Source organism: Cryobacterium zongtaii (assembly GCF_002909375.1).
Classification (GTDB): domain Bacteria; phylum Actinomycetota; class Actinomycetes; order Actinomycetales; family Microbacteriaceae; genus Cryobacterium; species Cryobacterium zongtaii.
This window is the reverse complement of sequence record NZ_PPXD01000006.1, coordinates 1-56,870: the sequence shown is the minus strand read 5'-3', so window position 1 is coordinate 56,870 and position 56,870 is coordinate 1. Positions and strand designations below refer to the sequence as shown.

Sequence of the window (56,870 nt, the reverse complement as noted above, 5' to 3'; positions counted from 1 at the left end):
CGCGGGAGACGCCGAGCGCGATGTCGAGGTCGTCCAGGTCGGCGCGCGGCAGCTTCAGCACCGCGAGAAGCCTGGCCATGCTCACCTCGGTCTCCAGGCAGCCGATCCGGCCGCAGTGGCAGCGCACCCCCGCGCTGTTCACCAGGGTGTGGCCCAGCTCCCCCGCGTAGCCGCTGGTGCCGCGGAGCGGTGTGCCGCCGATGATCAGGCCGCCGCCGATTCCGCTGGCGCTGCCGTTGAGGTAGACCAGGTCGTTGATGCCGCGGGCCGCGCCGAACATGCTCTCGGCGATCGCGCCGAGGCTGGCATCGTTGCCGGCGAAGACCGGGTAGTCCAGCACCCGGGCCAGATCGCGGGCCAGGTTGACGTCGCGCCAGCCCAGGTGCGGGGCGATCAGCACCCGGCCGTCCGCGGAGTTCACCAGCGCCGGCACCGCCACGCCGACCCCGGCGATGCTGTAGCTCTGGTCGATCTCACCGCGCATGCCGTCGACGATGGCCTTGACCGCGTTGATGGCCTCGGCCACGGTGGGCACCCGGGTGGTGTCGAAACGGATGCGCCGGATCACCTCACCACCGAGTCCCACCAGTCCCACCGTGATGGCGTCGACATCGGGGTTGACCGCGATCGCGGCCAGCCCCGGGTTCGGCACCACCTGCGGGCTGGGCCGGCCCACCCGGCCCACCACGCTCTCCGGTTCCACCTCGAACGCCATGCCCAGGTCGACGAGTTCGGCCACCAGGGCCGCGATCGTCGACCGGTTCAGTCCGGTGCGCTTGGTGAGCTCGGCTCGGGAGCAGCCACGGGCGTGGTGCAGCATCGTCATGACCATCGACAGGTTGTACCGCCGGAGCTGGTCGTTGCTGGTGCCGCCCCGAACACCCAGGGTGGGTGACGCTTGGCTCACGGGTGGGTCACGGTCCTTTCGGGTGCGGGCCCGACAGAGGACCGCCGGGTGGCGTCAGTGCTATCGTCCTCCGGCGCGCCGCTTGTTGAAGATATCAAACGCGACGGCCAGCAGCAGCACCAGGCCCTTGATTGTCATCTGCCAGGCGGCATCCACCGAGAGAATCGACAGGCCCATGTTGAGCACGCCCATCACCAGACCACCGACCACGGCACCGACCACGGTGCCCACGCCGCCCTGCACGGCCGCACCACCGATGAAGACGGCGGCGATGGCGTCGAGCTCGTAGTTCTGGCCCGCCGAGGCGACGGCGCCGCCGGCTCGCGCGGTCGAGACCACACCGGCCAGGCCGGCCAGCACGCCCATGTTCACGAAGATGTAGAAGTTGACCCACTTGGTCTTCACCCCGCTCATCACGGCGGCGAAGAGGTTGCCGCCCATGGCGTAGACGTGGCGGCCGAACACCGTGCGGTTGAGCACGAAGTTGTAGATCAGGATCAGGGCGGCGAGCACGATCAGGATGATCGGGGTGCCGCTGTAGTCGCTGAGCAACCAAGCGAACCAGACGATCGCGATGGCGGCGATGCCGTTCTTGGTCCACATCGAGGCGAGCGGTTCGCGCGGCAGGTCCAACCGGGCCAGGGTGGCGCGGGTGCGCAGCTGGAAGACGATCAGGGCCACGGCGGTGAGGATGCCCAGCGCCAGGGTGAGCACGTCGCGCCCGGCCAGTTCACCCAGGTACGACGGCAGCCAGCCGGCGCCGATCGCGGTGAATTCCGCGGGCAGGCCGCTGATGGTTCCGCCGGTGAGCAGCACCAGGGTGAGGCCCCGGAAGATGAGCATGCCGGCCAGGGTGACGATGAACGCCGGGATGCCGACGAACGCCACCCAGTAGCCCTGCCAGGCACCGACCAGGGCGCCGACCAGCAGCGACACGAGGACCGCGCCCCACCAGGGCAGACCCCAGTTGTTCATGCTGATCGCGGCGACAGCGCCGACCATGGCCACGACAGAGCCGACGGACAGGTCGATATGGCCGGCGATGATCACGATGACCATGCCGATCGCGAGGATTAGCACGTAGGCGTTCTGCTGGATGAGGTTGTTCACGTTGCCGGGCAGCAACAGGCGCCCGTCGGTGAGGATCTGGAACAGGATGACGATCACGGCCAGGGCGGCGACGATGCCGTACTGGCGAAGGTTGATCGAGAGCTTGGGCATCCGGCGCTTGACGGGTGGTTCTGTGGGCGCCTTGCTCGCTGGCGTGGTGGTGGTCATCGCGCTCAGTCCTTTCCTGCGGTCATGTAGTGCATGAGTGTTTCCTGCGACGCGTCGGCCTTGGCGACCTCGCCGGTGAGTTTTCCTTCTGAGATCGCGTAGATGCGATCACAGATGCCGATCAGCTCGGGCAGTTCGGAGGAGATCACAATGACCGCCTTGCCCTGCGCCGCGAGCTCGTTGATGATTCCGTAGATCTCGTACTTGGCCCCCACGTCGATGCCGCGGGTCGGCTCGTCCAGGATCAACACGTCGGGGCCGGAGAAGATCCACTTCGACAGCACCACCTTCTGCTGGTTACCGCCGGAGAGCTTGCCGGTGATCGAGGTGACCGACGGCGCCTTGATGTTCATCTTCTGCCGGTAGGAGTCGGCGACCTTGTACTCACGGTGCTTGTCGATCACGCCGTACTTGGCCAGCTTGGCCAGGGCGGCCGCGGACACGTTGACGGTGATGTCGCCGATCAGGTTGAGGCCGTAGCGTTTGCGGTCCTCGGTGGCGTATGCGAAGCCGTGCTCGATGGCCTCCCCCACGGTGCGCATCTGGATTTCGGTGCCGTCTTTGAAGACCTGCCCGGAGATGTTGGTGCCGTAGGAGCGGCCGAAGATGCTCATCGCCAATTCGGTGCGGCCGGCGCCCATCAGCCCGGCGAAGCCGACGATCTCGCCGGCGTTGACGGTGAAGGAGGCACCGTCGACGACCTTGCGGGCCACGTCGACGGGGTGGTGCACTGTCCAGTTCTCCACCCTGAGCACCTCGGCGCCCACGGCGGGCTCCCGCGGCGGGAACAGGTTGTTCAGGTCCCGGCCGACCATGGCGCGGATGATGTGAGCCTCCGTGGCATCCGGCCCGGCCATGTCGATGGTCTCAATGGTCTTGCCGTCCCGGATCACCGTGACGGTGTCGGCGATGCGTTTGATCTCCTTGAGCTTGTGGGAAATGATGATGCAGGTGATGCCCTGCGTGCGCAGGTGGTCGATCAGGCCCAGCAGATGGGTGGAGTCCTCGTCGTTCAGGGCCGCGGTGGGCTCGTCGAGGATGAGCAGTTTGACCCGCTTGGAGAGCGCCTTGGCGATCTCCACGAGCTGCTGCTTGCCCACGCCGAGCTCGAGGATCTTGGTGGCCGGGTTCTCGTCCAGGCCCACCCGGGCCAGCAGCAGGGCGGCCTCACGGTTGGTCTTGTTCCAGTCGATCACCCCGCGGGTGGCGTTCTCGTTGCCGAGGAAGATGTTCTCCGCGATCGACAGGTACGGGCTCAGCGCCAGCTCCTGGTGGATGATGACGATACCGTCGTGCTCGCTGTCGTTGATGGTCTTGTAGGCCACCTCGTGGTCCTCGAACTCGATGCTGCCGTCGAAGCTACCGGCCGGGTACACCCCGCTGAGGACCTTCATCAGCGTGGACTTGCCGGCGCCGTTCTCCCCGCAGATGCCGTGCACCTGCCCCCTCGTGACCTCGAGGGAAACACCGTCGAGGGCCTTCACCCCATTGAAGTCCTTCACGATGTTGTTCATCCTGAGGATGATCGAATGCTCCACTGCGCTCTCCTGTTTGCTGATGGGCCGGGCACCCGGTTTCCCGGGTGCCCGGCTAGGAGGTCGGCCTGCTCGGAACGAACAGGCCGGCCAGGGTCGGCTCGTTAGAGGCCGACATCCGATGCCTTGATGAAGCCGGAGTCGACGAGCTTGGTCTGCACATCGTCCTTGACGACGACCTCGGGGTCGAGCAGGAACGACGGCACGACCTTCTCGCCGTTGTCGTAGGTCTCGGTGTCGTTGACGGTAACCTCGTCGCCGGCCACGATCTCCTCGATCATGGTGAACACCTGCTCGCCGAGCGTGCGGGTGTCCTTCCAGACCGTCATGGACTGCTCACCGTCGAGGATCGCCTTGACGTTGGCCTTGTCGGCATCCTGTCCGGTGATCAGCGGGTAGTCGGTGCCCGGTGCGTAGCCGGCCGATTTCAGCGAGGCGATGATGCCGATGGCCAGGCTGTCGTTCGGGGAGAGCACCACGTCGACCTTGTCGCCGCCGGTGTAGAACGACGACAGACGGTTGTCCATTTCGGACTGCGCCTTGTCGCTGGCCCACGCCTGGATGCCGATCGAGGCCCAGTCGTCGTTGGAGGCGGGTGACTGGCCGCTCGGAACGACGAGGACGCCGCTCTCCACGTAGGGCAGCAGAACGTCCCAGGCGCCGGAGAAGAAGAACTTGGCGTTGTTGTCGTCGGGGCTGCCGGCGAACGGTTCGATCGAGATCGGCCCGGTCGCGTTGGCCAGGTCGAGCTGGGTCTCCAGGAACTGGCCCTGCAGCTGGCCGACCTTGTAGTTGTCGAAGGTCGCGTAGTAGTCGACGTCAGGGGTGCCGTTGATCAGGCGGTCGTAGGCGATGACGGTGGCGTCCTGCTTCTTGGCCTCGGCGAGCACCGGTGCGAGCACCTGGCCGTCGACGGCGGCCACAACGAGGATCTTCGATCCGCCGGCGACCTGGTTCTGGATCTGGCTGATCTGCTGGTCGGTCTTGTTGTCGGCGTATTGCAGGTCGACGGTGCAGTCGGCCTCTTCGAGCAGCGCCTTGAGCTGCTCGCCGTCGTTGATCCAGCGTTCCAGGCTGCGAGTCGGCATCGAGATTCCGACGTTGCACTCGGTACCGCCGGCGGCTGCATCGCCGCCTCCGGTGGCTTCACCGTCGCTGGCGCAGGACGCGAGCGACAGGGCGAAGATGCCTGTGGCCGCGAGGGCGAGAATTTTCTTGGTCTTGGACATAGTTGGAGCTTTCCTCTCTGAGAGCTGCCAGTCACCGCAGTCACCGGTATGCCGGTGGACTGCCAGAGGAGGAAATCTTGTCGCCCGCTCCCCCAGCACTGGGCGAACGCGTGTCAGGGTTACCTCCTTGTAACGGGACATCGCTGTGATTGACCCACCGCGCAAATGCGGCCTTTGTTGACGGACAGAACTTATCTCGTACCTTCTCGGTTTGCCTAGGGGCAAAACAGGAAATGCCCCTGTTTGGGGGGTTGGCATGATAATGCGCCCCCTCGAGGGCTCCATTTGCGACGGGAATCGTCGAAACAGTTCGACACGGTCAGTAGCGGGAGGAGGCTCAAAAACCGACTTCCGGCGAATATGTTGTGGCCGGGGGTTTTCCAGCGGCCCGTGCGGGCAACTGTACGGATGGGCCGCGGGTGTGTAATATGTTGGTAATAGCAACAAATCGCCAATGAAGCTGAATCGGAGCACAGTAATGTCACTCACCCCCACCCCCGCCGACAAGTTCTCATTCGGCCTGTGGACCATCGGATACAACGGGTCTGACCCGTTCGGCGGACCCACTCGCCCGCAGCTGGACACCGTCGAAGCCGTCACCCGCCTCGCTCAGCTCGGCGCATACGGCCTCACCTTCCACGACGACGACCTCTTCGCCTTCGGCTCCACGGATGCCGCCCGCCAGAAGGAGATCGACCGTCTCAAGCAGGTCCTCGCCGACACCGGCATGATCGTGCCGATGATCACCACCAACCTGTTCAGCGCCCCGGTCTTCAAGGACGGCGGCTTCACCTCCAACGACCGCGCCGTGCGCCGGTTCGCCCTGCGCAAGGTCATGCGCAACCTCGACCTCGCCGCTGAGCTCGGCGCCAAGACTTTCGTGATGTGGGGCGGCCGTGAGGGCGCAGAGTACGACGCGGCCAAGGACATCCGCGCCGCCCTCGACCGTTACCGCGAGGCCGTCAACCTGCTCGGCGACTACGTCACCGACAAGGGTTACGACATCCGTTTCGCCATCGAGCCCAAGCCCAACGAACCGCGCGGCGACATTCTGCTGCCCACGGTCGGCCACGCCATGGCGTTCATCACCACCCTCGAGCGCCCCGAACTCGTCGGCGTCAACCCCGAGGTCGGTCACGAGCAGATGGCCGGGCTGAACTTCACCGCCGGCATCGCCCAGGCGCTCTACCAGGGCAAGCTGTTCCACATCGACCTCAACGGTCAGCGCGGGATCAAGTACGACCAGGACCTGGTCTTCGGCCACGGCGACCTGCAGAACGCGTTCTCGCTGGTGGACCTGCTCGAAAACGGTGGCCCGAACGGTGGCCCGTCCTACGACGGCCCGCGTCACTTCGACTACAAGCCGAGCCGCACCGAGGACATCAGCGGCGTCTGGGACTCCGCCGCCGCGAACATGCGCACCTACCTGCTGCTCAAGGAGCGTGCCGCGGCATTCCGCGCCGACCCCGAGGTGCAGGAGCAGCTGGCCGCATCGCGCGTGCCGGAACTGTCACAGACCACCCTGTCCGACGGCGAGAGCTACGACGACTTCCTCGCCGACAAGAGCGCCTACGAGGACTTCGCTCCGGAGGAGTACTTCGGCGGCAAGGGTTTCGGCTTCGTTCGCCTGCAGCAGCTGGCCCTCGAGCACCTGCTCGGCGCCCGCTAAACAGCAGGTTCGTTCGACCGCACCATCTGCCCCGGCCGGGACCTCCCGGCCGGGGCTTTCCCACACCCCCCACCCGCGAACTGTGGGGTGAGCACCTTCGCGCGAGTTGGGTGCTTTTCTCTCAGTTCGCGACGATGGTGTCCAGCTCGGCCCAGACCGCATCCGGCACGTCGATCGCGGCGTGGGCGACGGCCTCGTCGAAGCGCTCACTCGTGCGCACGCCCAGCACCGTCGTGTCGACGAGCGGATGCCGCAGGCTGAATTGCAAGGCGAGCGCGGCCAGCGGGATGCCGGCGTCGGCCGCGATGCGGGTGGCGGCGTCCACGGCGGCCTGGGTCTCCGGCCGGATCGGGCCGTAGGCGTAGGTGCCGGCGAACCGGGGGTCGCCGGTGAGGATCCCGGCGCCGAACGGGGCCGCGTTCTCCACGATCATGCCCCGGTCCCTGGCCGCCTGGTACAGGCCCAGCGCCGAGCGGTCCACCAGGGTGAAGCGGTTGTGATTGATCAGGACGTCGAAGAGGCCGGTGTCCACGAAGCGGCGCATCATCGCGACAGGTCCGCCCGAGATGCCGATATACCGGGCCACACCGCGGTCCCGCATGGCGACGAGCGCATCCACGGCACCGCCGGGCTGCATGACGCTCTCGAAGCCGACGTTTTCGGGATCGTGCAGGAAAAGGATGTCGACGGATTCGAGGCCGAGCCGGTCGAGTGACTGCTGCAGAGATCTCTCCATCTGCGCCGCCGAGAAGTCGTTGCGCGCCACGTCGCGGTCGAGCTTGGTCTGCACGACCAGTCCCGGGCCGACAGTGCCGGCCAGCGCCTTGCCGATGACCCCTTCCGAGTGTGAGTCGCCGTAGATGTTGGAGGTGTCGATGACGTTCGTGCTGAGCCGGCCGGCCGCCCAGGACGCGGCCAGGGCATCCGTGGCGCTGGTCTCGGCGGCACTCCGCGGCGACCAGCCGGACGTGCCGAGGGTGAGAGGAGACAGGAGGAGCGCCTGCGAGCCGGCGGGCCGGGGATCAAGGGAAACCATGAGGCGAGGCTAGTCCGTTTCTGCCGAGGGGCGTGGAGCGACAACCCGCTGACGAACCGGGGATCGGCATGCGGTACCGTGTCGAGAACCGGGCGTTCGGGCGGGAAGTGGGTCGCCCTCGTCCCGGCGTTCGTCGCTTTCCACAGAGGATCGATCCCATGAAATTCGTTCTGGCCCCCGACTCGTTCAAGGAATCGATGACCGCGCCCGAGGCCGTCGCCGCCATGCGACGCGGTGTGCTGTCGGTGTTTCCCGACGCCGACTGCGTGGCCGCGCCGATGGCCGACGGTGGGGAAGGCACCACGGAGGCCCTCACCGATGCCCTCGACGGTGTGCTCCTCAGCGCCCCGGTGCACGACGCCCTCGGACGTTCCGTTCGGGCCCGGTACGGCTACGTCGGCTCCGAGCACCTCGCCATCATCGAAATCGCCGCCGCCGCCGGGATCGACCTGGTCGCCGTCGCCGACCGGGACCCGAAGATCACCAGCTCCTACGGGGTCGGCGAGTTGATCCGCCACGCCCTGGACCGTGGTGCGACGCGGTTCATCGTGGGTCTGGGCGGCTCGGTGACCAACGACGGTGGCGCCGGGATGCTCGAGGCTCTCGGCGCCCGCCTGCTCGATGAGGCCGGTGCGGACTTGCCGCGCGGCGGTGCGGCCCTGGCACGGCTGCACCGGATCGACCTGTCCGCCGTCGACCCGCGATTGGCCGGCAGCACGTTCCAGATCGCCAGTGACGTCACGAATCCGCTGCTCGGAGCCGCCGGCGCCAGCGCCGTCTTCGGCCCGCAGAAGGGCGCCGACCCCGCCACCGTGCACCAGCTCGACGCCGCGCTGGGCGTGTACGCCACCGTGATCGCCGCCCTGACCGGCACGGATGTGTCCGCCCAGCCCGGCGCCGGAGCCGCCGGTGGACTCGGGGCCGCCTTTCTGGCGTTCTTCCCGGCCGAGCTGCGCCGCGGTGTGGATGTCGTGATGGATGCCGTGCACCTGGCCGACCGGATCGCCGGTGCCGATTTCGTGTTCACGGGCGAGGGCAGCCTCGACGCCCAAACCCTGAGCGGGAAGACCCCGCTGGGTGTTGCCGAGGCCGCCGGCGTGCACGGTGTCCCGGTCGTCGCCTTCGCGGGCCGGATCGGCCCCGGCGCCGAGGTGCTCTACGACCACGGTTTCGCCGCACTGGTGCCCATCGTGCCGGGTGTCGCCGACCTGCCCAGCGCCCTCGCCGATGGCGCGGCAAATTTGGAGCGCGCGGTCGCCACCGTCTGCCGGCTGCTCACCCTGTCCTGAGGGTGCCGCCCGCCCGCTGCGGGCGGCACGGAGCGCCTTGCGTGATGCCGCGGGGGCCCGCAAGCGTTTGAACATCCCCGCTAGACCGAATATGTTTAGACCCAGAACATTTTATGTGTGAGCCCCCGGGCGACGGCGAGGACGCCGCCGACCCACCGCGGATTTTTGAGGTTTGGAGTGCGCCATGGCGCTGGTTGCCGGAGTCGACTCGTCGACGCAGAGTTGCAAGATTGTGGTGCGGGATGCCGAGACGGGCGCGCTGGTGCGCACCGGCAAGGCGAGTCATCCCGTGGGCACCGAGGTCGATCCGGCCGCTTGGTGGGATGCCCTGCTGGCCGCCGTCGAGAAGGCCGGCGGTCTCGACGACGTCGCCGCCGTGTCGGTGGCCGCGCAGCAGCACGGCATGGTCGTGCTCGATGAGGACGGCCGCGTCATCCGCCCGGCCCTGCTCTGGAACGACACCCGCAGCGCGCAGGCCGCCGCCGACCTGATCGATGAGGTCGGCGCCGCCGAATACGCCCGCCGCACCGGCCTCGTGCCGGTGGCCTCGTTCACCGTCACCAAACTGCGCTGGCTGCGGGATGCCGAACCGGCCAACGCCGCCAGGGTCGCCGCCGTCGCCCTCCCGCACGACTGGCTCAGCTGGCGGCTGCGCGGTTACGGCCCGGCCGGTGAGAGCGAGCTCGGCCCCGTGCTGACCGCGCTGACCACCGACCGGTCGGATGCCAGCGGCACCGGCTACTTCTCGGCCGCCCTCGATGACTACGACCGTGAGCTGCTCGTGCGCGGGCTCGGCCACGACGCCGTGCTCCCCCGGGTGCTCGGCCCTGGCGAGACCGCAGGCACCACGGTGGCCCTGCCCGGGGTTCCCGCCGGTCTCGTCGTGGGTGTGGGAGCCGGCGACAACGCCGGCGCCGCACTGGGCCTGGGCGCTGCGGCCGGCGACGTGATCGTGTCGATCGGCACCAGCGGCACGGTCTTCGCCGTCACCGCGGTGCCCAGCGAGGATGCCTCCGGCGCCGTCGCCGGGTTCGCCGACGCCAGCGGGCTGCACCTGCCGCTGATCGCCACGCTCAACGCCGCCCGCATCCTGGACTCGATCGCCGGCCTGCTCGGCGTCGACCACCACGAACTGGGCCGGCTCGCGCTGGAGGCCGAGCCCGGCGCGCAGGGCCTGGTCCTGCAGCCGTACTTCGAGGGCGAACGCACCCCCAACCTGCCCGACGCCACGGCCTCCCTGTTCGGGATGACCCTGACCTCGACCACCCGGCCGAACCTGGCCAGGGCCGCGATCGAGGGGCTGCTGTGCGGCCTCGCCGACGGGCTGGACGCCGTGCGCGCGCAGGGAGTCAGCGTCGAACGCATCCTGCTGATCGGCGGAGCGGCGCAGAACCCGGCCGTGCAGTTCATCGCCGCGCAGGTGTTCGATGCACCGGTGGCCGTGCCCACCCCCGGCGAGTATGTCGCCGACGGCGGTGCCGCCCAGGCGGCCTGGTCGCTCACGGGCACCCGCCCGGCCTGGTCGGTGGCGGTCGAGGCGCACCCCACCCCGGACTTCCGCCCGGTCATCCGCGCCCAGTACGCCGCGCACCGCGCCTAGCTCCGCACCCCCGCTTTCGCGCGTTCGCTGTGTCGCGAAAGCAAAGGTCTGTTTCGCGAGAGCGAGGTCTGTGTCGCGAGAGCGGGGAAACGGTCACTTCGCGCGAGCTGAAGCAACCACCTCACCGCTCTCGCGACCTACTTGGCACCTCGTTACCCGGTGCGGGGTGCGGTTGTTCGCGAAAGCGGGGAAACGGTCATCTCGCGCGAGCTGATGCAACCACATCACCGCTTTCGCGAGGTGGGCCGAGTGCGCGGATGGCGGGGTACGGCTAGCTGGTGGGGATCCAGACGCGCATGCCCCCGGGCGCGCGGTTGCCCCACCGGTAGTACGGCACCGCGGTCACGGTGATGGCATCGCCGCCGGGAGACCGGGCGCCAGAGGCCACCGGGTAGAGCTCCCCCGCGTCCGGCGCCCGCCGCGCCCCGGTGATCCGCACCAGCGGCACGCCCAGATCCGCGTCGACCGGGCCCAGCTCGGCGTCGGCGGCGGCATCCACGACGAAGTCCTCGAGCACCAGCGACCCGGGTAGGTCGGCCTGTTCGAGCGTGTAGACCAGCGGCCCGCGCGTCACCACGACGCAGCCGCGCACCGCATCCACCTGCGGATGTGCCCGCCGCAGCCGCACGGGCATGTCCAGCACCAGCTCGATCGAGCGGATGCCCGCCCCCGGCACCCGCAGGTAGCCGGCCGACACCGCCGTAGAAGCCGTCTCCCCGTTCACGGTCAGCCGCCAGGACTCCGCCCAGGCGGGTACCCGCAGCGCCACCTCGCCACCGGTGAACGGCGCGTCGAACTCGATCGCCACGACACCGTCGACCGGGTAGCCCGTGCGGATCCGGGCCACAGTGGCCGCCCCGCCGACCCCGCCGAGGTCGATGGTGCCGGTTTCGTAGAGGTGCAGCTGGAGGGAGCCCGCGGCCGTCGTCGCGGCGTAGTGCTGCAGGGACGAGACGAGTCGGGCCAGGTTGGGCGGGCAGCAGGCGCAGTCGTACCAGCCCACCCGGCGGGCCGGCGCCTGCTCGTGTGCGCCGTCCCGGTGGGTGCGCACCTGCAGCGGGTTGGAGTAGAAGAACGCGGTGCCGTCGCTCGTGGTCGACCCGGCGACGGCGTTGTACAGCGCGCGTTCGATCTCGTCGGCGAACCGGCCCTCGCCGGTGAGCAGCAGCATCCGCCAGTTGAACTGCACGCTGGAGATCGCGGCGCAGGTTTCGGAGTATGCCCGGTCCGGCGGCAGCTCGAACGGGTCGCCGAAGGCCTCGTCGCGGTGCCGGGAGCCGAGCCCGCCGGTGACGTACATCTTGCTCCGGTGCACGTCGGACCAGATGCGTTCGAGGGCGGCGAGCAGCTCGGGGTCGCCGTCCTCGGCGTAGACGTCGGCCACGCCGGCGGCCAGGTACAGCTGGCGCACCGAGTGCCCGGTGGCGCCGGGCACCGTGCGCACGGGTTCGTGGTCCTGGAAGTAGCCGTAGCCGAACCGGTCCTCGCCCACGCTCCGGTGGCCGCGGAGGTCGATGAAGCGCTGGGCGAGCTCGAGCCAGCGCCGCTGTCCGGTCACCCTGTACACCTCGACCAGGGCTGTCTCGATTTCCGGATGCCCGCAGACCGCGTCCACGCCGCCGGCGCCGAAGCGCTGCTCGACTAGGCCGGCGAATCGCAGCCCCACCTCGAGCAGGTCGGTGCGCCCGCGGGTGCGCTGCCACGCCACCCCGGCCTGCAGCAGGTGCCCGAGGCAGTACAGCTCGTGGCCCCAGCGCAGGTCGGCGAACTGTTCGTCGGGCTTGGCCACCTGGAAGAACGAGTCCAGGTAGCCGTCGTCCTGCTGCGCGGCCTGCAGCAGCGCCACGGTGTCGTCGACGAAGGAGTCGAACACCTCGGCGCCGCCACCGGCCCGCCCGGCCTCCCAGCCGATGGCCTCGAGCACCTTGTAGACGTCGGAGTCGGCGAAGACGAAGCCGCGGAAGACTCCGCCCTCCAAGCCGGCCGCGATCCGCAGGTTGGCCAGCGCCCCCGATTCCTCGAGCTGCCGAACGCAGTGCGCCAGGGTGGCGTCCCGGTTCACCCGCTGCCAGCTGGCGAGCTGCCCGGTTCCGGTGAGGTTCACCGCGTCGAGGGGCAGCGGGCGGAGGACGCTGTGTGCCCCGGCGAGGGGGCTGACGGGTCCGGTGATGGGCATGAGAACTCCTGTGGCTAGGTCGGAAGAAATGGGTGGCTATTCCCAGGCCACGACCGGCCAGCCGTCGTCCCAGCCGAGCGGGATGAGGCCGAGTTGGAAGGCGCCGTCCAGGCTGGCGTCGTAGTAGTGGAACGCGAGGGTGTCGCCGGACACCGACTGGCCGCCGGGGCCGACCCGGTCCCCGTCGCTGGAGAGCACCGGGGTGCCGCCGTCATCCAGCAGCGCGGCGCCGTTGGCGTCCAGGTACGGTCCGTCCACGGTCTCGGACCGTCCGACGGCGATGTTGTAGCTGCTGTCCACGCCGCGGCAGCAGAAATCTCGCGAGAAGAACAGGTAGTAGAAGCCGTCGTGCGCGAGCAGGAACGGCGCCTCGAGAGCGTTCACGGCCAAGTTGCGGTCCGCGAGCAGCACCGGGTCGGCGTCGTCGGCGCGCAGCCCGCTCGGCCAGTCGAGTTCGACGAGGTGCAGCCCGGACGAGAACGAGCCGAAGCTCAGCCAGGGCGTTCCGGCGGCATCCTCGACCACCCCGGCGTCGATCGCGTTGTAGTCGGTGCCCACGGAGGTGATCACCTCGCCCCGGTCCACCCAGGCGTAGTCGGCCGCATCCGGATCGAGGGTGCTGTTGGTCGCCAGCGCGATCACCGAGGTGTTCGTGCCGAACAGCGACGCCGAGTAGTAGAGGTACCAGGTGCCGTCGTGCTGGTAGAGCTCCGGTGCCCACAGGTTGTCCACCCCGGGCACCGCCTCCACCAGCCAGTCCGGCTTCTCCTGCCAGACCTCGCCGACGTATTCCCAGTCCAGCCCGTCGACGGAGCGGCGGATCTGGATGTTGCCGTCCGCGACCTGCCCGTTGCCGGTGGAGTACACGTAGGACGCGTCCCCCTCGGCCCCGGCCACGTAGGCGGGGTCGTGGGTGGCGATGTCACCGCTGAGTTCGCGGGCGCCCTGCTCGGCCGAGCATCCGCTCAGCACGAACAGGACGACCGCGGCCAGGGTCAGGACGAACAGGCCCGCGGGCGTGCCCGCCTGACCCGTTCGTCCTAACCGAGCGCGATCGCCGACCATGAGACGGGCGGCAGCGTCACGGTGAGCGTGCCGTCGGCGAGGACCGCGCCGGTGAGGTCCTTCAGGCCCACCCGGTTCTGGTCGGCCAGCGTGTTCTTCGCGTACGGGTCGGCGTCGTGCAGGGTGACGGCTTCCGTGATGGCGGATGCGCCGAGCCCGGACACGTCGATGGCCACCTCGATCGACTCGGTCTGGCTGCGGTTCACCAGGAACACCGCGCTCGTGCCGGTCTCGGCGTCAGCGGTCACGACCGAGTCCACCAGCGGTGCGGCGCCGTACACCGCGGTGTCGTAGGTGTCGACGGTGATGCGGGGCGTGAGCACCTCGCCGCGGGCGAGCCTGGAGGTCACCGAGAAGGGGAAGAATGTGCTCTGGCGCCAGGAGTCTCCGCCTGGTTCGGTCATGATCGGGGCGATCACGTTCACCAGCTGGGCCAGCGAGGCCGAGCCGACCCTGTCGTGGTTCTGCAGCAGGGTGATCAGCAGGTTGCCGAGCACGACGGCATCCGCCACCGAGTAGACGTCCTCGAGCTGACGCGGCGCGAAACGCCACTCGTCGTTGACCTCCTCGGAGGCCTGGTGCTCTTCGAGGTACCAGATGTTCCACTCGTCGAAGGAGAGCTGGATGGTCTTCTTGCTGCGCAGCTTGTGCTTGACGTGGTCGGCGGTGGCCACGACGGTGTCGATGAAGTACTTCATCTCCAGCGACGACGCCAGGTAGGAGGCCAGGTCACCGTTGCGTTCCTGGTAGTAGGCGTGGCAGGAGATGTAGTCGACCGACTCGTAGCTGTGCTCGAGCACGACCCGCTCCCACTCGCCGAAGGTGGGCATCGCCGAGCCGGAGGATCCGCAGACCACGAGCTCCAGCGACGGGTCGGCGGTCTTCATTGCCGAGGCGGTGCGGGCCGCGATCTTGCCGTAGTCGTCCGAGGACATGTGGCCGACCTGCCAGGGGCCGTCCATCTCGTTGCCGAGGCACCACATGCGGATGTCGTACGGTTCGGTCTTGCCGTTGGCGACGCGCTCGTCGGCCAGGGCGGTGCCGGCCTCACCGTTGGCGTATTCGAGCAGGTCGAGCGCCGACTCGATGCCGCGGGTACCGAGGTTCACGGCCATCATCAGTTCGGAGCCGGTCAGTTCGCACCAGCGGCCGAACTCTTCCAGGCCCACCTGGTTGCTTTCCAGCGAGTGCCAGGCCAGGTCGCGGCGCACCGGGCGCCGGTCGCGGGGTCCGACGCCGTCTTCCCACTTGTAGCCGGAGACGAAGTTGCCGCCGGGGTAGCGGATGGTGGTGGAGCCCAGCTCCTTGACCAGGTCGACCACGTCGAGGCGGAAGCCGTCCTCGTTGGCGGTGGGGTGGTCGGGCTCGTAGATCCCGTCGTAGACGCAGCGGCCGAGGTGCTCCACGAAGGAGCCGAAGATGCGCCGGTTGATGGTGGCGACCACATTGGTGCGGTCGATACTGATTCGTGCGGTGGTCATGGAGATCGTGTCCTATCTGTGCAGCGTTGACGAGGTGGGGCGAAGTCGAGTGAAACGAGAAAAGGCGGTGGGGTGGGGTGTTCAGGCCGGCGACGCACGCCGGCTGGGCGCGAGTGACAGGGCGCCGTCTTCGTTGCGCACCGCGCCGTGCGCGGGGTGCGCCGCGTCGAGGGCGGCGAGCCGGTGGTCGATGAGCCAGCCCGCCACGAACAGCGGCGCCGAGGCGCCGATCAGCGGCACCAGCACGCCGAACTGGAACAGGGCCAGCGTGAGCGCGCCCACCGCCAGGATCAGCGACAGGCTCAGCAGCGGGGACACGAACGGCAGTACAAACGCGTACCGCCAGATCGAGCGGGCCGAGTCGCGGTAGCGGGTGCAGATGATGATCGCGGAGAACGCCGCCAGCAGGGTGCCGACCGAGACCACGACCAGCAGCACGAGCAGCACTGCGCTGACCGGGCTGCCCGCCACCGCAGTGGTCTGGAAAGCCACCAGGTCGAGGAACACCAGTACCGTGGCGAGCTGGAACGGGATCGCGACGACCGCGAGGTGCCAGAACTGGGCGCGGTAGGCGGTGATGAAGTCCCGCACCAGCCTGTCGCTGGGCTGGCCGGCGCGCAGCCTGCCGAGCAGGATCGCCGCGGCCGTGGCCGCCGGGAACACGCCCAGCACGATCAGCCCGGCGAGAGTGCCCGCGAGGAAGAGCAGGTTGATCACCACGAGCGCGATCGCGAACCGCAGCCAGTGCATCACCTTCCCGGCCCAGCCGATGGCGTAGTCGTCCATCTCAGGCGCCTCTCGTGCCGAACCAGGCCACCCCGTCGGCGGTGAGGCCGCTGAAGGAGAGGGCGGGCCGGGCGTTCGCCCAGTCCCAGCTGGTGAAGACCACGGCGTCGAGTTCGGTGCCGGATGCGCTGCCGACGACCAGCCGCACGCGTTCGATGCGCCCGTCGAAGAGCCGCTCGGGCGTATCCGCGGGAACCAGAACCGTGGGCGCCACTGCGACGGTGACCGGGTCGGCATTCACCAGCGCGGTCGACTCCGGAGCCAGACGCACCGCGCGCCACGGGCCGGCCAGGCTCACCGGCGCGGCCAGGCGCTCCGCATCGGCGCCGGCGAACGGCTGCGGCGAGACGACGGGCCAGCCCGCTTCGGTGAAGAAGGTGCGCCGCAGTTGCACAACGTGCTGGCTGGGGTCGTCGGCGAAGCGCACGTGGTGCACCATGAAGTACTCGTCGGCGCGGCAGGCTGATGCTGTTGCATCGGCGGCATCGCTCGTGCCGGGCAGGCCCGGCTCGGTCAGGATCGAGTTGTGCCCGGGGGCGAGCCAGCCGGTGTCGTCGCCGAACCGGTGGCTGCCGAGCACCTTGGTGCCGATCAGGGCCGGATCGGTGTCGAGGTCGGTCATCGAGTGGCCGAGCAGGTCGGTGTACGGGCCGGTGATCTCCTCAGCCACGGCCACCCGTACGTTGTAGCTGTCGAAGAGCGAGTCGTAGGAGGAGAACAGCACGTAGCGGTCCTCCTCGCGGCGGTAGACGATGAAGGCGCCTTCGATCGCCCGGTCCACCGACATCGGCCGGCGGGCGATGACGGTGCCCAGGTCGCCCGGCGTCTGTGGCCGACCGGTCGCCGGGTTCAGCGGCAGCGTGTAGATGCCGGAGAAGAACGACCCGTAGGTCAGCCACGGGGTGCCGGACCTGTCGACGGTGACGGCCGCGTCGATCGCGTTCTGGCTGTCGGTTCCGGCGCGGGTGGCCACGACGATGCCGCGGTCCTCCCACGGTCCGGCCAGCCGGCTCGCCACGGCCAGGCCGATGGCGGACGTGCTCGAACCGAAGGTGGAGGCCGAGTAGTACATGTGCCACTTCACATCGGATGCGGCGGCGGTCGAGGCGCCGGCCGTCGGCCAGCGCACGACCTCCGGAGCCCAGAGCCCGGGCGCCTGGCTCCACTCGAAAGCGGGCCCCGGCACGCCGTCCAGGGCGGTGCCCACGAAGGACCAGTGCACGAGGTCGGTCGACCGGCGCACGTGCACGCCGGCCGCCACCGCATCGGCGCCGGCGGCGGCATCCGTGGAGAACATGTACCAGGTGCCGTCGGTGTCGCGCACGACGGTGGGGTCGTGGGCGTTGCGGGTGCCCCAGTCGGCCGGGTCGCCGGCGGGCGCCGGGGTCAGGCTGCGCAGCGCCTGGCCGGGCCGCGCTTGGCCGGGCAGTGTCTGGTCGAGAACCGACATGATCAGCCCTTCCCGCCGGTGAGGGCGACGGATTCGATGATCTGGCGCTGGAAGATGATGAACACAATCAGCACGGGCAGTAGGGCGATGAAGGACGCCGCCATGATCAGCGGGTAGTCGGTCTGGCTGGCGTACTGGGCGTTGAAGCTCGCGATCACCAGCTGCAGGGTCTGCTTCTCCGGCGTGTTCAGGTAGATGATCGGGGCCAGGTAGTCGTTCCAGACGGCCATGAACCAGAGGATGAACTGCGCCGCCATGGCGGGCCGGATGGCCGGGAAGATCAGCTTGAAGAAGATCTGCAGGTAGGAGGCGCCGTCGAGCTTGGCGGCCTCGATGATCGAGTCCGGCACGTTCTCGAGGTACTGCTTGAGGAAGAAGATCATGATGATGTTGCCGAACAGGCCGGGCACGATCAGCGGCAGCAGGGTGTCGACCCAACCGATCTCGGCGAAGACCATGAACTGCGGAATCATGATGGTCGGGAACGGGATCATCAGGCCGGCTAGCAGCATCAGGAATGCGGCGTTCTTGAACGGCATCCGCATTTTCGCGAAAGCGAACGCGGCGATCGAGGAGGTGACCGATCCGACCACGGTGACGGTGCCCGCCACGATCAGGCTGTTCCGGATGCCGCTGAGCAGCGGACCGGCCGACCAGACCCGCAGGTAGTTCTCCCACACCATCGGGTCGGGGATCCACTGCGGCGGCAGCGAGAAGATCGCTTCCTGGGTCTTGATCGAGGTGGAGAACGTCCAGAGCAACGGGCCGATCATGACCACAGCGCCGATGGACAGGATGATCGTGACGATCACATTGCCGATCGAATAGCTGGTGGTGCGCGAGACGCCGCGCTTGCGGTTCGGCGCCGGGAGGCGGCGTCCACCTGAGGTCGGTGGGAGTGCCCCGTCGGGGGCCAGGAGGGGAGCTGCGCTCGGAATGGAGCCGGGCAGGGAGGTTGATGTAGTCACGGTGGCGGCCTCAGTCGATCGAGAACTGGTTGCGGCGGTTGAGCCTGAATTGGATGACGGTGATCACGAAGATGATCAGACCGAGCACGATCGACATCGATGACGCGTAGCCCATGTGCAGGTTGTTGAAGGCCTGCCGCCAGATGTACCAGACGATGGTCGCCGAGCTGAATTCCGGACCGCCCGTCGGGGTCATGATGTTGACCTCGATGAAGATCTGCGAGCCGCCGATGATGCTCGTCACCACGAGGAAGAAGGTGACCGGTCGAACCATCGGGAGGGTGATGTGGCGGAACTGAGCCCAGGTGCCGGCGCCGTCGAGCGCTGCGGCCTCGTAGAGGTAGCGCGGCACCGATTGCAGGGCAGCCAGGTAGAGCAGCATCGAGTAGCCGAGCCCCTTCCAGGTGGCCATGATGATCAGTGCCGGCTTGACGGTGTCCTTGTTCGCCAGCCAGTTGGGTCCCTGAATGCCGAACAGGTCCAGAACCTGGTTGACCAGGCCGAAGTCGCCGTTGTACGCCCACTGCCAGAGGATGGCGATTGCGGCGATCGAAGAGATCACCGGCACGTAGTAGACGGTGCGGAAGAACGTGGTGCCGCGCATCTTGCGGTTGAGCCCGAGGGCCAGCGCCATCGAGAGCACCAGGCCGATCGGGATACCGATCATCATGAAGAAGGTGTTCCACATGGCCTTAGCGAAATACGGGTCGTTCCACATCTTGATGTAGTTGTCGATCCCGTTGAACTTCGGAGCGGCCAGCCCATTCCAGGCCGTGAAGGAGGCGTAGACGGAGAACAGCAGCGGGTAGAGCGTGAAAAGCAGGAAGCCGATCAGGGGGATCGCGATGAACGCGAGGGCAACCTGGTGCTCGCGCCTGTGCAGTCGAGAGCGGCGCGGCTTGGTGCGAAGAGCTGTGGTGGACATCAGTGATCTTCCTTGACGTGATTCCATGAGCGGGGGGCCGGCCGGGGCCGGGGGCGGATGCCGCGGCCACGCGTAGAGAGCGCGGCCGCGGCATCCGGGCGGTGTTAGCCGATACCGGCCTGGGCGTTGGCGTCGTCCAGGAAAGCCTGCATCTTGGGCTGCGCCTCCTTGAGGTAGTCGGCGGCGGTCTGCTTGCCGTCGAGGACCGGCTGGATGTTGGTGAACAGCTCGTCATACCACTCGGCGTTGTAGGTGTTGTTCGCCGGCAGCGCACGACCGTAGTCGTTGACGATGTCGAGGAATTCCTGCTTGTTGGCCGGCTTGGTGGTCGAGTCGGCCACCCAGGTGTCGGCCATGTCCTTGAGGTTCGGGATCTGCACCCCGGCGTCGACCAAGGTCTGCTGCGCCGTGACGTCGGCAGAGAGGTACTCGACAAGCTTGGCGGACAGCTCAGGGTCCTCGGTGGTGCTGCCGACGGCGATGCCGAGCGAGCCGACCCAGGTGGCGGACTCACCGGTCTTCCCGGCCGGGTAGGGAATCAGGTCCCAGTCGAAGTCGAGCTCGGCGTACGTGGAGACGTCCCACGGGCCCACCGGGAAGAACGCGATCTGGCCACTCATCCAACGCTGGTAGGTGTCAAGGGTCTGCGCCTGCGCGGTGGAGGGGGTGACGCCCTCCACGTTGGACAGGTCCGCGAACCACTGCAGCGCCTCGGCGAACTCGGGCGTGTCAACGGTGACCTTGGTGCGGTCCTCGTTGAGGAAGTCGGCGCCGTTCGACCAGGCGAACGACTGCAGGCTCCACTGCACGTTGAGGCCGGTGCCCCACTGGTCCAGCTCGCCGTCACCGTTGAGGTCCTTGGTGAGCTGCTTGGAGATGTTGACGAACTCCTCGAGCGTCAGGGGAACGTCCACGTCGGGCAGCGGAATACCGGCGGCCTCGAACATGGTCTTGTTGTACCCGAACGAGAACGGTCCGACGTCCTTCGGCAGCGCGTAGATGGCGCCTTCGCCGACCAGGCTGCCGTCGAAGCGGTAGCTGTCGACGCCGTATTCCCAGATGTTGTCGAGGTCGAGGGTGTCCGACCCTTCGACGTACTCGGTGATGTCGAGGACGACACCGTTGTTCACGTAGGCCTGGATGTCGCCCTGCGCGATGTAGAACACGTCCGGGATCTGCTTGCCGGCGATGGCCGCCTTGAGCTTGGTGGCGTAGTCGTCTGCGGTGGTCGAGATGATCTTGACCTTGACGTCGTTGGCTTCTTCGAAGGCCTTGATGGCCGTCGTGTATGCGGCCTTCTCGTCTTCGCCGCCGCGGAACATGAATGTGAGCTGCTTCTCACCGGTGTCTGCTGCTCCTGCCGAGCATCCGCTGAGCAGAAGGCCGGTCGTAGCGATCATTGCTACGGAGGCGGCGATAAAACGTGACCTCTTCATCACGTAGTTCCTTCCCGATTGGCTGTGCTGTGAGTGGTGGATGCCACGGCCCGTCGGGTCGGACATCCGCGTCCTGAGTGTTTTACAACGTTGTAACAGTATGACAGGCTCGGTGCAGACGCAACGAATCCCGGCAAAAAATTCCAACGTTGCAATAAAAGTTATCGTCCCGTTACCGGCCGTGGCCGGGGCGGCCCACCGAACCGGAGCCTCCCGATGTCCCTCGAATTCCCCGCTGACCTGGCCATGCACGGCACCGTCGCCCCGCTCGCCGACCGGCCTCCGATGGGCTGGAACTCCTGGGATTGTTACGGCACCACCGTCACGGAGGCCGAGGTGCTGGCCAACGCCGAGTTCATGGCCGAACACCTGCTGCGCTTCGGCTGGGACACCATCGTGGTCGACATCGCCTGGTACGACCCCGCCGCCCGCGCTGGCGGTTACAACGAGAAGCCCGGCATCGAGATGGATGCCTGGGGCCGCCAGCTGCCCGCCACCAACCGGTTCCCGTCGGCGACCGCCGGCGCCGGCTTCGCCCCGCTCGCCGCCCGGGTGCACGCGCTCGGCCTGCGTTTCGGGCTGCACATCATGCGCGGGATCCCGCGGGCCGCGGTGGAGCGGGCCCTGCCCGTCTTCGCGCGTGCCGGGGTGACCGCCGCCGACATCGCCGACCCGGCCTCGGCCTGCACCTGGAACCCGGACAACGTGGGCCTGAACCACGACCACCCCGGCGCGCAGGCCTACTACGACGCCCAGGTGGCCCAGTTCGCGACCTGGGGCGTGGACTTCATCAAGGCCGACGACATGCTCGCGCCGTATCACTCCCGCGAAATCGCGGCCTACGCCCTAGCAATCGCCCGCTCCGGACGCCCGATCACCCTCAGCCTCTCCCCCGGCACCGATCTCTCCCAGGCCCACCGCGAGCACCTGGCCGCAAACGCCGAGCTCTGGCGGGTGTCCGACGACCTCTGGGACCGCTGGGAGGACATCCTCGACCAGTTCGGCCGGCTCGCGCGCTGGGCACCGCACCAGCGCCCCGGCGCCTGGGCCGACGCCGACATGCTGCCGTTGGGGCGCATCGGCATCCGGGCCGAACGCGGCGACGACCGGATGAGCCGGCTCACGCCGGACGAACAGCGCACCATGCTCACGCTGTGGTGCCTGGCCCGGTCCCCGTTGATGTTCGGCGGCGACCTGCCGTCCACCCCACCCCAGACCCTGGCCCTGCTCACCAACCCGGCGGTGCTGCGCATGCACCGCGACTCGCACGGCCAGCGGGAGCTTTGGCGGGAGGGTGACACCATCGTGTGGAGTTCGGTTGCCGGGGCCGAAGTCGAAGAGCCGGCGGCGATTTACGTGGCCGTGTTCAATACCGCGGACGCCGCCAGGGACATCCATCTGCCGTTGTCGGCGCTGGGCGCACCGGCCGGGGCGGCCACGGCCACCGACCTGTGGCACGGCGATCAGGTCGCGGTGACGAACGGCGGCACCACCCTGCGGGTGCCGGCACACGGCTGCCGTCTTGTGCAATTCGACACCGCCCTCGAGCACCAGTCCAGTCAGCCTGCCGTCGACTCCCGGTCGATCACGGTGTAGTCGGCCAGGTAGACCTCGGGCACCCGCGGGGTCACGCCCTCCTCGATGCGCTGCACGAGCAGGCGCACCGCGGTGTCGGCGATCTCGTCGCGGCCGGGGTCGATGGTCGACAGGGTCGGCAGGGAGTACTTGGTCTCGTCGAGGGCGTCGAAGCCGATGAACATTACGTCTTCCGGCACCCGCAGCCCGGCCACCTGAGCCACCCGCATGGCGCCGAGCGCCAGGGTGTCGTTGAGCCCGAACACCGCGTCGAAACTGACGCCGGTGTCGATCAGGGCGCGCATCGCCTCGGCGCCGTCCGCCCGGTGCCACCGGCCCACATTGCAGATCAGCGCCGGGTCGAACGGGATGCCGGCCTCGGCGAGGGCCTCGCGGTAACCCTGCACACGCAGCACGGCGGAGCCCACCACCTCGCCCTCGTGCGCGCCGATGATGGCGATCCGGCGCCGGCCCCGGCTGATCAGGTGCAGGGTCGCCGCCTTCGAGGCTTCCACGTTGTGCATGGTGACGTGGTCAACGGGTCCGCCGAAGACCCGCTCACCGAGCAGCACCATCGGGTAGCCCACGTTGAGCATGGCGGCATCCTCGGTGCTCAGGCCCAGCGGGCTGAAGATCAGGCCGTCGGTCAGCTGTAGCCGCGGGCTCGAGAGCATGGCGATCTCGCGGTCGCGGTCACCGCCACCGGTCTGCTCGAGCAGCACCACCAAGTGACGGCGCTCGGCGGCCTGGATGATCGCATCCGCCAGCTCGGCGAAGTAGCTGAGGCTGAGCTCGGGCAGGGCCAGGCCGATCACACCGGTGCGGCCTGAGCGCAGGCTGCGTGCTGAGATGTTGGGCTTGTAGCCGAGCTCGTCGATGGCCGCGCGCACCCTCTCCCGGGTTGCGGGCCGGATGTGCTGAAAGTCGTGGACCACATTGGAGACGGTCTTGATCGACACCCCGGCGAGCGCCGCCACATCGCGCAGTGTTGCTGCCAATTTCGCTCCCTGTCGGTCAGTGCCGCGAACAGTCCGTGCGCGCGGTCGCGACTCCGGGCGGCCACACGCCGTCCTCGGCGCGTCGGTCTGCTCACGTCCGAACTTACCGCCTTCATTACAACGTTGCAGCCGCCTGGCGGCTCTGGCGCGGTCCATTCCCGGCGGGGCCTCGCCCCGCTTCCGGCGCCGCGGGCCTCGCGGCACTCACAAGTCCCGGCGGCACACGTCAGTCCCGGCGGCACACGTTAGAACCCGTGCCGCCGCGAAGGACACCTGCCTGCGGGAAGAAAGTGGTCCACGAGACGTGGAGGGCACTCGCCTGCGCCAGGTTCACCATCCCGGTACCGTCGCCGCCGACGACGCCCGCATCGGTGACAAGCGGGCCGCCGCCCACCCGGCCCGCCCCGGATCCGCGTGAGTAGGCTGGATGGGTGAATGCCTACGCCTCCGCACCCGTCGACCCCGAATCCACCGCAAACCTCGCCGAACGCGGCCTGAGACTGGCGGTGCTCGACGCCGACGACGAGGCGGGCCTGAAGCGTTGGCTGCTGGCGGATGCCCGCGGCTTCCACGAGGTCACGCCCACCGAGGGCACCCTCGAGGTGCAGGTCGAGGACATCGCCACCGACAGGGTCACCGGCGTCTGGGACGCCTCGCAGGCCGACCCGGAGACCCCGGTCGCCACAATACGGTCCTGGGAGATGGGCCTGACCGTGCCCGGCGGCACCGCCCTGGGCACCTGGGCGATCAGCTCGGTCACCGTCTCCCCCACCCACCGCCGCCAGGGCATTGCCAGGGCCATGCTCACCTCGGAGCTCCGCACCGCCCAGCGGCTCGGCCTGCCGATCGCCATGCTCACGGTCTCCGAAGCCACCATCTACGGCCGGTACGGTTTCGGACCGTCGGCTCGGCAGTCCTCGTACGTCGTCGACACCCAGCGGGCCCGCTGGACCGGCCCCACCCCGGCCGGCCGCGTTCAGTTCGTCAGCCCGGAATCGCTGCTCGCCGACGGCCCCGCCGTCTTCGAACGCACCCGCGATCGCTCCCCCGGCGAGGTCGACCGTCGCGAGATCTGGTGGAAGCGCACCCTTGGCCTGCTGCCGAACGAACCCGACGCGCACAAGCGCGGCATCCGCGCGGTGCGCTACGACGATGCCGACGGCGCCATCGCCGGATTCGCGCTCTACGAGATCGCGCTGCAGAACGTCAGCCACCCCGGCCAGCTCAAGCTTGTCGACCTCGTCGCGGCCACCGACGACGCCTATGCCGCGCTCTGGCGGTTCGTGATCGAGATGGACATGGTGAACGAGATCAACGCGGGCCTCCGCAGCGTCTCCGAGCCGGTGGCGTGGCAGGTCTCCGACCACCGCGCCGTGCGCAAGACCAGCGAACGCGACCACCTCTGGCTGCGTATCCTCGACGTTCCGGTGGCGCTCGGCGCCCGCAGCTACGCGGCGCCGGGCGACTACCTGCTCGACGTCACCGACGACCTCGGCTTCGCCCAGGGCCGGTTTCTGCTCACCGTGGCCGCCGACGGGTCGGGGCAGGCGCATCCGCTCACCGGTACGGCCCCGGCCGGCGCCGTCGAGGTGGCCCTCTCGGCAGCGGACCTGGCATCGCTGTACCTCGGCGGCACGAGCGCGGTCGACCTCGCCCGCGCCGGCCGGATCACCGAGAAGTCTCCGGATGCCGCCGTCCGGCTGGACACGGCGCTGCACTCCGCCTACGCCCCGCACCTGAGCACCTGGTTCTAGCCGCTCGCTCCCGGTGCACCCCGATCTGGTCTTAGGCTGATCTGGGTGCCCGGCTCGGGCTGCCCTCCCAGCTAGCTCACAGCACCCGGCAACCGGCCTCATAGGCCGGGTCGATATCGTCGGGGTGAGAACCAGTCCCGACGAAACGGCACAGATAGCCCATGAACTCAAAAACCCCCGGCCAGGCGCTCCCCCCGAAGAAGGATCGCCGTGAGATCGCGCGCGAGACCGCCCGCATCCAGCGGGAGGAGCAGAAGAAGCGCGAGACGCGCAATCGCTGGTTCCTCCGCGGCGGCATCGGCCTGGCCCTGGTGGCCGTGGCCGTCATCGTCGCCGTTCTGATCGTGGGCAGCGTCAAGCCGCCCTCGCCCGGGCCGCTCAACATGGCCAGCGACGGCATCCTGATGCAGGGTGACGGCACCACCATCAGCGCCGTGACGACCGCGGCGACCGCGGCCGACGCCGAGCCAGTGCCCACCGATGTGAGCGAGCTCACCAGCACCGTGAACATCGCGGTGTACCTGGACTACCTGTGCCCATACTGCGGCCAGTTCGAGACCACGAACGGCGCCCAGCTCACCAGTTGGCTCACCGCGGGCAACATCACCCTCGAGACGCACCCGATCTCGATCCTCGACCAGTCCTCGAGCGGCAGCAAGTACTCCACCAGGTCGGCCAACGCCGCCGCCTGCGTGGCCAACTACCAGCCGGACAGCTTCCTCGACGTGAACAGCGCCCTGTTCGCGAACCAGCCCACCGAGGGCACGACCGGCCTCAGCAATGCTGAGCTCGTCAGCCTGGTGGAGGAGGCCGGCGTCACCGACGAATCCGTGGCCACCTGCATCACCGACCAGGAGTTCGCCGACTGGGTGGGCGACGCCACCGACCGCGCTCTGGACAACCCGCTGCCCAACACCGACATCGGCGCGCTCGCCGGCACCCCGACGGTCCTCGTGCAGGGCGTCAAGTATGAGGGCGACCTCGGCGACGCGGCAGCCTTCGAGGCGTTCGTGTTGGAGCAGGCCACCGCGACGACCGACACCAGCGGCACCGACTCGGGCACCGACACCGGCGAGTAGCCACTGCCCGCGCGGACTCCCGCGACGGCATCCAGCTCGGCTACTGTGGCCGGTGCGGACAAGCACCCGGCACACCGGGCGCAGAAATCCGCACCGGCCACAGTTGTTGTCCGCGCACGAGAGCGGATGCGAGCGGGTGACCGCGCTGTTGGACCCGAAGGAGACGGCATGTTGCACGAAGTCCCGGCCGACCGGCACCCGGCCAGGCCGCGCGTCTACGGCGCCACCGTCGATGCGAACACCCGGTGCGTGCACTACGCCGGGCCCACCGACATCGTCGCGATCAGGTTCCGCTGCTGCGACAGGTTCTACCCGTGCTTCCAGTGTCACGCCGACGCCGAATCGCACCCGGCAGCGCAGTGGGCGCCGGCGGAGTGGGCCGAGCGGGCGATTCTCTGCGGCGCGTGCGGGCAGACCCTCACGATCGAGGTCTACAGGTCCGTGTCCGCCTGCCCGGCGTGCGGGTCGCCCTTCAATGACGGATGCCGTCTGCACGCCCACCTGTACTTCCAGGTGGCGCCGCCGACGCCCTGACTCCCGGCCCGGGCGACCGGCGCCGCATGGAGCCCCGGGGTGGGTTACATCGGCCCCGCGTGCTCGGTCAGCCAGGAGTACGGGTCGATGGCGGTGACGCCGTTGAGGTGCAGCTCCAGGTGCAGGTGCGGTCCGGTGCTCTGGCCCGTGCTGCCGACGTTGCCGATCACCTGACCGGCCGTGACGGACTGGCCCACACTCACGGCGGCGGAGCCGGCGAGCATGTGCCCGTAGGTGCTGGTGACGTTCTGACCGTTCACGACGTGATCGATCATGACGTGCACGCCCAGGCCGCCGTTGTCGTACGCGGTCACCGAGCTCACGACGCCGTCGGCGACGGAACCGATCGGGGTTCCCTGGCCGGGGTTCATGTCGAGGCCGTCGTGGAAGGTCGAGCATCCCGCGCAGGGCGCCGAGCGGGGGCCGTAGCCGTCGGAGATGCGGATGGAACCGGGGAACGGCCAGCGCACGCTCGCCCCGGCGGGGGCGGCGGCAACGGCGGTGGGCGCGGCCGCGGCCGCGGGGGCGACGACCACGGGTGGTGGTGGCGGCGCGACCTCCTTGGCCGTGTAGGTGTCCACCTGCACGGCGACGGGCGCTGCGGCGGTCACGCTGATGCTCTGTGCCGGTGCGGCCTCGGCCTGGGCCACCCTGGCGGCGGACGCCTGAGCCGCGCTGGCCGGAGCACCGTCGGCATCCACGTAAGCGGCCTGCGCGGGCAGCGCACCGGCCGTGGTGAGCAGCGCCACAAAGGTCATGGCGGTGACGGCGGTGACCTGTCGGCGGCGGGAGGGCGGCTTGATGAATCCGCTGCGCCTACGCATGAAACTCCCCGGCCGAAACGTGAGCAAGGATGTGCACGGTGCAAATGGACATGGCAAAAGCTTTCTGGTCGATGCGGGATCAGGATGCGGATCCACCAGGCCTCGAAAGGGTCACTCACCGGCAGCGGCCCGCGTCAGGTGACAGGGCAGGCCGGATAGGGCGTGGAGCGGGCGGGAACCGTGAAGGTGGCACCGCCGAATGGGAATCCAGCACACGGCGACGACGTCGGCCCCGCGCGCAGATAAATGACGTTACGTCACGTTTCTGGGTAAACCGTGTGTGTGCATGCGTACGCACACATCGGCGGGGGTGTCGCTAGGGTCGTCTGGCGCGGAGGGCCAGGCCGCCGATCGGCAGGATGACCAGGCCGGCCGCGCACAGCATGGCGATCCATTCACCGGTGGCCAGGCTCACCCAGAGGCCGAGGCCGAGAACCGCGACGCTCCACAGCCAGCCGAACAGCGCGCTGCGGCGCACGGCGTGGTCGGGTGCGATTGTCATGCCTTCACTCTACAAAGCGCGGCTGGGTGGTTCCAGTGGACCCGACGGCTCAGACGGTGACGACCGACTGGGCCAGGGCGTCGAGCGCGCCGGGCACCAGTCGGTAGTACGCCCAGGTGCCGCGCTTGTCCCGGGAGAGAATACCGGCATCCACCAGCACTTTGAGATGGTGGGACACCGTGGGCTGGCTGAGGCCGAGGGGTTCGGTGAGGTCGCAGACGCAGGCTTCGGCGTCGTCGTGGGCGGCGACCATCGAGATCAGCCGAAGCCGGGCCGGATCGGCGATGGCCTTGAGGGTCTTCGCGAGCTTTTCCGCGCCGTCCGCGGCGAGCGCTTGGCGGGCGGGCGGCGCGCAGCACTCGACCGCCGCGGGGGCCTGCAGAAGTTCGACGTTCACCATTCCCCCATTCTGACACGCGAATTGACATCCATCGATGCTGTCGCCACACTCAATATCGACGTTCATCTATTTCCCAGCCGTGACCGATGGAGCACCATGACATCCGCCGACCAGCCCGCCCCTGCCGCCGCGCAGCTCGGCACCACCGATCGGCTGCTGCCGGTCTGGATTCTCCTCGCGATGGGGCTCGGGCTACTGCTCGCCGTCTTCGCGCCCGGCGTCGGCGACCTGCTGCACGCGTTCTCGATCGGCTCGGTGAGCGTGCCGATCGCGGTGGGCCTGCTGGTGATGATGTATCCGGTGCTCGCCAAGGTGCGGTACTCGGATGCCCGCGCCGTCGCCGGCGACCGGCGCCTGCTGGTGTCCTCGCTGGTGCTGAACTGGCTCGTGGGCCCGGCGCTGATGTTCGCGCTCGCCTGGGTCTTCCTGCCCGAGCTGCCCGAATACCGCACCGGGCTGATCATCGTGGGTCTGGCCAGGTGCATCGCCATGGTGCTCATCTGGAACGACCTGGCCTGCGGCGACCGGGAGGCCGCGGCGTTCCTCGTGGCGATCAACTCGGTGTTCCAGGTCATCGCGTTCGCCGCCCTCGGCTGGTTCTACCTGCAGGTGCTGCCGGCCTGGCTCGGCCTGGCCACGACCAGCGCCGAGTTCTCCATCTGGGCGATCACCGCGAGTGTGTTGGTGTTCCTCGGAATTCCGCTGCTGGCCGGCTACCTCTCCCGCCGCATCGGCGAGGCCACCCGTGGCCGCGCCTGGTACGAGAGCCGGTTCCTGCCGCGGGTGGGCCCGTTCGCGCTCTACGGACTGCTCTTCACGATCGTGTTGCTCTTCGCCCTGCAGGGTCAGCAGGTCATCAACCGGCCGCTGGACGTGGTGCGCATCGCCCTGCCGCTGCTGGTCTACTTCGCGGTGATGTTCGGGGCGGGCTTTCTGGCCGGCCGGCTGGTCGGGCTGTCGTACGCCCGCACGGCCACGCTGGCCTTCACGGCGGCGGGAAACAACTTCGAGCTGGCCATCGCGGTGGCCATCGGCACATTCGGCGCCACGAGCGGTCAGGCCCTGGCCGGCATCGTGGGCCCGCTGATCGAGGTGCCGGCTCTGATCGCCCTGGTCTACGTGTCGCTGTGGCTGCGCCCGAAGCTGTTCGGCCACGAGCCGGCGCCCCGGGCAGCAGCATCCGGCGAACCGGCATCCGCCAAGGCGGCGGCGCCGACCGCCGTCTGACCCGTCAGTGCCAGCGGAGCAGGCTCAGCCGCGGGTCACCTGGATCTTCGACGTCGTCTGCTCGCGCTCGGCGACGGGTACCCGCACCTCGAGTACGCCGTCCCGGTAGCTGGCCGAGACGTCGGAGTCCTTGCTGCCGCTGGGCAACGGGATGTCGCGGGCGAAGGAGCCGTAGCGGAATTCGGTGCGGTAGCCGCCCTTCTCCTTGTGTTCGCTGGTCTCCTGGCGTTCGGCCTGGATGTGCAGGACCCCGTCGGACACCGAGATGTCCACGTCCTTGTCGGGGTCGATGCCGGGCATCTCGGCTTTCACCACGAGGGTGTCACCCTCCTGGTATTCCTCCACCCGCAGGGCTGCGGACTCCCAGTCGCCCTCAAAAAAGCGTCGCACCGAGTCGGGCAATTCGAATCGGTCGCGGCGCGCTACTCCACCAGCCATGATGCATCTCCTTGGGGTTCGGCCTGTTTTCGCTGCACAGAGTACCCCCGCGCCGTGGCCCGCGCAGGCCGTGCGGCGGGCGCTAGATCAGCTGCGCCGCGCGCAGATCGGCCTTCAGCCGCGGGGTCAGCGGGTCGAGAATATCGTCGTACTCGCGATGCCCGCGCAGGTAGGCGGCCGTGAACGGGCACAACGCCACAACCCGCAGCCCGCGCGCCCGCACATCGGCGAGCGCGGCCGCCACCAGCGTCGACGCCAGGCCCTTGCCGGACTGGTCCATGCTGATCTCGGTGTGCACGAACACCCGCTGCTCGCCGTGATCGGCGTAGACGGTGTGGCCCACCTGCACCCCGTCGAGCAGCAGCACGTACCGGCGCTCATCCTCGACGAGTTCGACGGTGCGCTGCTCGCCGGCACCGGGCTGACTATCGCCATGTGTGGGGATGCTCATCCCCCCAGTCTGCCCAGCGCGCCGACGGATGCAACCCCTCGCGGCTGCCCATCCGGCGCTACTCGGTGGTCGGCACCGCGCCGGCCGCCGCCGCGGCATCCGCACCCGCCTGAGCGACGCTGCGCCGCGCCCGCCGGTAGGTTGACCGCTTCGGCTGCTCCTTGAGCTGGCGGCGCACATCGTCGAGGATCTCGGTGACGGTCATCAGGTCGGCATGGCTGAGCCTGTCGAAGAGCATCTCCCGCACCAGGTCGACGTAACCGGGGATGCCCGTCCGCAGCAGGTCGAGGCCCGCCGGAGTGATGTGGGCGATGACCGACCTGTCGTCGTCGGGGGCCGGCTGCCGAAGCACCAGCTCCTTCCGCTCCAACTGGCCGACCTGGTAGGTGAGCCCACTGCGGGAGACCGTGAGTGAATCGGCGATGTCGGTCATGCGCCGCCCAACGGTGCCGGCTTCGCCGATGCGCAGGAGAATCTCGAACTGCGCGAGGGTGAGGCCCACGGAGTCGCGCAGATTGCGGTCGGCCGCGTACTGCACGATGTTCGACGTCTCGAACAGGGCCGCCCAGGCACGCATCTCATCGGCCGAGATGGATGGTTCGGGAATTCCCATGGTCGGTCCTCCGTTAGGGTGAGAAAGAAGTTGTTTCGAATACGAAGCACTTGTCGGCTCGGTGTCGAACACTCTGCGTGTTGACGACTGAGTCCAGTGTGCTCCGCTCTACCCGAAAGAAGACAATCATGACCAACGCCATTTACACCGCATCCGCCACCTCCTGGGGTGGACGCACCGGCAAGGTCGTCACCAGCGACAACAAGCTCGACCTCGACCTGTCCATCCCGAAGGACATGGGCGGCGACGACGGACCCGGCACCAACCCCGAGCAGCTCTTCGCCAGCGGCTGGGCGGCCTGCTTCCACAACGCCCTCAAGGCCACCGCCCGCCAGAACAAGGTCGACGTGTCGGAATCCGCCGTCACCCTCACCGTCAACCTCGTCGGCAGCATGGCCACCGGCCTCGACTTCGAGGTCACCATCGAGGCCCAGATCCCCGGCGCAGACCCGGCCACAGCGCAGGCAGCCATGGAAGCCGCACACGCGGTCTGCCCGTATTCCCGCGCCACCCGCGGCAACATCGCCGTGAAGCTCACCGTCGTCACCGACGAGGACTAGCCACCACCTTCGCGTCTGCGTCCCGTGCGGACAATTGCGTCCGGCACACCGGCACCAATTGTCCGCACGGGCACCAGTTGCGCCACCGGCAGGCTCTACCCCCAGACGTCGGCCATCTCCGCGGGCAGGGTCCGCAGCACGTCCCACCGCTCGGGCACCACCAGGCTCGGCAGCACGAACGACCACATCTCCACGAGCCGCTGCATCAGGTCCGCCCGGCCGGTGAGCACGCCGGAGACCACCTGCACACCCGTGAACGCCGGGCTGATGAACCGGGCGGCGGCGGCGACATCCACGTCGGCGCGCACGTCGCCGTCGAGGATCGCGCGCCGCAGCAGCAGCTCGCAGGCCGCGATCCAGTCCTCGTATGGCGTCACGACGGGCACCGAGAGGTTGCTCGATTCCATCGTCAGGCGGATGCCTGCCCGCGACACCGGATCGTCGCGCACCTGCTTGCCCAGCTCGAACGCCATCCGCAACAGCACGTGCAGGCCGGGCTGTTCGCTGTGCAGCAGCTCGTCGCCGAGCCCGAGCGCCCGCTCATGCTGGGCGTCGATGACCGCCAGCGCCAGCGCCTCCTTCGACGCGAAGTGGAAGTACAGCGCCCCCTTGGTGAGCCCGGCCGCGACACAGATATCCGCCATCGAGGCACCGCCGTAGCCCACAGCGCCGAAGACATCGGCGGCGGCGCGGATGATCGCCGCCCGGGTCTCCACGGCGCGAGCCTGTTGGGTCATGACGCTCCTCGACTGGAAACGGGCACCCGGCACGGCACCGAGACCAATTCCGACTTCGTCTCACCAGAAAGCATACCGTTTGGTATGCTTCCGTTAGGCCGGGCGAGCATTCCGGGGGGAACCTGTTTTCCCGGCCGACGACCACCGCACGACCGCACCACCCGCCCAGCGCCGCCGCCGGGCACCATCTGCCGGGATCGAGGGGAATCCGACGAATGAACAGCACAGGAATACTCAGCACCGCCTGGCAAGGAACGCTCGGGCGCACAGATGTCCTGGACGGCGGCGCTATCGACGGCGCCACGCTGGGCGCTCTGATCGGCGTGACGCTCATCGTCCTGGCCGGCCTGGGCGCCCTCGTCCTCATCGTGGCCGCCCTCGCGCAGGTGGTCCGCGCCGTGCACCTGAGCGAACCTGCCCGCACACGGTGGGTGTTGACCGTGGTCTTCGCACCGGTGTTCGGTGCGCTCGCCTGGTTCGCGGTGGGCAACCGCCTCCAGGCCGGCTGACCCGCACCGGGCTGACCCGCACCCGGCAGTCCCGCTTCCGCGGTTCAGGACCGGGGCCGCACCACGAGCACCGGGCAGTCCGCATGCCGCACGCACTGCTCACTGACCGAGCCGAGCAGCATCCCGGCCAGTCCGCCGCGCCCGCGGGAGCCGACCACCAGCATCCGGGACCCCCGCGAGACCTCGATCAGAGTCTTGGCCGGCCCGCCCAGCGCCACCCGGTACTCCGCAGTGAGCCCCGGATGCTCGGCGACGACGTCCCGGGTGTCGTCCACGAGGCGTTCCCGCACCGCGCCCGCGTAGTCCGAGTACGACGACACATAGCCGAACTCCCAGTTCGCCGGGCGCGGAGCCGTGTCGATGGTCCAGGCACGCACGATCGTCACCGGCACCTTGAGGTCGGCGGCCAGGTCGAGAGCCACGGTCAGGGCGTGATCAGCGTCGGCCGATCCATCATGTCCGACGACGATGCCCGTGCGCGGGCCGGGCTGCTGTGCCGGTTGCGCGGCCGCTTCGGCGTGCACCGCCGCCGCGTCGCCCGCATCGGGCCGAGGGTCATTGCCTGTGCCGGTGTCAGCGTCCATGGTGGCCTCCTGCCGCGGAAGGCGGAGCGTCCGACTCCTGCGGTTCCCTCCCATTCAACCGTCCCGAGCCTGCCGCCGGAAGAGCGCGGGCCATCTCGGGCGAGGAATTCCGGCCGCCCTCCGCCGCTGAGCCGCGCCGGCGCAGCCTCTCGCAGCCGCCTCCCACCCGACGTCCGAACGCCTTCGATAGTCTCTGGGGATGAGCTACTTCGAGCGCCACCGTTTGTCCGCGCTCGCGACGGCTGCCGTTCTCGTCGTCGTCCTGGCCGGCGCAGCCCTCGTCAGTGCCGCCCTGCGCGCCGAACCCGCCACGGCGGCTCCCACCGCGCCCATCGCCACGAACACGATCGACCTGGCCGGCTTCGAGCCCGGCCGCATCGTCAGCGACTACACCTTCTTCAACGCCGACGCCATGACCGAGCAGCAGGTGCAGTCGTTCCTGCTGTCGCGCAGCTGCATCCGCACCGACAGCTCGCCCTGCCTCTGGGAGTACCGCGAGAGCACCGTCGACCAGCCCGCCGCGGGTGCCGGCCACTGTGCCGCCTACCCGGGCGCCGAGAACGAACACGCGAGCACCATCATCAGCAAGGTCGCCGAGGCCTGCGGCATCAGCCCCCGCATTCTGCTGGTGCTGTTGCAGAAGGAGCAGTCCCTGCTCAGCCGGCCCACCGAGTCCGGCTACCTGCGCGCCACCGGCTACGGCTGCCCCGACACGGCCGACTGCGAGACCGAGTACTTCGGTTTCTTCAACCAGGTCTACAACGCGGCCTGGCAGTTCCGTCAGTACACCCAGGAGCCCGAGCGCACCTACAAGATCGGCGACACCGAGGTGGGCTACAACCCCGACGCCGCGTGCGGCGCGAGCACCGTCGACATCCAGAACCAGGCCACCGCCAACCTGTACAACTACACCCCGTACCAGCCCAACGAGGCGGCCCTCGCCGACCCCGACAGCGATGGCGACGGATGCTCCACCCACGGCAACCTCAACTTCTGGCTGTTCTACACGGCCTGGTTCGGCTCCGGCAACCCGGACCCGTACCCGGATGCCCTCGGCTCCTGCCTCAACTACGCCCACGGCCAGCCCTGCCGGGTGCCCGAGCTGATCCCGTCGCTTTAACCCCACCGCACGCTTAGGAGGAACCATCGTGGACGTCCCCGCCGGCCGCCATCTCGTCTACCAGACCAGCCTGATGAGCGCCCTGCTCGACGGCATCTACGACGGTGACACCACCGTGGCCACCCTGCTCGAGCACGGCGACTTCGGCCTGGGCACCTTCAACGCGCTCGACGGCGAGATGCTGATCCTCGACGGTGTCTGCTACCGGATGCGGGTCGACGGCACGGTGGCACCCGCCGCGCCCAGCGACCTGACCCCGTTCGCCGTGGTCACCGAGTTCGTCCCCACGGTCACCATCCCCGTCACCGGGCCTGCCACCCGCGATCAGGCGGTGGCGCTGATCAACGAGACCCTGCAGAGCGCGAATTACCTCTACGCGGTGCGGCTGACCGGCGAGTTCGAGTGGGTGCGGGTGCGGGCCGTGCAGCGGCAGGAGAAGCCGTATCTGCCCATGTCCGAGGCCATCCGGGGCGAGAAGACCCTGGAGTTCGGCCGTTCCACCGGCGTCGTCGCGGGGTTCCGCACCCCGCTTTACGGGCAGGGCATCGGCGTGCCCGGCGGGCACGTGCACTTCGTCGACGCCGACCGGCAGCACGGCGGCCACGTGCTCGACTTCGCGTTACTCTCGGGCACCATCGAGATCTGCATCGGCACCGACCTGCACCTGGAACTGCCGCTCACACCCGAGTTCAAGAACGCGGACCTCAGCCCGGATAATCTCGCCGACCAGATCGAGCAGACCGAAAACCACCGCTGAGCAAACCAAAACGACCCGGTCAGGTCCTCGTCACGTGCCCCGGCCAGAGCGCCGCATCCAGCCCACGTTCGAGCTTGGCGATGGTCTCCATGTCCGGCCAGGCCCGCCCGTCCAGGATGCCGATCAGGGTGGCGTGGTTCACGCCGCAGGACTCGGCGGCATTGCGGATGCTCCGCGAACCGATGGCACGGCGCAGGTTGCCCGCGAACGTCCGCGCGACCTCGCCGATGGCGTCGCTGGCCGGGCCATCCGGCCACTCGTGAACCAACTCGTTCGGCTTCAGGCGCGTGGTGCGTGACATTCCCCCAGCGTAGGCCGCGCCGGGAGCCGTGCGGGCCGCACGAACGGCGACTACGGGGTCCACCACGGCCGCAACGGCAGCTCGCCGGCAGAGCCCGGTTTGTCGGGCCGGGCCATCAACACCTGGTGCAACTGGATGCCATTGTTCTCAAACCCGAGCCGCGATCCAGCCATATACAGACCCCAGACTTTCGCGGTGGGGAGCCCGACCTCGGCGACCGCCTCGTCCCAGTGCTCGACGAGATTGGCGCACCAGTCGCGTAGTGTCAGCGCGTAGTGCTGCCGCAGGTTCTCTTCGTGCAGAACCTCCAGACCGGCGTCCTGCGCCTCGCTGATGATCCGGCCAGACCCTGTGAGCTCCCCGTCGGGAAAGACGTAACGATCGATGAATCCGCGCGGCTGGGGTGGTTTGTGGTTCTCCGGCCAGGTGATGGCGTGATTGAGTAGCAGCCCGCCGGGGCGCAGCCGGGACTGCAGAAACCCGAAGTACGACGGATAGTTGCGCACGCCGATGTGCTCGAGCAGCCCGATCGACGACACCGCGTCGTACCCGGTTTCCGTGACATCGCGATAGTCGGCGTAACGGACCTCGGCCAGATTGCCCAGGCCCTCGTCTGCGATGGCCCGCTGCGCCCAGCCGGCCTGCTCGGTCGAGAGCGTCACACCGGTCGCTCGCACGCCACGGCGGGCGGCGTAGCGCACCATGCCGCCCCAGCCGCAGCCCACGTCGAGCAACCGGTCGCCCGGTTTCAGTCGCAGCTTTTCGAGGACGAGTCGGTACTTGTTGTCCTGCGCCTCCTCGAGGGATGCGCTCCCGCGCGGGTAACACGCGCAGGTGTAGGTCATAGACGGCCCGAGAACCCACTCGTAGAAGGTGTTCGAGACGTCGTAGTGGTGGTGGATCGCTTCGGCATCCCGGGTCTTGCTGTGCCGGAGCCCCCCGGTGATCCTGCGCCACCGGGGCTGCGCTTCCTCGGGCGGCGGCGCTATCGGGCGCAGGTGCCGGGCGCCGATGGAGCGGATCATGTCGACCATCATCCGTGCCGGTGGGCGTGCGAAGACGAGGCTGTCGGCGAGGGCCTTGAGCAGCTCATAGGGGTCCCCCGGGTGCACCCCGCGGATGTCGAGGTCGCCGGCGATGTAGGCGCGGGCAAAGCCGAGGTCGCCGCGGCCGGTGGCCAGGTAGCTCGTGCCGCGGGGGGTCCTCAGATCCAGCCCGAACGACGCGTCCGTCGGCCCGGTCGAACTCCCGTCATAGGCCGTGAACCGCAGCGGAAGCCGGCCGCCTGCCAAGATCTCCAGCACCTCGGCGAGGGTGTATTTCCCCGCCGATCCGGTTTTCCCTGGTGCATCCGTCAGCGAAGTCGACTTCGTCGAGCGTTCCCGGTACGTGGTCATCGTCGTTGCACCGCCTTGGCATAGAGGTCGAGGAGACGTGAATCAGGGTCATATCTGTTCTTCACTGCCCGGTAGTTTTCTCCGCCGTAGAGTTCGTCGAACTCCGCCCGGGAGTAGTAGGAGTCGGAGTACAACGACTTGTGCCCGTCGAAATCACGGACCGCGCGTTCGATCAGGCGGTTCGTCGCCCCCGCGGTGGACCCGACCGGCACCGTCGACCAGAAGCCGACGTTCACGTAGTTCTGGCGCGGCCCGATCGGGTAGAGCGGCCAGCCGGTGTCGTCCTGCAACCGCAGCGGGCACAGCCAGATCGGTGTGATCGGCACGGTGTCCAGGAACCAGTCCAGAAACTCCGCGCACCGCTCTATCGGCACCTCGATGTCTTGGACGACGCGCTCGCGGGGCGGCCGGCCGGCCAGCCTCTCGATGCGATCGCCGATGTGGAATCGTTGTTCGTATTTCATCAGCTTCCCGTAGACGCTGCTGCGCCGGTAGCGTCGCGGCCACAGCCGGCGGACCCGCGGATTCTGCGCTCCGAACGCCTCCGAACACCAGAACCAGTCGGTGTCCCAGCGCCAGAGGTAGTCGTGGATGGTGAGGCGGTCGTCCGTCACCCCGCTGTCGTGCTGGATGGAGCGGTAGTAGATCTGTTGGCCGGTGTAGTCGCTGACGGCACCGGGGGTATCGGTCTGCACGCCTACGCAGAGGTAGCTCTCCTCGGCGCTGAACACCACTCCGTCGAGGTAGTCGATCGCCACCCCGTCGAGCCGGCCGGTCTGGGTAATGCGGCCCATCATTGTGACCAGGTCGCTCAGTGAGTGGAAGCGCAGGTGCCGGAGAGCGACGAATGGCTTGACGGTCTCCAGGTCGATGCGCAGGCGCACCGCGTACCCCAGCGTGCCGTATGAGTTGGGGAAGGCCCGGTACAGATCCGCGTGCTCGGTGGGCGAGACGGTGAGCACCTCCCCCGTGCCGGTGAGGATGTCCATCTCCAGCACCGACTCGTGCGGCAGGCCGTTGCGGAACGACGTCGACTCGATGCCGAGGCCGGTGACTGCGCCGCCGAGCGTGATGGTCTTCAACTGCGGCACAACCAGCGGCGCCAGCCCGTGGGGCAGCGTCTGGGCGACGAGGTCGTCGTAGGTGCACATGCCGGCCACGTCGGCCGTCCGCGCCTCTTCGTCTATCGCGATGACGCCGGTCAGCCCGGAGGTGTCCAGGCCCGTCCCGGTGTTCTTGGCGCGTGCCCGGAACAGGTTCGACGTTGGTTTGGCCAACCGAATCGCGGCCCCGTCGGGGACGGTCCGATAGCTCTCGAGTAGGCGCTGCACGCCGGCGGCGTGAGCGCGCTTCGCGTCGACAAGTGCGGGCACGCCCACACGATAGCCCGCGGTCGCCCCGGACGCGACGGGGATCTGCACAATCACGCAGAAAGGGCGGGTGCCGAAGCACCCGCCCTTTCAGTAGTCCTCGAGACCTAGAAGTCCCAGTCGTCGTCTTCGGTGTTGACGGCCTTGCCGATGACGTACGAGGAGCCCGACCCGGAGAAGAAGTCGTGGTTCTCGTCGGCGTTGGGCGACAGCGCCGACAGGATCGCCGGGTTCACGTCGGTGACGCTCTTGGGGAACATGGCCTCGTAGCCGAGGTTCATCAGCGCCTTGTTGGCGTTGTAGTGCAGGAACTTCTTCACGTCTTCGGTCAGGCCGACCTGGTCGTACAGGTCCTGCGTGTACTGCACCTCGTTCTCGTACAGCTCGTACATGAGGTTGAAGGTGTAGTCCTTGATCTCATCCTTGCGCTCCTGCGTGGCGCCTTCGAGACCCTTCTGGAACTTGTAGCCGATGTAATAGCCGTGCACGGCTTCATCCCGAATGATCAGACGGATGAGGTCGGCCGTGTTGGTAAGGCGGGCGCGGCTGGAGAAGTACATCGGCAGGTAGAAGCCGGAGTAGAACAGGAACGACTCGAGCAGCACCGAGGCGACCTTGCGCTTCAGCGGGTCGTCACCCTGGTAGTAGTCCATCACGATGGACGCCTTCTTCTGCAGGTTGACGTTCTCGGTCGACCAGCGGAACGCCTCGTCGATCTCCTTCGTCGACGCAAGCGTCGAGAAGATCGAGGAGTAGCTCTTCGCGTGTACCGACTCCATGAACGCGATGTTCGTGTAGACGGCTTCCTCGTGCGGGGTGATCGCGTCGGGGATCAGCGAGACGGCGCCGACGGTGCCCTGGATGGTGTCGAGCAGGGTGAGTCCGGTGAACACGCGCATGGTGAGCTGCTGCTCCACCGGGGTGAGCTGGTTCCAGGACTGCACGTCGTTGGAGAGCGGGATCTTCTCGGGCAGCCAGAAGTTGTTGACGAGGCGGTTCCAGACCTCGACGTCTTTTTCGTCTTCGATCTTGTTCCAGTTGATCGCGTCAACGTGGGAGACGAGCTTGAGCTTGTCAATCATGATTTATTCCTCTTGGTGGTACGTCGTTGATCGAGCCTGTCGAGATCTGCTTACGTGGTCTCGACAGGCTCGACCACCGCTGAGATCAGTGAATTACATCACAAAGCGCAGGAAACACAGCCCTCAACCTCGGTCCCCTCGAGGGCCATCTGGCGCAGACGGATGTAGTAGATCGTCTTGATGCCCTTTTTCCACGCGTAGATCTGCGCGCGGTTGATGTCGCGGGTGGTGGCGGTGTCCTTGAAGAACAGCGTCAGCGACAGGCCCTGGTCCACGTGCTGGGTGGCCGCGGCGTAGGTGTCGATGACCTTCTCGTAGCCGATTTCGTAGGCATCCTGGTAGAACTCGGTGTTGTCGTTCGTCATGAACGGCGCCGGGTAGTACACGCGGCCGAGCTTGCCTTCCTTGCGGATCTCGATCTTCGAGGCGATCGGGTGGATCGACGCGGTCGAGTTGTTGATGTACGAGATCGACCCTGTCGGCGGAACGGCCTGCAGGTTCTGGTTGTAGATGCCGTGCGCCATGACGGATGCCTTGAGCTCGGCCCAGTCGGCCTGCGTGGGGATCTCGACGTTGGAGTTCGCGAACAGCTCGGCGCCGCGGGCGGTGACGGGCTCCCACACCTGGTCGGTGTACTTGTCGAAGAACACACCGGACGCGTAGGTCGAGTCGGCGAAGCCGTCGAAGGTGATGCCACGCTCGATGGCGATCTTGTTCGAGGCGCGCAGGGCGTGGAACAGCACCGTGTAGAAGTAGATGTTGGTGAAGTCGATGCCTTCTGGGCTGCCGTAGTACACCCGCTCACGGGCGAGGTAGCCGTGCAGGTTCATCTGGCCCAGGCCGATGGCGTGGGACTTGTCGTTGCCGCTCTCGATCGAACGCACCGACGCGATGTGGCTCTGGTCGGAGACCGCGCTGAGCCCGCGGATGGCGGTGTCGACGACCCGACCGAAATCGGGCGCATCCATCGCCAGCGCGATGTTCATCGAGCCGAGGTTGCAGGAGATGTCCTTGCCGATGGCGTCGTAGGAGAGGTCCTCGTTGTACGTGGTCGGGGTGTTGACCTGGAGGATCTCCGAGCACAGGTTCGACATGTTGATGCGGCCCTTGATCGGGTTCGCCTCGTTCACGGTGTCTTCGAACATGATGTACGGGTAGCCGGACTCGAACTGGATCTCGGCGAGGGTCTGGAAGAAGTCGCGGGCCTTCATCTTGGACTTCTTGATGCGCGAGTCGTCGACCATCTCGTGGTACTTCTCGGACACCGAGATGTCGGCGAACGGCACGCCGTAGACGCGCTCGACGTCGTACGGGGAGAACAGGTACATGTCCTCGTTGTTCTTGGCCAGCTCGAAGGTGATGTCGGGGATGACCACACCGAGGGAGAGGGTCTTGATGCGGATCTTCTCGTCGGCGTTCTCGCGCTTGGTGTCGAGGAAGCGCATGATGTCGGGGTGGTGCGCGTGCAGGTACACCGCTCCGGCACCCTGGCGGGCACCGAGCTGGTTGGCGTAGCTGAAGGAGTCTTCGAGCAGCTTCATCACGGGGATGATGCCGCTGGACTGGTTCTCGATCTGCTTGATCGGCGCGCCGGACTCCCGGATGTTGGAGAGCAGCAGGGCCACGCCGCCGCCGCGCTTGGACAGCTGCAGCGAGGAGTTGATACCGCGGGAGATGGACTCCATGTTGTCTTCGATACGCAGCAGGAAGCAGGAGACGAGCTCGCCGCGCTGGGCCTTGCCGGAGTTCAGGAAGGTGGGCGTCGCGGGCTGGAAACGACCGGCGATGATCTCCTCGACGAGGGCGACCGCGAGCTGTTCGTCGCCCTGGGCCAGGCCGAGGGCGGTCATCACGACGCGGTCCTCGAAGCGCTCGAGGTAACGCTTGCCGTCGAAGGTCTTCAGCGTGTAGGACGTGTAGTACTTGAACGCGCCGAGGAAGGTCTGGAAGCGGAACTTCTTCGAGTACGCCAGGTTGTTGAGGCTGGTGATGAACTCGAAGCTGTACATGTCGAGCACGGCCTGCTCGTAGTACTCCTTCTCGACCAGGTAGTCGAGACGTTCACGCAACGAGTGGAAGAACACCGTGTTCTGGTTCACGTGCTGCAGGAAGAACTCCCGGGCAGCCTCGCGGTCCTTGTCGAACTGGATCTCCCCGTTCGGTCCGTACAGGTTGAGCATGGCGTTCAGGGAGTGATAATCCATGTCCAGGCCCGATGGCGGGCTGATCGGGGTGACCTTCACGGCTGTTGCTTCCAAAATTCTTCCAATCCTTCGTGAACGGCGGCTACGTCGTCCGGTGTGCCGAATACTTCAAAGCGATACAGGTGGGGCACACCGCACTTCTGCGCGATGATGTCCCCGGCGAGGCAGAAGGCCTCACCGAAATTTGTGTTCCCGGCGCCGATGACGCCGCGGATGAGCGAGCGGTTGCGTGTGTCGTTCAGAAAGCGGATGACCTGGCGTGGCACTGCCGGCCCCAGATCGCCGCCGCCGTAGGTGGGTACAACGAGCACAAACGGATGCCGGGCGACAAGGGGCGCATCCTTGGCGTACAGCGGGATGCGGGCGGCGGGCCGGCCGAGCTTCTCGACGAACCTCTGAGTGTTTCCGGAGACGCTCGAGAAGTAGACGATGTCCACGTCTCCGGCATCCACTTCCGCGCCGGCGGTGGACTCGCGAGTGGAATCAGCCTGAAGCAGCATGGGTTCCCCTTTTCGTGCGAGTTGAACGGTCGGCGCCCCCCAGGCGCAGCGCTGGTTACGCCAGGCGCGCGGCGAGCTCGTTGATCTTGTCGGGGCGGAAGCCCGACCAGTGGTCCTCATCGGTGATGACGACGGGCGCCTGCAGGTAGCCGAGCGCCTTGACGGCCTCGAGTGCGTTCTCGTCGGCTGACAGGTCGAGGATGTTGTACTCGATGCCCTTGTTGTCCAGGGCACGGTAGGTCGCGGTGCACTGCACGCAGGACGGCTTGGTGTAGACGGTGATTGCCATCGAAGAGGCCTCTCGTATCGTTCTCGTCGTTTCGGACCATAGGCAAAGCTGTGCGAAATCCGTGGTGAAGACGTAGTGGAAATGTGGTGGAAATGCACCCGTAAAGTGCGAAGTTCTTTTTAAGCGTTGTGCGATTGCTTGGACTTCAATACTACATCTAGTGATTGCCAATGGGAACAGCCACTACATGCGGGAATTACAATTATGTACTTATCCACCGACATTCCACCGGTTGTCAACAGGGCGCCACCACAGAAGACCGCAGGAATACGCGGTCGGACCCGAAGTTATCCACAGGTCGAGCGGGGACATGATTTTGCCCTGTGGAATCCGCCTCCGGGCGCGTCGATCGCCCGGTCGGCGGATCCGTCCCCCTTCCGGGGCTCAGGATTTGCGCTTGCGCGAGACGACGAATCGCTGCAGCAGCACGAAGGCGAGGAGAATGCCGCCGGTGATGATCGTGGTGGCCTCCGGCGGGATGCCGCCGTCGCGGGTGATGAGCACGTTCATCAGCCCGAGAACCAGCGCGCCGATCACGGAACCGAGCACAAAGCCGGCACCGCCGGTGAGCAGCGTCCCACCGATGATGACGGCGGCGATGGCGTCCAGCTCCCAACCCACCCCGGTGATGTTCTGCGCGATGCCGAGCTTCGAGGTGTACACCACGGCGGCCAGTCCCGCGAGGGTGCCGCTGATCACGTAGATCAACAGTTTCGTGCGCACCACCGGCAGTCCCATCAGCAACGCCGACTGTTCCGAACCGCCGATCGCGTAGACCGTGCGACCGAATCGGGTGCGGTGCAGCATGAAGAACGCCACGATGACGACGAGGGCGGCGATGAGCACGTTGGGGGTTGTCACGAGGTCGTCGATCTTGGGTCCGTCGTAGACCTTCCACTGCGTGGACAGGCTGCGGATCACCGAGTCGTCGTCCAGCCGCTGCGGGGTGGTGCTGAGGATGGACGCGAGGCCGCGGGCGAGGAACATCATCGCGAGGGTCGCGATGAAGGGTTGCACGTTGAAGTACTGGATCAGCACCCCGGAGGCGACGCCGAAGACCGAGCCGATCAGGATCATCAGCACGATCACGATGAGCGGATTCCAGCCGGCGTTGGCCAGCATCACCCCGACCAGGCTGCTGATGGCGATCACCGCTCCGACCGACAGGTCGATCCCGCCGGTGAGGATGACGAAGGTCAGGCCCACCGCCAGGATGATCAGATACGCGTTGTTGATCAGCAGGTTCGAGATCGTGCTGAACTGCACAATCCGCCCGTAGGCGACCTCGCCGTAGATCAGCATGGCGATGAAGATCGCCACGGCGGCCAGGGTCGGCAGGGTTTCCAGGTTCGGCTTCATTCGCGACAGCAGCGAGGGTGCGGCCGGCCGATCGAGCTCGGTGATGCTCATACCGGCACCGTTTCCTTATCCGTGATGATGACGCGGGTTCTGCGCCGGTTGAACATCGAGCGCACCCTGGGTGACTGCAGGAGGCAGATGATCACGATGACGACGGCCTTGAAGGCCGGCGTCGCCGACGAGGGGATGGACATGTAGACGATGGTCTTGTCGAGTGTCGCGATCAGCAGCGCCCCGATGATGCTGCCGGTGAGCGAGAATTTGCCTCCGGCCAGCGAGGTCCCGCCGATGACCACGGCGAGGATCGCATCCATTTCGGCGGTCATACCCGTTTTCGCCACCTCCACCGTCATGACGCTGGCAGTGCTGAAGATCCCGGCCACGCCGGCGAGCACTGCGCTCACTATGTAGACGGAGATGAGGATGCCGACGGGGCGGATCCCGGCCATCCGGGCGGCCTTGGGGTTGATGCCGATGGATTCGATCATCAGGCCGAGCGCGGTGCGGCGCACCAGGGCGGCCAGGACCGCCACGATCAGCACCGCGATGACAAACACGACGGGAAAGCCGAGGAAGGTGCCGTTGGCAATCCAACGGAAGGTCTCGTTCGTCGCCGAGGTGTTCTGGCCCGAGGTGATCACCTTGGCCAGGCCGCGGCCGGCGAGCATCATCACCAGGGTCGTGATGAAGGGTTGCAGGCCCACGATCGAGACCAGGATGCCGTTGAGGGTGCCGAGCAGCGCGCTGATTCCCAGCGCCAGGAGCACGGCCACCACCGCGGTGCCGAACGATCCGGTGCCGGTGTTACGCATGAATTCCATTGAGACGGCACCGGCCACAGCCATCACCGAGCCGACCGACAGGTCGATGCCGCGGGTGGCGATGACCAGGGTCATGCCGACCGCGATCATCATGATCGGCGCGCTCGCGCGCAGGATGTCGATGACGTTGCCCGAGAGGTTGCCGGTGGCGGCGTTGACCGACACCCCGAGGTAGGCGGGGTTCTTAGTGAGATTGACCACGAGCAACAGAAGCAGGGCCACGATCGCCCAGACGTACGGTTGGTGGAACAGCCCGGTGATGACGCGGATGGCTGCGGACGGACGTGCGACGGGGGTGCTCATGCGCCGCTCCCTTCTGAAGCGATGAGATCGACGATGGCTTCGGCGGTCACGTCGGGTCCGTTGACGATCTCGCCGATCTTGCGCCGGTCTTTCAGCACGATGATGCGCTCACTGAGGCGCACGACTTCCTCCAATTCAGACGAAATGAAGATCACCGACATGCCGTCATCGGCGAGCGCCACAATTGTCTCCTGAATCTCCGCCTTGGCCCCCACATCGATTCCGCGGGTCGGTTCGTCGAGGATCAGCAGCTCCGGCTGGGTGGCCAACCAGCGGCCGAGCAGGACTTTCTGCTGGTTGCCGCCGGACAGATCCCGCACGGCCCGCTCCGGGTCGGCGGGTCGCACGTTCAGCTCCACCAGGTACTTGTCGCAGATCGCGGCCTGTTCCCGGCGGGACAGCGGCCGGGCCCAGCCGCGGCGGGCCTGCACGGCCAGCACCAGGTTCTCCCGCACCGTGAGGTCGCCGACGATTCCCTCGTCGCGCCGGTTTTCGGTGGAGAAGGCGATCTTGCGCGCCAGGGCGCCGACCGGGCTGGTGACCTCGGTGGTTTTCCCGTCGATGGTCACGATGCCGGCATCGGGTTTGTCGGCACCGTAGATGAGCCGGCCGAGCTCGGTGCGGCCGGAACCGAGCAATCCGGCCAGGCCCACCACTTCGCCGGCGTGCACCTCGATGTCCACGGGTTCGATGGAGCCCTTGCGGGTCAGGTCTTTCGCGCTGTAATAGGGCGCGCCGCCCGAGTGCACGGCCCGGGATCGCTGGGAACCCAGGGAGTTGAGGGTGTCCACGTCCTTGCCGATCATCTCGGAGATGAGCTGGTTGCGCGGCAGCGCAGCTGTCTGGTGTTCGCCGACCACGACGCCGTTCCGCAGCACGGTGAGCCGGTCGCTGATCGCGTACACCTGGTCGAGGAAGTGCGAGACGAAGAGGATGGCAACACCCTCGTCGCGCAGGCGGCGGATGACCGTGAACAGGCCCTCAACCTCGTTCGCGTCCAGGCTGGAGGTCGGTTCGTCCAGGATCAGGACCGTGGAGTCGGTGACCATCGCGCGGCTGATCGCGACCAGCTGCTGCAGGGCGAGCGAGATGCTGGAGAGCGGTTGTCTGGGGTCGAGGTCGCCCAGGCCCAACCGGATGAGGGCCTCGTGGGCCGCCTCGTGGGTCTTGCGCCAGTTGATGCCGATCGGCCCGCGTACCTCGTGGCCGAGCATCACGTTCTCCCCCACCGTGAGGTTGTCGCAGAGGTTGACCTCCTGGTAGACGGTGGAGATGCCGGCGCTCTGCGCATCCGCGGTGCCCGCGAACCGCCGCGAAAGGCCGCCGACGGTGATGGTGCCGGAGTCGATCTTGTACACACCGGTGAGCGCCTTGATGAGGGTGGATTTGCCCGCCCCGTTCTCGCCCATCAGGGTGTGCACTTCGCCAGGGAAGAGTCGGAAGTTCACGTTCTGGAGAGCCTTGACCCCCGGGAACTCGATCGAGATGTTCTCCATCTCGACGATCGGCTCTGTCACTGCCGGCGCTGTCGCTGCCATGTCTCTGCCTGGTCCTGCCGGTGTGTCGGCCTCGAAAGTTGAGTGGCGTGGCGAACCTGCCACGAAGGGGGTGTTCGTTCCTGCGGCCGGATGGGCCGCAGGAACGAACACGTTCGGGTCGTGCTGCCGGTCAGTACTGGCGGTCGGGCAGGGCCGCGGTGGCCGCCTCGGGCGAATCGAATGTCGTGCTCGGCACGACGATGCTGGACTCGACGTCCTCGCCGGCCAGGGCCGCGTTGACGACCTCGATGGCGTCCTCTCCGAAGAGCGGGTTGTATTCGGCCACGAAGCTGAGCCGGCCGGCCGCAAGGGCTTCGAGGGCGGCCTGCGTGCCGTCGATGGTGATGATCTTCACGTCGGTGCCGGGGGTGAGTCCGGCCTCCTCCACCGCGAGAGCGGCGCCCAGGCCCATTTCGTCGTTCTGGGCGAAGACGAGCTGGATGTCGTTGCCATTGGCCTTGAGCATGGTCTCGAAGACGCTCTTGGCCTCTTCGGTGGACCAGTTCGCCGACTGGCTCTCGAGCTTGGTCAGGTTGTCGGCGACGGCCTCGTCCCATCCCTTGTTGCGGTCGTTCACCACCGAGAGTCCGGGCGGGCCTTCGAGGACGACGTAGTTGGCGCCATCCGGGAACTGCTCGTTGGCCCATTCGGCGGCCGAGGCGCTGATGCCCACGTTGTCCGGAGCGATCCGGCTCGTGTAGAGGCTTTCATCGTTCGGCTCGATGCCGCGGTCAAGCAGCACCACCGGAATCTCGGCCTCCTGTGCCCGCTCGAGCACGTCTTCCCAGCCCGTTGCCTCGGTGGCGGAGAGCAGGATCGCGTCTACGCCCTCGTCGATGAACGAGGTGAACGCGGTGATCTGGGAGTTCTGGTCGCCGTTGCTGGACGGGGCATACTTCAGGTCGAACCCGTTCTCGGTGGAGAACGCATCCTGAATGTTCTGCTCGTTCGCGGTGCGCCAGCCTCCCTCAGGTCCGACGGCGACAAATCCGACGGTGGTGAGCTCGCCGCTGTCGTCACCGGATGCGGCCGGTTCGTCCGACCCCGACGAGCAGGCGACCAGACTGAGAGCCAGTGTTCCGGCCAGGGCCAAACCCGTGAACGCTCGGAACCGTGATGTGGGTGCCATGTGATCTCCTCCTTGAGATCTGCGGGCACGAGCGTCGTGCCAGCAGTATGAATGTGTTCAATGAACGACTGCGGTGCCTTGGACGATGTGTGATCGCTAACAATTCGCTACTAGCCAGCTGCTTGATAGTTTCTGACTTCGTCGTCGGGATCAATTGTTAGCCTTCACAATCGCTCTTTTCGGAGGCTATCCGCGTTTTGCCGGTGTTGTCAAGGGCTTTTCACTGGGATGCAGCCCTGCGGGGCGCCTGTTGCGCCGAACGAGTTGTGAACCCTAACATTCAGGGGGACGAGGAGGTTCGCGAGGTGCACAGAATCGAAGCCGAACCGATCGTGGTGATGACCGGCGTCACCGTCACGTTCCCGGGCGTCACGGCGTTGGATTCCGTGGACTTCAGGCTGTTCCCCGGGGAGGTCCACTCGCTACTGGGCGAGAACGGCGCGGGCAAGAGCACCCTGATCAAGGCGCTGACGGGTGTGTACCGCATCGACGGCGGGCGGATCGAGGTCGATGGGGTCAGCGTGGCCTTCACCAGCCCGGCCGACGCGCAACGGTCCGGCGTGAGCACCGTGTACCAGGAGATCAACCTCCTGCCCAACCTCAGCGTTGCCGAGAACATCTTGCTCGGGCACGAGTCCCGCCGTCCGTGGGGCGGCATCGACTGGCCGGCAACACGACGGCACGCCGGCGAGCTCCTCCGGGGAATGAACCTCGACATCGACCCGGCGTCCATCCTCGCGGACCACTCACTCGCCGTGCAACAGCTCATCGCCATCACCAGGGCCGTTGCCGTGCAACCCAAGGTGTTGATTCTCGACGAACCCACCTCGAGCCTGGATACCGACGAGGTGACGGAGCTGTTCAGGGTGATCGCCCACCTCAAGGAGTCCGGGGTCGCCATCCTGTTCATCTCGCACTTCCTCGAGCAGGTCTACGAGATCTCCGACCGGCTCACCGTGCTGCGCGACGGCCAACTCGTCGGCGAATACCTCACGGACGAGCTGCTGCGGATCGACCTCGTGCAGAAGATGGTCGGCGCCGGGATGTCGGTTCTCTCCGAGATGCAGCATCGCACGAGTGAGCGGGAGGTCGAGGAAGCCCTCGGCGGTGAACGGCCACTGGTGAGCGCCATCGGCCTCGGCCGCGACGGCGCTCTGGCACCTATCGACCTGGCCGTCTACGAGGGCGAAATCGTCGGCATGGCCGGTCTGCTCGGCTCCGGCCGCACCGAGCTGGCGCGACTGCTGGCGGGCATCGACCGGCCGGACAGCGGCGGCGTGTCGGTCGACGGTGTCGTGCACAAGTTCCGGGGCCCCCGCGATGCGCTGAAACACCGTATCGCCTACGCCTCGGAGGACCGCCGCGCCGAGGGCATCATCGGGGACCTGACCGTTCGCGACAACATCGCGCTGGCCCTGCAGGCCGACCTGGGCTGGTTCCGTCGGATCTCCCGAAAACGACAGGACGAGCTCGCCGCCAGCTACATCCAGGCTCTGAACATTCGCCCGCCGAACCCGGATGCGCTCGTGCGGCACCTCTCCGGGGGCAACCAGCAGAAGCTGCTTCTCGCCCGCTGGTTGGCCATAGCGCCCCGCCTGCTGATTCTGGACGAGCCCACCAGGGGCATCGACATCGGCGCCAAGGCCGAGATCCAGAATCTGGTCACCGATCTGGCCGAGAACGGTCTCGCCGTGGTTTTCATTTCGGCCGAACTCGAAGAGGTGCTGCGCATCAGCAACCGGGTGGCGATCCTGCGCGACCGGAAGAAGGTCGCCGACATCCGCAACCACGACCTGACCGTCGAGCGGCTGCTCACCGTCATCGCCGACGGTGCCGACGATGACGACGACCAGCGTCGGGGGGCCGAGCGGTGACCGGGGCCCTCGGGCTCCTGGCACTGGCCGGTCAGGGCACTCGTCTAGAATCGGTGACACAACCCTGCACTATGTGGGCTGGCCGGATGCTCCGTGTGACGATCGACCGCGGAGAGTTGGGGCCCCGTCACCCGCAGGGAAAGGTATCGCCGTGAGAGAGGAAACTCCCCGCCAAGCGACGATCTTCGACGTCGCGCGTCTCGCCGGGGTATCGCACCAGACAGTCTCCCGGGTGCTCAACGACCTGCCCAATGTGCGGCCGTCCACCCGGGTTCGGGTCGAGGAGGCCATCAAGAAGCTGCGCTACGTGCCCTCCCCCGCCGCTCGGGCGCTCGTGACCCGGCGGTCGCGCACCATCGGGCTGATCGCCACGGGCACACCCGAGTTCGGACCGGCGTCCACCCAGCTCTACTTCAACGCTGCCGCGCGGAAGGCATCCTGGTCGGTCTTCACGGCCAGCCTGATCGACACCGAGCCGTCGGCGATCCGGGCCGTCGTCGAAGCGTTCCTCCGGCAGAACGTCGAAGGTATCGCCGTGATCACGAGCCGCCAGGGCGTCGTCGACGTCGTCGCCGGCATGGAGCTGGCCATCCCCGTGGTGGCGCTTGAGGCAACGGCCCGCACCGGTATCACCACGGTCGGGGCCAACCAGTACAGCGGCGCCCGCACCGCGGTGGCCTATCTGGCCGGGCTCGGTCACCGCAACATCGCCCACCTGGCCGGGCCGAGCGACTCGATCGACGCCAAGGAGCGGGAGCGCGGGTGGCGCGACGAGCTGGCCTCCCGCGGCCTGCAGGCGCGCCGCATCGGCATCGGCGACTGGTCGCCGTCCGCGGGCTACACCTTCGGCATGGCCTGCGACCTCGAGGGGCTCACGGCGATCTTCGCGTCGAACGACCAGATGGCGGTGGGGCTGATGCACGCCCTGTCCGATCGGGGACGGTCGGTTCCCCGCGACGTCAGCATCGTCGGGTTCGACGACGTGCCCGAGGCAGAGCACCTGTCGCCCCCGCTCACCACCGTGCGCCAGGATTTCGAGCACATCGGACGGGACATGCTCAGCGTGTTGCTCGGCCGCATCAACGGTGACGGTTCCCCGCTTCCGGCGTCCGTTCCCGCCCTCATCGAACGCGCCTCCACGCGCCGCCTCGACGCCGAGGGCTGAGCCTCCCCTGCGGCCCGCCCTTCCCCCGGGCGGCGCGACATCGCCCCGGCGGCCCGTCTCCGCCCCGGCGGCCCGTCTCCGCCCCGGCGGCCCGTCTTCGCCCCGGCGGCCCGTTTCCGCCCCGGCGGCCCGTTTCCGCCCCGGCGGCCCGTCTTCGCCCCGGCGGCCCGGGATACACCGCGTGCCACCGCGCCTAGCCCGCGCCGCGAGACGAATGCGCCCCGTTCGGCGTGCCATTCACTCAGGCGCGGGGCACTCCCCGCTCGGTGAGGAAGGCGTGGAACCGGGTGGGTGAGAGAGCAAGATCCCAGCCCCACCGGTCGAAACTGTTCACCTGGGCGCGTAACGCATCCTCTCGCTGTTTCTCCTGCCACACCACCGAACTCGGGTCGCGATTGCCGAGCACGGGCCCGGTGCCGTACTTGAGGAACCCGTCGAATTCGCCGATCTTGCGCACCCGGCGCCAGAAGAAGTCCACCCAAGCGTTGCCGCCGAGGATGTCGGGAAAGCAGACCTGCAGCTCCGGCGCCTCAAAGCCGAGCTGAAAGATCCGCACCCTGCTCAGGGTCTCCCCCGGGTTTGCCGCCAGCGGGTTCGTGAAAGCGATCACCCGCTCGGCGCGGCGCCGACCGGTTCGCGGGTTCACCAGCGCGAGCTCGCGGTAGAGGTCACCCCTCGTCAGCGCCGGTCGGATCGGCACCTCTCCGCGCCGCTCCCGTTCGGCGCGTTCCTGCTCAACCCGCAGCGCGTGGTCCACCATCGTGACACCCACAGAAAGGGTGACGAGGCGGCCACATCCACCAGGGTGCGCGCAATAGAAGTGACCTGGCATCCGTCGATCTCCTGCACTGAGTCCGGAGCCGGCCCACGGTGACTGGTTATGAACCGTGTGCTGCTGCCTCCGACAGCGTCAGGGGTGCTGATATGCACCGTCGCGGGCCAGCTCCCGATGGTGGGAAAGCCGTGCAGGATGCCCGCAGATTGATGCGACAAAACGGGCCGGCGCCCCGATGCCAGAACGGTCGCGCGCACCATCAGGCGGTACCGCTCATCGACATCAGCGGCGCGCCAGCGCTCGCCCGTCACGTACACACCGCGACGGACACTCTGGAGCGCACCCCTCACGCACAGCGTCTGGAGTGCGCGCGCTGACACTCCGACCTCTCGCAGGGCACCAGACGGGAGCAGCCCGCCGTACCGAGTGCTCACGACTTCGGCGAGCCGGAGGGTTTGGCGGTGGCGCGCGGCGTCGGCTGTGCGTTCGGCGGACGAAGGGTTGGATAACGGGGACTGGAGATTGGCCATACGGCAGCGTCCCTCTTCGACCCGCTGGCGCACGATACTGACCCGGTCCGGTTGAGCAATCGCCCGAGCCGTACCCTGTGGAGGAGCAGCGCACCCGCGCCCGCGTCGGACCGAAAGGCTCCCGGCCGCACGCCTTAGCTCCGGCGGCACTAGTCCTAACGTGGGCCGCCGCGCGTAATGTGTTCCGCGGCGCACAAGGCGGGCCGCGGGGCACAAGGCGGGCCGCGGCGCATGAAGCGAGCCGCGCCCTGGAGACATGCGCGGGCGGCGGGCAACAAAGGCCGCCGGCCGCGCATCTGTGCCAGGCCGAGAGGCTCCCGGCGGCACGCCTTGGCCCCCGCGGCACGTGTTAGCCCCGGCGGCATTGGTTCTAGCGCCTGCCGCCGCGCAGGAAGCGTGCCGCAGCGCACAACGTGTGCCGCGGGGCACACGTCGGACCGCGACGTGTACCGCGACGTGGACCGCGACGTGGGCCGCGGGCATAACGCGAGCCACGAGCGGGCACACAAAGACCGCCGGCCCCGCATCCGTGGTGGAGGCGGGGCCGGCGGCCGGATGGAGCGTGGTGCCTAGCGGCCGCCGGAGCGACGCTTGTTGTAGACGTCGAAGGCGACGGCGAGGAGGAGCACGAGGCCCTTCACGGCCTGCTGCCACTCGATGCCGATACCCATGATCGACATGCCGTTGTTCAGAACACCGATGATCAGACCACCGATGATGGCGCCACCGATGGTGCCGACACCACCCTGCACGGCCGCGCCACCGATGAAGGCGGCGGAGATGGCTTCGAGCTCGAAACCGTCACCTGCCTTCGGGCCGGCCAGGTTGAGGCGAGCGGTGAAGATCAGGCCGGCGAGGGCAGCGAGCACGCCCATGTTCACGAACAGCCAGAACGTCACGTTGCGGGTCTTGACACCCGACAGCTCAGCGGCGTGCAGGTTGCCACCGATCGCGTAGATGTGACGACCGAACACGCTGCGGTTCATGATGATGCCGTAGACCAGGATCAGCACGGCCAGCACGATCAGGGTGACCGGGATGCCCTTGTAGGAGGCGAGGGCGTAGGCGAACATGGCGATGGCGGCGGTGATGAGCACGAGCTTGACGACGAACCAAACCAGCGGCTCGACCTCCTGGCCGTAGGCCGCGCGGCCCTTGCGGGTGCGCACCTGCTGCACGATCAGGGCGATGATCGCCAGTGCGGCGACACCCAGGGTGAGCGGGTCCAGCTCGAACTCGCCGAAGAGATCGGTGAGGAAGCCGTTACCGAGTGCGCGGTATTCGGCCGGGAACGAACCGATGTTCGCGTTGCCGAGCACCACGAGGGCGAGGCCACGGAAGATGAGCATGCCGGCCAAGGTCACGATGAAGGCGGGGATGCCCACGAACGCGATCCAGAAGCCCTGCCAGACGCCCACCAGGGCACCGACCAGGAGCGACAGGATGATCGACAGCCACCAGGGCAGTCCCCAGGTCACGGCGAACACGCCGGACACGGCACCGACGAAGGCGGCGACCGAACCGACCGACAGGTCGATGTGGCCGGCGATGATGACCATCACCATGCCGACTGCGAGAACGAGGATGTACCCGTTCTGCACGATCAGGTTCGAGATGTTCTGCGGCCGCAGCAGGATGCCGTCGGTCAGGAAGCTGAACAGCACAACCACCACGATCAGTGCGACGAAGATGCCGTTCTTGCCGAGGTCGGCGATGACATGGCTGAACCAGGCCGCCGCTTTGGAGTTGCTGGGATTGACTTGTGCACCTTCGGGCGTGTTGCTCGCCGGCTTGGTTTCGAGATCACTCATTTTGACGTTTCTCCTATTCCGATAGCGCCGACGCTAACGGGCCTTTTCCATGGTCATGTGCTTGATGAGGGTCTCCGGGGTGGCCGCATCGATCGGGAATTCTCCCGTGATGCGCCCCTCGGACAGGGTGTAGATGCGGTCGCAGATGCCGATCAGTTCCGGCAGCTCCGACGAGATCACGATCACGCCCTTGCCCTGTGCAGCGAGGGCGTTGATGATCGCGTAGATCTCGTACTTGGCGCCAACATCGATGCCGCGGGTGGGCTCATCCAGGATCAGCACGTCGGGATTCGAGTAGATCCACTTCGACAGCACGACCTTCTGCTGGTTGCCGCCGGAGAGTTTCCCGGTTTTGGCCAGCACCGTCGGTGCCTTGATGTTCATGCTCGTGCGGTACTCGTTGGCAACCTTGAATTCTTCGTTGTCATCGACCAGTCCGCCCTTGACGAGCTTGCCCAGCGAGGCCATCGAGATGTTGCGCTTGATGTCTTCGATGAGGTTGAGGCCGTAAGTCTTGCGGTCCTCGGTGGCGTAGGCGATGCCGTTGTCGATCGCCTCGGTGACCGTGCGAGTCTTGATCTCCTTGCCGGCCTTGAACACCTTGCCGGTGATGCGGCTGCCGTAGGTGCGGCCGAACAGGCTCATCGCGAACTCGGTGCGTCCGGCTCCCATGAGCCCGGCGATACCCACGATCTCGCCACGCCGCACGTTCAGGTTGACGTTGTCGACCATGACCCTGGTCGGGTCCTGGGGGTGGTGCGCGGTCCAGTCCTCGACCCGCAGGATTTCCTCGCCGATGTTCGGCGTGTGGTCCGGGTAACGGTGCTCGAGATCGCGGCCGACCATGTCCTTGATGATGCGGTCTTCGGTCACGTCGACCTTGTCAATCGTCTCGATGGCCTTGCCATCGCGGATGACCGTGACGGCGTCGGAGACCTTTTTGATCTCGTTGAGCTTGTGACTGATGATGATCGACGTGATGCCCTGACCCTTCAGGTGCAGCATCAAGTTGAGCAGGTGGTCGGAGTCCTCGTCGTTGAGGGCGGCCGTCGGCTCGTCCAGGATGAGCAGCTTCACCCGCTTGGAGAGCGCCTTGGCGATCTCCACGAGCTGCTGCTTGCCGACTCCGATGTCCATGATCTTGGTGGTGGGGTTCTCCCGCAGGCCCACGCGGGCGAGGAGCTTCACGGCCTCGGTGTTGGTCTTGTTCCAGTCGATCAGGCCCAAGGCGCCGCGTTGTTCGTTGTTGAGGAAGATGTTCTCCGCGATGGAGAGGTAGGGACTCAGTGCGAGTTCCTGGTGAATGATGACGATGCCCTTGGCTTCGCTGTCCCTGATGTCCTTGAATTCAACGACTTCGTCTTCGAAGACGATGTCGCCGGTGTAGGTGCCGTGCGGGTAAACGCCGCTGAGCACCTTCATCAGCGTGGACTTGCCCGCGCCGTTCTCACCGCAGATGGCGTGAACTTCGCCGCGAGCGACGTTGAGCGTCACGTCCTGCAGCGCCTTGACGCCGGGGAAGGTCTTGGTAATACCGCGCATCTCGAGGATGTTGGTGGTCACGTGCGTTCCTTTCTTAGGTCGATACCTTGTGCTGACCGGCCGGCGGGGCTGTGAGGCCCCGCCGGCCGGTCACTAACACGTGACTCTTAGCCGTCGATCTCGGCCTGGGTCCAGTAGCCGGTGTCAACCAGCTCTTCGGTGATGTTGTCCTTGATCACGATCGAGGAGTCGAGGAGGTAGGAATCCACAACCTTGACACCGTTGTTGTAATCTTCGGTGTTGTTGATCTCCGGCTCGTCACCGTTGAGCAGGGCGAGGGTCATCGAAACGGCGACCTCGGCCAGCTTGCGGGTGTCCTTGAAGATCGTGCCGTACTGCTCACCGGCGACGATGGCCTTGACCGAGTCGAGCTCAGCGTCCTGACCGGAGATCGCGGGCCATTCCGGGCCCACTGCGTAGCCGGAGCCCTCGAGGGCAGAAATGATGCCTCGCGAGATGCCGTCGTACGGGGAGAGCACGCCGTTGACGACGCTGCCGTCGGAGTACGTCGACGTCAGGATGTTCTCCATGCGGCTCTGTGCTTCTTCACCGTCCCAACGCAGGGTTGCAACCTGCTCGATGTCGGTCTGGCCGCTCTTGACCACGATGGTCTTGGCGTCGATCAGCGGCTGGAGGACATCCATCGCGCCGTCGTAGAAGAAGAACGCGTTGTTGTCGTCCAGCGAACCGGCAAACAACTCGACGTTGAACGGGCCCGCCGGTGCACCCTCGATGGGCGTTCCGTCCAGCTCGACCAGGCCGAGGCCGTTCAGCAACGACCAGGCCTGCTGCTGGCCGACCTTGAAGTTGTCGAACGAGGCGTAGTAGTTGACGTTCTCGGTGTCGCGGATCAGGCGGTCGTAGGCGATGACGGGGATGTCGGCGTCTGCGGCGTCCTGGAGCACGCTGGTGAGGGTGGTGCCGTCGATCGAGGCGACGATCAGGGCCTTGGCGCCCTTGGTGATCATGTTCTCGATCTGCGAGACCTGCATGGGGATGTCGTCTTCTGCGTACTGCAGGTCGACGGTGAAGCCCTCGGCTTCGAGCTGCTCCTTGACGGCGTTACCGTCGTTGATCCAGCGCTCGGATGACTTGGTGGGCATTGCGACGCCGACGAGGCCGCCGTCGCCGCCGCCAGAGTCTCCGCCGCTGGAGCAGGCTGCCAGGGACATAACCATGGCTCCGGCTGCCAGTGTCGCGAGGAAAGCTTTCTTCTTCACTGTGGTTCCTTTCGTATTTTCAATCGACTTTGATGTCAAATGGGTGAAACAGAGTGGTGCGTGTGTGATTTACAGGCCTTGCGCCAGGCGGTAGTACGCCTGGTTCCATCGGACCTCGCGGGAGAAGTCCCGCAGGGTGGTGGTTTCATCGATCACGAGGAGCTCGGT

51 protein-coding genes (1 of these 51 running past the window's edge) are annotated in these 56,870 nt (G+C 67.3%); 14 read left to right on the top strand and 37 right to left on the bottom strand.

The genetic code is table 11. From position 1 onward, the window contains the following. The 4 genes from C3B61_RS04465 to chvE (C3B61_RS04450) all read right to left on the bottom strand — a co-directional run. A protein-coding gene (locus C3B61_RS04465) for an ROK family protein (RefSeq protein WP_244285831.1) crosses the window boundary here: on the bottom strand, nt 1-907 show its 5' portion. 311 nt of this gene lie to the left of the window's left edge; only the first 907 of its 1,218 coding nucleotides appear in the window; its start codon is at nt 905-907; the stop codon falls past the left edge of the window. A gap of 60 nt (nt 908-967) precedes the next feature. Continuing rightward, nucleotides 968-2,185, bottom strand: coding sequence for a multiple monosaccharide ABC transporter permease (gene mmsB, locus C3B61_RS04460; RefSeq protein WP_088455105.1), 1,218 nt, complete (start codon nt 2,183-2,185; stop codon nt 968-970). Nucleotides 2,186-2,190: 5 nt separating this feature from the next. Beyond that, complete coding sequence (mmsA, locus tag C3B61_RS04455) at nt 2,191-3,699, bottom strand: multiple monosaccharide ABC transporter ATP-binding protein (protein ID WP_088457834.1); 1,509 nt, start codon at nt 3,697-3,699, stop codon at nt 2,191-2,193. Between the two features lie 125 nt (nt 3,700-3,824). Further along, a complete protein-coding gene (gene chvE / locus C3B61_RS04450; RefSeq protein ID WP_103459690.1) occupies nt 3,825-4,949 on the bottom strand; it encodes a multiple monosaccharide ABC transporter substrate-binding protein in 1,125 nt (374 codons plus the stop codon). Between the two features lie 478 nt (nt 4,950-5,427). On the opposite strand from chvE (C3B61_RS04450), the gene xylA reads away from it, so the two are divergent. Next, entirely contained in the window at nt 5,428-6,618 is a 1,191-nt protein-coding gene (gene xylA, locus C3B61_RS04445) for a xylose isomerase (RefSeq protein ID WP_088455103.1), read from the top strand. Between the two features lie 121 nt (nt 6,619-6,739). Here xylA and C3B61_RS04440 read toward each other — a convergent pair whose 3' ends face one another. Next, entirely contained in the window at nt 6,740-7,654 is a 915-nt protein-coding gene (locus C3B61_RS04440) for an aldo/keto reductase (protein WP_103459689.1), read from the bottom strand. Between the two features lie 158 nt (nt 7,655-7,812). Here C3B61_RS04440 and C3B61_RS04435 point away from each other — a divergent pair, with 158 nt between their 5' ends. Together C3B61_RS04435 and xylB are read left to right on the top strand one after the other, a co-directional pair. Further along, nucleotides 7,813-8,943 (top strand): glycerate kinase, encoded by a 1,131-nt coding sequence (locus C3B61_RS04435; protein ID WP_103459688.1) that lies wholly within the window; start codon nt 7,813-7,815, stop codon nt 8,941-8,943. 184 nt (nt 8,944-9,127) lie between these two features. Continuing rightward, entirely contained in the window at nt 9,128-10,543 is a 1,416-nt protein-coding gene (xylB, locus tag C3B61_RS04430; RefSeq protein WP_103432776.1) for a xylulokinase, read from the top strand. 271 nt (nt 10,544-10,814) lie between these two features. On the opposite strand, the gene C3B61_RS04425 is transcribed toward xylB, so the two are convergent. The 8 genes from C3B61_RS04425 to C3B61_RS04390 form a co-directional block, all read right to left on the bottom strand. Then, nucleotides 10,815-12,719, bottom strand: a complete 1,905-nt coding sequence (locus tag C3B61_RS04425) for a glycoside hydrolase family 127 protein (RefSeq protein WP_103459687.1) — start codon at nt 12,717-12,719, stop codon at nt 10,815-10,817. Between the two features lie 36 nt (nt 12,720-12,755). Then, nucleotides 12,756-13,784 (bottom strand): arabinan endo-1,5-alpha-L-arabinosidase, encoded by a 1,029-nt coding sequence (locus C3B61_RS04420; RefSeq protein ID WP_103459686.1) that lies wholly within the window; start codon nt 13,782-13,784, stop codon nt 12,756-12,758. Continuing rightward, nucleotides 13,760-15,265: an arabinosylfuranosidase ArfA gene (gene arfA / locus C3B61_RS04415; RefSeq protein ID WP_103459685.1), complete on the bottom strand. Its 1,506-nt coding sequence runs from the start codon at nt 15,263-15,265 to the stop codon at nt 13,760-13,762. The genes C3B61_RS04420 and arfA overlap by 25 nt, the downstream gene beginning before the upstream one ends. An 81-nt stretch (nt 15,266-15,346) precedes the next feature. Beyond that, nucleotides 15,347-16,051 (bottom strand): DUF624 domain-containing protein, encoded by a 705-nt coding sequence (locus C3B61_RS04410; RefSeq protein WP_103459684.1) that lies wholly within the window; start codon nt 16,049-16,051, stop codon nt 15,347-15,349. Between the two features lies 1 nt (nt 16,052). Further along, nucleotides 16,053-17,501 carry an arabinan endo-1,5-alpha-L-arabinosidase gene (locus C3B61_RS04405; RefSeq protein WP_103459683.1) on the bottom strand — a complete coding sequence of 483 codons (1,449 nt, stop codon included), beginning with the start codon at nt 17,499-17,501 and terminating at the stop codon, nt 16,053-16,055. 2 nt (nt 17,502-17,503) lie between these two features. Further along, complete coding sequence (locus C3B61_RS04400; RefSeq protein WP_240632350.1) at nt 17,504-18,469, bottom strand: carbohydrate ABC transporter permease; 966 nt, start codon at nt 18,467-18,469, stop codon at nt 17,504-17,506. A gap of 10 nt (nt 18,470-18,479) precedes the next feature. Continuing rightward, the gene (locus C3B61_RS04395; protein ID WP_165791122.1) at nt 18,480-19,394 is read right to left on the bottom strand and encodes a carbohydrate ABC transporter permease; all 915 of its coding nucleotides are present in this window, start codon (nt 19,392-19,394) and stop codon (nt 18,480-18,482) included. A 104-nt stretch (nt 19,395-19,498) separates the two neighbouring features. Next, the gene (locus C3B61_RS04390) at nt 19,499-20,830 is read right to left on the bottom strand and encodes an ABC transporter substrate-binding protein (protein ID WP_088455093.1); all 1,332 of its coding nucleotides are present in this window, start codon (nt 20,828-20,830) and stop codon (nt 19,499-19,501) included. 216 nt (nt 20,831-21,046) lie between these two features. Between C3B61_RS04390 and C3B61_RS04385 the strand changes: the two genes are divergently transcribed. After that, complete coding sequence (locus C3B61_RS04385; RefSeq protein ID WP_425266410.1) at nt 21,047-22,426, top strand: glycoside hydrolase family 27 protein; 1,380 nt, start codon at nt 21,047-21,049, stop codon at nt 22,424-22,426. On the opposite strand, the gene C3B61_RS04380 is transcribed toward C3B61_RS04385, so the two are convergent. Then, on the bottom strand, nt 22,390-23,403 hold the full coding sequence (locus tag C3B61_RS04380; protein WP_103432784.1) for a LacI family DNA-binding transcriptional regulator: 1,014 nt from the start codon (nt 23,401-23,403) through the stop codon (nt 22,390-22,392). The genes C3B61_RS04385 and C3B61_RS04380 overlap by 37 nt on opposite strands. 431 nt (nt 23,404-23,834) lie before the next feature. On the opposite strand from C3B61_RS04380, the gene C3B61_RS04375 reads away from it, so the two are divergent. The 3 genes from C3B61_RS04375 (at nt 23,835) to C3B61_RS04365 (ending at nt 26,770) form a co-directional block, all read left to right on the top strand. After that, a complete protein-coding gene (locus C3B61_RS04375; protein WP_103459682.1) occupies nt 23,835-25,157 on the top strand; it encodes a GNAT family N-acetyltransferase in 1,323 nt (440 codons plus the stop codon). A gap of 161 nt (nt 25,158-25,318) precedes the next feature. Beyond that, a complete protein-coding gene (locus C3B61_RS04370; RefSeq protein WP_103459681.1) occupies nt 25,319-26,236 on the top strand; it encodes a DsbA family protein in 918 nt (305 codons plus the stop codon). 168 nt (nt 26,237-26,404) lie between these two features. Further along, entirely contained in the window at nt 26,405-26,770 is a 366-nt protein-coding gene (locus C3B61_RS04365; protein ID WP_103459680.1) for a CHY zinc finger protein, read from the top strand. 44 nt (nt 26,771-26,814) lie between these two features. On the opposite strand, the gene C3B61_RS04360 is transcribed toward C3B61_RS04365, so the two are convergent. The 3 genes from C3B61_RS04360 to C3B61_RS04350 form a co-directional block, all read right to left on the bottom strand. Continuing rightward, entirely contained in the window at nt 26,815-27,594 is a 780-nt protein-coding gene (locus C3B61_RS04360) for a M23 family metallopeptidase (protein WP_103459679.1), read from the bottom strand. Between the two features lie 316 nt (nt 27,595-27,910). Beyond that, a complete protein-coding gene (locus tag C3B61_RS04355; protein WP_103459678.1) occupies nt 27,911-28,096 on the bottom strand; it encodes a hypothetical protein in 186 nt (61 codons plus the stop codon). Nucleotides 28,097-28,145: 49 nt separating this feature from the next. Then, nucleotides 28,146-28,496 carry an ArsR/SmtB family transcription factor gene (locus C3B61_RS04350; RefSeq protein WP_103459677.1) on the bottom strand — a complete coding sequence of 117 codons (351 nt, stop codon included), beginning with the start codon at nt 28,494-28,496 and terminating at the stop codon, nt 28,146-28,148. A gap of 96 nt (nt 28,497-28,592) precedes the next feature. Between C3B61_RS04350 and arsB the strand changes: the two genes are divergently transcribed. Further along, on the top strand, nt 28,593-29,723 hold the full coding sequence (gene arsB / locus C3B61_RS04345) for an ACR3 family arsenite efflux transporter (RefSeq protein ID WP_103459676.1): 1,131 nt from the start codon (nt 28,593-28,595) through the stop codon (nt 29,721-29,723). Nucleotides 29,724-29,747: 24 nt separating this feature from the next. On the opposite strand, the gene C3B61_RS04340 is transcribed toward arsB, so the two are convergent. The 3 genes from C3B61_RS04340 to C3B61_RS04330 form a co-directional block, all read right to left on the bottom strand. Continuing rightward, nucleotides 29,748-30,161 (bottom strand): Hsp20/alpha crystallin family protein, encoded by a 414-nt coding sequence (locus tag C3B61_RS04340; protein WP_088455084.1) that lies wholly within the window; start codon nt 30,159-30,161, stop codon nt 29,748-29,750. Nucleotides 30,162-30,243: 82 nt separating this feature from the next. After that, nucleotides 30,244-30,612 (bottom strand): GNAT family N-acetyltransferase, encoded by a 369-nt coding sequence (locus C3B61_RS04335; RefSeq protein ID WP_088455083.1) that lies wholly within the window; start codon nt 30,610-30,612, stop codon nt 30,244-30,246. A 58-nt stretch (nt 30,613-30,670) separates the two neighbouring features. Then, nucleotides 30,671-31,225 carry a MarR family winged helix-turn-helix transcriptional regulator gene (locus C3B61_RS04330; protein ID WP_088455082.1) on the bottom strand — a complete coding sequence of 185 codons (555 nt, stop codon included), beginning with the start codon at nt 31,223-31,225 and terminating at the stop codon, nt 30,671-30,673. Between the two features lie 128 nt (nt 31,226-31,353). On the opposite strand from C3B61_RS04330, the gene C3B61_RS04325 reads away from it, so the two are divergent. Beyond that, the gene (locus C3B61_RS04325) at nt 31,354-31,785 is read left to right on the top strand and encodes an organic hydroperoxide resistance protein (protein WP_174776277.1); all 432 of its coding nucleotides are present in this window, start codon (nt 31,354-31,356) and stop codon (nt 31,783-31,785) included. Between the two features lie 95 nt (nt 31,786-31,880). On the opposite strand, the gene C3B61_RS04320 is transcribed toward C3B61_RS04325, so the two are convergent. Continuing rightward, nucleotides 31,881-32,522 (bottom strand): ScbR family autoregulator-binding transcription factor, encoded by a 642-nt coding sequence (locus C3B61_RS04320; protein ID WP_088455081.1) that lies wholly within the window; start codon nt 32,520-32,522, stop codon nt 31,881-31,883. 215 nt (nt 32,523-32,737) lie between these two features. Between C3B61_RS04320 and C3B61_RS04315 the strand changes: the two genes are divergently transcribed. Then, the gene (locus C3B61_RS04315) at nt 32,738-33,031 is read left to right on the top strand and encodes a PLDc N-terminal domain-containing protein (protein ID WP_103459675.1); all 294 of its coding nucleotides are present in this window, start codon (nt 32,738-32,740) and stop codon (nt 33,029-33,031) included. Nucleotides 33,032-33,075: 44 nt separating this feature from the next. On the opposite strand, the gene C3B61_RS04310 is transcribed toward C3B61_RS04315, so the two are convergent. After that, entirely contained in the window at nt 33,076-33,615 is a 540-nt protein-coding gene (locus C3B61_RS04310; protein ID WP_208858770.1) for a universal stress protein, read from the bottom strand. A 199-nt stretch (nt 33,616-33,814) separates the two neighbouring features. Here C3B61_RS04310 and C3B61_RS04305 point away from each other — a divergent pair, with 199 nt between their 5' ends. Continuing rightward, entirely contained in the window at nt 33,815-34,735 is a 921-nt protein-coding gene (locus tag C3B61_RS04305; RefSeq protein WP_103459673.1) for a hypothetical protein, read from the top strand. A gap of 28 nt (nt 34,736-34,763) precedes the next feature. Further along, nucleotides 34,764-35,492, top strand: a complete 729-nt coding sequence (gene budA, locus C3B61_RS04300) for an acetolactate decarboxylase (protein WP_244285830.1) — start codon at nt 34,764-34,766, stop codon at nt 35,490-35,492. 19 nt (nt 35,493-35,511) lie between these two features. On the opposite strand, the gene C3B61_RS04295 is transcribed toward budA, so the two are convergent. The 11 genes from C3B61_RS04295 to C3B61_RS04245 all read right to left on the bottom strand — a co-directional run bounded on the left by C3B61_RS04295 (nt 35,512) and on the right by C3B61_RS04245 (nt 47,785). Next, nucleotides 35,512-35,793: a helix-turn-helix domain-containing protein gene (locus tag C3B61_RS04295; RefSeq protein ID WP_103459672.1), complete on the bottom strand. Its 282-nt coding sequence runs from the start codon at nt 35,791-35,793 to the stop codon at nt 35,512-35,514. Between the two features lie 50 nt (nt 35,794-35,843). Then, nucleotides 35,844-37,190, bottom strand: coding sequence for a class I SAM-dependent methyltransferase (locus C3B61_RS04290; protein ID WP_103459671.1), 1,347 nt, complete (start codon nt 37,188-37,190; stop codon nt 35,844-35,846). Continuing rightward, a complete protein-coding gene (locus C3B61_RS04285; RefSeq protein ID WP_208858769.1) occupies nt 37,187-38,563 on the bottom strand; it encodes an FAD-binding oxidoreductase in 1,377 nt (458 codons plus the stop codon). Before C3B61_RS04285 ends, C3B61_RS04290 begins: the two co-directional genes overlap by 4 nt. Nucleotides 38,564-38,667: 104 nt before the next feature. Further along, the gene (nrdF, locus tag C3B61_RS04280) at nt 38,668-39,642 is read right to left on the bottom strand and encodes a class 1b ribonucleoside-diphosphate reductase subunit beta (RefSeq protein ID WP_088455068.1); all 975 of its coding nucleotides are present in this window, start codon (nt 39,640-39,642) and stop codon (nt 38,668-38,670) included. A gap of 98 nt (nt 39,643-39,740) precedes the next feature. Beyond that, nucleotides 39,741-41,846: a class 1b ribonucleoside-diphosphate reductase subunit alpha gene (gene nrdE / locus C3B61_RS04275; RefSeq protein WP_103459726.1), complete on the bottom strand. Its 2,106-nt coding sequence runs from the start codon at nt 41,844-41,846 to the stop codon at nt 39,741-39,743. 35 nt (nt 41,847-41,881) lie between these two features. Beyond that, nucleotides 41,882-42,346 carry a class Ib ribonucleoside-diphosphate reductase assembly flavoprotein NrdI gene (gene nrdI, locus C3B61_RS04270; RefSeq protein ID WP_103459670.1) on the bottom strand — a complete coding sequence of 155 codons (465 nt, stop codon included), beginning with the start codon at nt 42,344-42,346 and terminating at the stop codon, nt 41,882-41,884. Nucleotides 42,347-42,401: 55 nt separating this feature from the next. Beyond that, the gene (gene nrdH / locus C3B61_RS04265) at nt 42,402-42,635 is read right to left on the bottom strand and encodes a glutaredoxin-like protein NrdH (protein ID WP_066592430.1); all 234 of its coding nucleotides are present in this window, start codon (nt 42,633-42,635) and stop codon (nt 42,402-42,404) included. Nucleotides 42,636-43,019: 384 nt separating this feature from the next. Beyond that, nucleotides 43,020-44,045: an ABC transporter permease subunit gene (locus C3B61_RS04260; RefSeq protein WP_103459669.1), complete on the bottom strand. Its 1,026-nt coding sequence runs from the start codon at nt 44,043-44,045 to the stop codon at nt 43,020-43,022. Further along, the gene (locus tag C3B61_RS04255) at nt 44,042-45,118 is read right to left on the bottom strand and encodes an ABC transporter permease (protein ID WP_088455065.1); all 1,077 of its coding nucleotides are present in this window, start codon (nt 45,116-45,118) and stop codon (nt 44,042-44,044) included. Before C3B61_RS04255 ends, C3B61_RS04260 begins: the two co-directional genes overlap by 4 nt. Beyond that, nucleotides 45,115-46,656, bottom strand: a complete 1,542-nt coding sequence (locus C3B61_RS04250) for a sugar ABC transporter ATP-binding protein (RefSeq protein ID WP_103459668.1) — start codon at nt 46,654-46,656, stop codon at nt 45,115-45,117. The genes C3B61_RS04255 and C3B61_RS04250 overlap by 4 nt, the downstream gene beginning before the upstream one ends. Nucleotides 46,657-46,786: 130 nt before the next feature. Then, nucleotides 46,787-47,785 (bottom strand): ABC transporter substrate-binding protein, encoded by a 999-nt coding sequence (locus tag C3B61_RS04245; protein WP_088455063.1) that lies wholly within the window; start codon nt 47,783-47,785, stop codon nt 46,787-46,789. 338 nt (nt 47,786-48,123) lie between these two features. Here C3B61_RS04245 and C3B61_RS04240 point away from each other — a divergent pair, with 338 nt between their 5' ends. Continuing rightward, entirely contained in the window at nt 48,124-49,659 is a 1,536-nt protein-coding gene (locus C3B61_RS04240; protein ID WP_103459725.1) for a sugar ABC transporter ATP-binding protein, read from the top strand. A 151-nt stretch (nt 49,660-49,810) separates the two neighbouring features. Continuing rightward, entirely contained in the window at nt 49,811-50,824 is a 1,014-nt protein-coding gene (locus C3B61_RS04235) for a LacI family DNA-binding transcriptional regulator (protein ID WP_198416836.1), read from the top strand. 241 nt (nt 50,825-51,065) lie between these two features. On the opposite strand, the gene C3B61_RS04230 is transcribed toward C3B61_RS04235, so the two are convergent. The 4 genes from C3B61_RS04230 to chvE (C3B61_RS04215) form a co-directional block, all read right to left on the bottom strand. Next, nucleotides 51,066-51,584 carry a hypothetical protein gene (locus tag C3B61_RS04230; RefSeq protein WP_133160231.1) on the bottom strand — a complete coding sequence of 173 codons (519 nt, stop codon included), beginning with the start codon at nt 51,582-51,584 and terminating at the stop codon, nt 51,066-51,068. 1,114 nt (nt 51,585-52,698) lie between these two features. Further along, nucleotides 52,699-53,940: a multiple monosaccharide ABC transporter permease gene (gene mmsB, locus C3B61_RS04225; protein ID WP_088455060.1), complete on the bottom strand. Its 1,242-nt coding sequence runs from the start codon at nt 53,938-53,940 to the stop codon at nt 52,699-52,701. 33 nt (nt 53,941-53,973) lie between these two features. After that, nucleotides 53,974-55,503 carry a multiple monosaccharide ABC transporter ATP-binding protein gene (gene mmsA, locus C3B61_RS04220; RefSeq protein ID WP_088455059.1) on the bottom strand — a complete coding sequence of 510 codons (1,530 nt, stop codon included), beginning with the start codon at nt 55,501-55,503 and terminating at the stop codon, nt 53,974-53,976. A gap of 86 nt (nt 55,504-55,589) precedes the next feature. Further along, nucleotides 55,590-56,702 carry a multiple monosaccharide ABC transporter substrate-binding protein gene (gene chvE, locus C3B61_RS04215; RefSeq protein WP_279327055.1) on the bottom strand — a complete coding sequence of 371 codons (1,113 nt, stop codon included), beginning with the start codon at nt 56,700-56,702 and terminating at the stop codon, nt 55,590-55,592. Nucleotides 56,703-56,870: the final 168 nt, after the last annotated feature.

Bases quoted from the DNA above. Each gene is read 5' to 3' on its own strand.
- xylB (WP_103432776.1), top strand. From the start codon at position 9,128: ATGGCGCTGGTTGCCGGAGTCGACTCGTCGACGCAGAGTTGCAAGATT.
- chvE (WP_103459690.1), bottom strand. From the start codon at position 4,949: ATGTCCAAGACCAAGAAAATTCTCGCCCTCGCGGCCACAGGCATCTTC.
- C3B61_RS04320 (WP_088455081.1), bottom strand. From the start codon at position 32,522: ATGACCCAACAGGCTCGCGCCGTGGAGACCCGGGCGGCGATCATCCGC.
- C3B61_RS04290 (WP_103459671.1), bottom strand. From the start codon at position 37,190: ATGACCACGTACCGGGAACGCTCGACGAAGTCGACTTCGCTGACGGAT.
- arsB (WP_103459676.1), top strand. From the start codon at position 28,593: ATGACATCCGCCGACCAGCCCGCCCCTGCCGCCGCGCAGCTCGGCACC.
- C3B61_RS04410 (WP_103459684.1), bottom strand. From the start codon at position 16,051: ATGGACGACTACGCCATCGGCTGGGCCGGGAAGGTGATGCACTGGCTG.
- C3B61_RS04335 (WP_088455083.1), bottom strand. From the start codon at position 30,612: ATGAGCATCCCCACACATGGCGATAGTCAGCCCGGTGCCGGCGAGCAG.
- C3B61_RS04260 (WP_103459669.1), bottom strand. From the start codon at position 44,045: ATGAGCATCACCGAGCTCGATCGGCCGGCCGCACCCTCGCTGCTGTCG.
- nrdE (WP_103459726.1), bottom strand. From the start codon at position 41,846: ATGGATTATCACTCCCTGAACGCCATGCTCAACCTGTACGGACCGAAC.
- C3B61_RS04325 (WP_174776277.1), top strand. From the start codon at position 31,354: ATGACCAACGCCATTTACACCGCATCCGCCACCTCCTGGGGTGGACGC.
- C3B61_RS04245 (WP_088455063.1), bottom strand. From the start codon at position 47,785: ATGGCACCCACATCACGGTTCCGAGCGTTCACGGGTTTGGCCCTGGCC.
- C3B61_RS04405 (WP_103459683.1), bottom strand. From the start codon at position 17,501: ATGTCGGTTCTCGACCAGACACTGCCCGGCCAAGCGCGGCCCGGCCAG.
- mmsB (WP_088455060.1), bottom strand. From the start codon at position 53,940: ATGAGTGATCTCGAAACCAAGCCGGCGAGCAACACGCCCGAAGGTGCA.
- C3B61_RS04230 (WP_133160231.1), bottom strand. From the start codon at position 51,584: ATGGTGGACCACGCGCTGCGGGTTGAGCAGGAACGCGCCGAACGGGAG.
- C3B61_RS04390 (WP_088455093.1), bottom strand. From the start codon at position 20,830: ATGAAGAGGTCACGTTTTATCGCCGCCTCCGTAGCAATGATCGCTACG.
- C3B61_RS04350 (WP_103459677.1), bottom strand. From the start codon at position 28,496: ATGGTGAACGTCGAACTTCTGCAGGCCCCCGCGGCGGTCGAGTGCTGC.
- C3B61_RS04295 (WP_103459672.1), bottom strand. From the start codon at position 35,793: ATGTCACGCACCACGCGCCTGAAGCCGAACGAGTTGGTTCACGAGTGG.
- C3B61_RS04355 (WP_103459678.1), bottom strand. From the start codon at position 28,096: ATGACAATCGCACCCGACCACGCCGTGCGCCGCAGCGCGCTGTTCGGC.
- mmsA (WP_088457834.1), bottom strand. From the start codon at position 3,699: ATGAACAACATCGTGAAGGACTTCAATGGGGTGAAGGCCCTCGACGGT.
- C3B61_RS04360 (WP_103459679.1), bottom strand. From the start codon at position 27,594: ATGCGTAGGCGCAGCGGATTCATCAAGCCGCCCTCCCGCCGCCGACAG.
- C3B61_RS04440 (WP_103459689.1), bottom strand. From the start codon at position 7,654: ATGGTTTCCCTTGATCCCCGGCCCGCCGGCTCGCAGGCGCTCCTCCTG.
- nrdI (WP_103459670.1), bottom strand. From the start codon at position 42,346: ATGCTGCTTCAGGCTGATTCCACTCGCGAGTCCACCGCCGGCGCGGAA.
- mmsB (WP_088455105.1), bottom strand. From the start codon at position 2,185: ATGACCACCACCACGCCAGCGAGCAAGGCGCCCACAGAACCACCCGTC.
- C3B61_RS04250 (WP_103459668.1), bottom strand. From the start codon at position 46,656: ATGGCAGCGACAGCGCCGGCAGTGACAGAGCCGATCGTCGAGATGGAG.
- C3B61_RS04315 (WP_103459675.1), top strand. From the start codon at position 32,738: ATGAACAGCACAGGAATACTCAGCACCGCCTGGCAAGGAACGCTCGGG.
- C3B61_RS04365 (WP_103459680.1), top strand. From the start codon at position 26,405: ATGTTGCACGAAGTCCCGGCCGACCGGCACCCGGCCAGGCCGCGCGTC.
- C3B61_RS04425 (WP_103459687.1), bottom strand. From the start codon at position 12,719: ATGCCCATCACCGGACCCGTCAGCCCCCTCGCCGGGGCACACAGCGTC.
- C3B61_RS04435 (WP_103459688.1), top strand. From the start codon at position 7,813: ATGAAATTCGTTCTGGCCCCCGACTCGTTCAAGGAATCGATGACCGCG.
- nrdF (WP_088455068.1), bottom strand. From the start codon at position 39,642: ATGATTGACAAGCTCAAGCTCGTCTCCCACGTTGACGCGATCAACTGG.
- C3B61_RS04255 (WP_088455065.1), bottom strand. From the start codon at position 45,118: ATGAGCACCCCCGTCGCACGTCCGTCCGCAGCCATCCGCGTCATCACC.
- C3B61_RS04420 (WP_103459686.1), bottom strand. From the start codon at position 13,784: ATGGTCGGCGATCGCGCTCGGTTAGGACGAACGGGTCAGGCGGGCACG.
- xylA (WP_088455103.1), top strand. From the start codon at position 5,428: ATGTCACTCACCCCCACCCCCGCCGACAAGTTCTCATTCGGCCTGTGG.
- C3B61_RS04310 (WP_208858770.1), bottom strand. From the start codon at position 33,615: ATGGACGCTGACACCGGCACAGGCAATGACCCTCGGCCCGATGCGGGC.
- C3B61_RS04240 (WP_103459725.1), top strand. From the start codon at position 48,124: ATGACCGGCGTCACCGTCACGTTCCCGGGCGTCACGGCGTTGGATTCC.
- nrdH (WP_066592430.1), bottom strand. From the start codon at position 42,635: ATGGCAATCACCGTCTACACCAAGCCGTCCTGCGTGCAGTGCACCGCG.
- arfA (WP_103459685.1), bottom strand. From the start codon at position 15,265: ATGACCACCGCACGAATCAGTATCGACCGCACCAATGTGGTCGCCACC.
- C3B61_RS04395 (WP_165791122.1), bottom strand. From the start codon at position 19,394: ATGTCCACCACAGCTCTTCGCACCAAGCCGCGCCGCTCTCGACTGCAC.
- C3B61_RS04330 (WP_088455082.1), bottom strand. From the start codon at position 31,225: ATGGGAATTCCCGAACCATCCATCTCGGCCGATGAGATGCGTGCCTGG.
- C3B61_RS04385 (WP_425266410.1), top strand. From the start codon at position 21,047: ATGTCCCTCGAATTCCCCGCTGACCTGGCCATGCACGGCACCGTCGCC.
- C3B61_RS04340 (WP_088455084.1), bottom strand. From the start codon at position 30,161: ATGGCTGGTGGAGTAGCGCGCCGCGACCGATTCGAATTGCCCGACTCG.
- C3B61_RS04305 (WP_103459673.1), top strand. From the start codon at position 33,815: ATGAGCTACTTCGAGCGCCACCGTTTGTCCGCGCTCGCGACGGCTGCC.
- C3B61_RS04370 (WP_103459681.1), top strand. From the start codon at position 25,319: ATGAACTCAAAAACCCCCGGCCAGGCGCTCCCCCCGAAGAAGGATCGC.